This window comes from Polaribacter sargassicola (genome assembly GCF_021991835.1).
GTDB classification, from domain to species: Bacteria; Bacteroidota; Bacteroidia; order Flavobacteriales; family Flavobacteriaceae; genus Polaribacter; species Polaribacter sargassicola.
Window position 1 is genome coordinate 57,672 of the sequence record NZ_JAHDAU010000006.1, and the last position, 57,671, is coordinate 115,342.

Genomic DNA, 57,671 nt, shown 5'->3' on the forward strand with positions numbered 1-57,671 from the left:
GTGGATGACCATGAATTTTTTCATAATCTTCATCAAAATTAGCTCTTAAATATGCGTTTAATTTCTTTCTGTAATCGTCTTTTAACCAAGTAACAAAGTTATGTGTACTTTTAGAAATACATTTAGCATATCTATTAATTCTATCATCAATTTCTTCTCCTAACATTTTGGCTAAAATTAATGCATCAAAAACATCTTCACTATTTTCTATACACATTTTAGCATGATGTTCTATTGATTTTTCTAAAACTCTTTTAGATGATTCTCCTTGCCTTATAGTATCTATATACACTTTTTTCATATCAAAATAAGTGTCTGTAGAGTTGGCAAATTCTTTTTTAACATCTGCAGGCAATTCATATTTAAAAGTGCTTTCTATTTCTTCATCAGAAAGAATTGCATTTAAATAATAATCTGGTGCACTAAACATTTTTTGCCAATCTAAATCTGCTCCCCAAGGACCAAATCTATGAAAGTTATTACCCAAATCAATTACATCAAACTCGTTTCTATCTTTATAAATACGAGAACCACGCCCAATCATTTGGTAGTATAATGTTAAAGATTTTGTTGCTCTATTTAGTATAATTGCCTCTATACTTGGCTCATCAAACCCTGTTGTTAAAATACTTACAGAAGTTATAATTGCATTTGGCGTTTTATTAAACCACTTTAAAATAAGTTCTCTTTCTGCTTTAGAATTTGTATTATCTAAATGTGCTATAGGATAACCAGCTCTTTTAAAAGCATGAAATACTTGAATAGAAGTGTTAATACCGTTATTAAAAATTAATGTCTTTTTACCTTTTACTGTTTCTTCGTATGCAGAAACCAATTTGGTAAGCATGTCATTATTTGTATATAAATCTTCTGATGATTTAACTGTATAATCTCCATTTGCTCCTACTTCTAAAGAAGTTAAACCAACGTTAAAAGAATACATATTTGCTTTTGCCAAATATCCATTAGCAATTAAATCATGAATTGGTTCTCCAACAAATAATTCTTGGTAGTTTTCATACATTGGTAATTTTGTATTAGAACTTAAAGGAGTTGCTGTAACACCAAGAATAAAAGAATCATTAAAAAATTTAAAAATCTTTGTAAAAGAATTATAATGCGCCTCATCTACAATTACTAAACCTATATCAGAAATATCTAACTTATCGTCATTTAATCTGTTTTTTAAGGTTTCTACCATGGCTACAAAACAGTCAAAATCGTGCTGATCATCTAATTTAGCGGTAGAATTAATAATTTTATTTCTTACACCAAATTCTTTAATCATTTTAGAAGTTTGCTTACTTAACTCTATTCTATGAGTTAAAACCAATACTTTTTTATTGAATTTAGCAATATACCTTCTTACTATTTCAGAAAATATTACCGTTTTTCCACCTCCAGTAGGCAATTGATATAATAAATGATAATCTTTAGGTGCATTTTCGAATCTTTTAAAAATCTCTTGTAGAGCATCTTTTTGATATCCGTATAATTCTTTACCTGGTTTTGTTGTTGAAGTCTTTATATCTGCCAAATCGATTAAAAATTTTAGGTAGCAAAAATAAGACTTAATTAAGGTTTAATGCAAGTTTAAACTATATAAATCTTGATAAATTTGTAATTGTTATATCATAATGAGATGCATTGTGTACAGAAACACCGTTTTGTACAACAATTAACTGCGGTGATTGGTGCATTACTTGAAAAGTATAACCTACTTCATCAGAAATATTTCTATAGTTTAACAAATCTAAATAGTAAACTTTTAAATTTTTATGCTCTTCTTTAAAAAGCGCTTCAAATCGTTTTATAACCATACTACTAATTCCGCATCTTGTAGAATGTTTAAAAATTAAAACAGCTTCTGTTTTAGAAATTTCTTTAATTTCTTCTAATTGCTCTAAAGATGTTAAAGGAATCCAATTTAAATATGTCTTTTTTTCTTCATTTTTTGATTCTTCATTATTACCTTTAAAGATATTATTAAATATGCCCATTTGTATGTTTTATAAAGTTGTCGTTACAAATATAGAAAACTTTCACAAGACAAAAAGTCAGCTTAAACAACAATAAAACAGACAATTTGACCGTTTTATTTATACCTATCGAGATGGTATTAAAATTGCTTAATACCTATCAAAAGAAAATAAAAAAATAGAAAATGAATTTTAATAACTATACAACAAAATCACAAGAGACCATACAAATGGCGCAACAAATTGCGCAAGGTTATAGTCATAATCAAATAGAAAATGAACACATTTTTAAAGCTTTATTACAAGTAGATGAAAATGTTTTACCTTTTCTATTAAAGAAACTAAACATCAATACAACTGTTATATCACAAATTTTAGACAAACAATTAGAAAGTTTTGCTAAAGTTTCTGGTGCAGAATTAATGATCTCTAGAGAAGCGAGTAAAACACTTACAGAAGCTTCTGTTATTGCAAAAAACATGAACGATGATTATGTTTCTATTGAGCATTTAATCTTAGCTATATTTAAATCTAAAAGTAATATTGCACAAGTTTTAAAAGACCAAGGCGTAACAGAAAAGCATTTAAAAGCTGCTATAGATGAGTTAAGAAAAGGCGAAAGAGTAACATCGCAAAGCCAAGAAGAAACGTACAATTCTTTAAATAAATTTGCCAATAATTTAAACCAACTTGCACAAGATGGTAAATTAGACCCTGTTATTGGTAGAGATGAAGAAATAAGAAGATTATTACAAATTTTATCTCGTAGAACTAAAAATAATCCAATTTTAGTTGGTGAACCAGGAACAGGTAAAACTGCTATTGCAGAAGGTTTAGCACACAGAATTGTAGATGGTGATGTACCTGAAAATCTTAAAGATAAATTAATTTTTTCTTTAGATATGGGTGCACTTATTGCAGGTGCAAAATACAAAGGTGAGTTTGAAGAGCGTTTAAAAGCAGTGGTTAAAGAAGTAACAAATTCTGAAGGAGACATTGTACTTTTTATTGATGAAATACATACGCTTGTTGGTGCCGGTGGCGGACAAGGCGCAATGGATGCTGCAAATATTTTAAAACCTGCATTAGCTCGTGGAGAATTACGTGCAATTGGTGCAACTACGTTAGATGAATATCAAAAATACTTTGAAAAAGACAAGGCTTTAGAGCGTCGTTTTCAAAAAGTAATTGTAGACGAACCAGATACAGAAAGTGCCATTTCTATACTTCGTGGAATTAAAGAAAAATACGAAACACATCATAAAGTACGTATTAAAGACGAAGCAATTATTGGCGCTGTAGAATTATCACAACGTTATATTACCAACAGGTTTTTACCAGACAAAGCAATTGATTTAATGGACGAAGCTGCTTCTAAATTACGTATGGAAATCAATTCTAAACCAGAAGAATTAGATGTTTTAGATCGTAAGGTAATGCAATTAGAGATTGAAATTGAAGCAATTAAACGAGAAAAAGATGAAGTTAAGTTAAAATCTCTTCGTTCTGATTTGGCAAACTTAAAAGAAGAACGCAACGAAATTAATGCAAAATGGAAATCTGAAAAAGAAGTTGTTGATAATATTCAGAATGCAAAATTAGACATAGAAAACTTTAAAATTGAAGCAGAAAAAGCCGAAAGAGAAGGTAATTACGGTTTAGTTGCAGAGTTACGTTACGGAAAAATTAAAAAAGCGCAAGAAGATTTAGAGGCTTTACAGCAAAACCTTAAAGAAAATCAATCGGAAAATTCTTTAATAAAAGAAGAAGTAACTTATGATGATATTGCAGAAGTTGTTGCAAAATGGACTGGTGTTCCGGTTACAAAAATGATTCAATCTGAACGTGAAAAATTATTAAAACTAGAACATCAATTACATAAAAGAGTTGTAGGACAAGAAGAGGCAATTATTGCAGTTTCTGATGCTGTTCGTAGATCTAGAGCTGGTTTGCAAAACCCTAACAAACCTATTGGTAGTTTCTTATTTTTAGGAACAACAGGTGTTGGTAAAACAGAATTAGCAAAAGCATTGGCAGAGTATTTATTTGATGATGAAAACGCCATGACACGTATTGACATGAGCGAATATCAAGAAAAGCATTCTGTGAGTAGATTGGTTGGTGCGCCTCCGGGATATGTTGGTTATGATGAAGGTGGACAATTAACTGAAGCTGTTAGAAGAAGACCTTATTCTGTAGTATTGTTAGATGAAATAGAAAAAGCGCATCCAGATACTTTTAATATTTTATTACAAGTTTTAGATGAAGGTAGATTAACAGACAACAAAGGACGTGTTGCAGATTTTAAAAACACCATAATTATTATGACTTCTAATATGGGAAGCCATATAATTCAGGAAAAATTTAGCGACCCAAAAGCAGATATAGATGCTGTTACAGAATTAGCTAAAATTGAAGTTTTAGGTTTATTAAAACAAGCTGTAAGACCAGAGTTTTTAAATAGAATTGATGATGTAATTATGTTTACACCTTTAAATCAATCTGATATTTTTGAAATTGTAAAATTACAAATAGAACATTTAAAGAAAATGATTGGCAAACAAGACATTACTTTAGATGCTACAGATGAAGCTATTACTTATTTAGCAAAAAAAGGATATCAGCCAGAATTTGGTGCAAGACCTGTAAAAAGAGTCATACAGAAAGAAGTTTTAAATCAGCTTTCTAAAGAAATTTTATCAGGTAAAATTACTACAGACAGCATTATTCTTTTAGATGCTTTTGATGAAAAATTAGTTTTTAGAAATCAGTCTGATTTGGTAGAAAATGTATCATAATTAAACAATAAATAAAGTTAAATACTTAATAAAAGGTAGCGTTATTATAACGCTACCTTTTTTTACTATACAAACCTACCTATCAATAAATTAACTGACAAAAAATCAATTTTAAAACTGAAAAAATGACATTTTTTTTAATTGGCATTTTATTTGATTTATAGACACCGAAATAAAAAATAATGTTTAACTAAAAAATGTAAAATTATGTTATTAAAAAGTAAAGATTTTCCAGTTTTACCAAACGTGTTTAACGACTTTTTTAGAGATTGGTCTACTTCAAATTTTTCTGACACTAACACAACATTACCAGCTGTAAACATTAAAGAAAGTGAAAATGATTTTATAGTAGATGTTGCTGTACCAGGAATGGAAAAAGAAGATTTTAAAATTGATTTAGACAATGATATTTTAACAATATCATCAGAAAAAACATCAAATAATGAAAGCTCTAATGATAATTATACCAGAAAAGAGTATAGTTACCTATCTTTTAAAAGAAGTTTTACACTACCAAAAGGAGTTGTAGATAGCGATAAAATAAATGCTATTTATAAAAACGGTGAATTAAAAATTACAATTCCGAAGTTAGAGGAAGCAAAACCTAAACCTGTAAAAGTAATTGAGGTAATGTAAACAATTAAAATAGTAAAGCAGAAACCAAGCGATGTTTTAAACATCGCTTTTTCTTTTTTAATTACCTTTGAGCATCAAAACCTTTTTTTATGAAAAAATTATTATTCCTTTTTGTTTTTACTTTTTGTTTATTCTCTGCTTGTTCTTCTGATGAAACCACAACTTATTACCTAATTCGTCATGCAGAAAAAGAAAGAACTAATAATACTAACAGAAATCCTAATTTGACTGAAAAAGGATTAAAAAGAGCTGATAACTGGGCTAAATATTTTAAAGAAATTCATTTAGATGCGGTTTATTCTACAGATTATAATAGAACACAACAAACCGCTAAACCAACTGCTGCTAGTAAAAACTTAGAAATTATAAGCTACAACCCTAGAAATATGTACGATTCTATTTTTAAAGCAGAAACAAAAGGAAAAACTGTTTTAATAGTTGGCCACAGTAATACAACACCTGCTTTTGCTAATAAAATTTTAGACGAAAAAAAATACAAAGACATGGATGATAGCGATAATGCTAGCTTATTTATTGTAACCATTTCTGGTGATAAAAAAACAAGTATTATTAAAAAAGTTGAATAATAACAACTTTCTAAGTAATAAACGAAACCAGTAAATACACTTAGCCCCGATTGAAGCATTTGTTTGAGCTCTTTTTTTATTTAAATATTATTTTTAGATAATAAAAAGAGCTTAAAACTAGTAAAAAAGCAAATTTAAAACCCGTAAAAAAAAGCGAGTGCGAAAAGCGGGAACAGCTTCTAAAAAAAACTACCTTTTAATTTTTACGACGAATTCTAATGCTATAGTTACGAATTCTATTTGGCATAAAATTACCCCAAACTTACCTCCTATTTTTGATGTGTTAATCAACTTAAAACATCAAAAAAATGAAACTATTATTTACTTTATTTACCATTGTTTTTTCTGCAATCTTAAATGCACAACAAACTAAAAGTCCGTATTTAGAAACCACAACTAAAGAAGCTAACATTCCGTTAAAAGCAACACAAACAAGCGTACAAATATCTGGTACAATTGCTAATGTTCAAATTATACAAACGTATAAAAACCTTACTAAAACAGCTATAGAAGCTAGTTATATTTTTCCGATGAGCACTAAAGCAGCTGTGCATGACATGAATATAACAACCGGAAACAGAACAACAAAAGCAATAGTTTTTGAAAAAAAGAAAGCAAATAAAATCTATAATAAAGCAATAAAAGAAGGTAAAAGAGCCGCAAAATTAGACCAAGAAAGACCCAATGTTTTTAAAATGAAAGTAGGTAACATTTTACCTAATGAAGAAGTAATAATATCTCTTTCTTATACAGAAATGTTAATTAATAACGCAGATGAATATCAGTTTATAATTCCTGGTGTTGTTGGTCCTAGATTTACTGGAGAAAAAAAATCTAAAGAAGAAGTTTTTAATGTACCATACACCAAAAAAGGAACAAATAATACTTTTACAAATAGTATTGATGTTTGTATAAATGCAGGTGTTATAATTAAGAATATCTTTTCTAAATCTCATAAAATAGATATTCATTATCCGGATGCTACTTCAGCAGAAATTGTAGTTTTAGATGAAAACTCTGCAAATAGAGATTTTATTTTAAACTACTCTTTAAGAGGTACTAAAATTGAATCCGGTTTATTGTTATACGAAGGAGAAAATGAAAATTTCTTTACCTTAATGGTACAACCACCAAAAGAAATTGTTTCTAAAAAAATACCACCAAGAGAATACTTATTTATTGTTGATGTTTCTGGTTCTATGAATGGTTATCCGTTGGATGTTTCTAAAGAATTAATGCGCAATTTATTGAGTGATTTAAAAGAAACAGACACTTTTAATGTACAATTATTTGCTTCTACAAGCTCAATTTTTAAAGAAAAATCTGTAAATGCAACAAGTACAAATATAGAAACAGCTATTAATTACTTAAACAAAAGTACCTCTAATTATGGTGGCGGAACTGAATTAATTAACGCTTTAAAAACTGCTTACAAACTACCCAGAAAAGATGAAAACTCTGCCAGAACAATGGTATTAATTACTGATGGATATATTAATGTAGAAAAAGAAACTTTTGAATTAATTGAAAACAATTTAGACAAAGCAAACGTATTTACTTTTGGAATTGGCAGCAGTGTAAACCGATATTTAATAGAAGGGATTAGCAAAGTAAGTAACAGCAACTCTTTTGTTGCAACTAGCAAAACAGATGCTTTAAAAGTAGCTAAAGACTTTAAAAAAATGATAGCTCACCCAGTTTTAACGCAAATAAAACTAACTACAAATAACTTTGATATTTACGATGTTACACCTAAAACAATACCAGACGTTTTTGCAAACAGACCTCTTTTAATTTACGGAAAATACAAAGGAAAAGCCAACGGAACAATTAGCTTTTCTGGCTGGCAAGGTGATAAAAAAATTACACAAACACACCAAGTACAAAACGGCAAATTAAGTAAAGACAATAAAGCTTTAAAATATTTATGGGCACGAAAAAAAATTGAACAATTAATCGATTATAAAAGAAATTTTAATGAGGATGTAAAACAAGAAGTTATCAAACTTGGTTTAACCTACAATTTAGCAACAGAGTTTACCTCTTTTGTTGCTATTGATAATGAAATTGTAAACAAAAAAGGCAAATTAACCAACGTTAAACAACCTTTAACAATGCCTAAATATGTTAATAATACTTCTGTTGGTGCAGCTGCAGATATTAAAGGGACATCAAAAATTAAAAAAACATTTAAAATAACAATTTCAAACAATATTAATAACAATCAAAAAAGAGCAATAAAAATGTGGTTAAAAGGTAATTATTCGGCAATTATAAATATGTATTTAAATAAGTATAAAAACATAAAATTACATATAAATAAAAACGGGCAAATAGTAAAAATAGAAAAAGAGGAAAATGGTTTATGGAAAATAATTAGCAATTTAAAAGTAGCTTTTAATCAATTACCAACCAACTTAAACACAAACCAAAATACGGTAATTATTTTAACCAAATAAAAACATATACAATGAAATTAGCATTAAAAACAATCGTTTACTTCTGTTTACTTATTACAACTTGTAATACATTAATTAGTAAAAATAAAGTTTCTTTAAACACTACAAACAATGTAAAAACATTAAATAATTCGATTGTTTTTATTGCTGGTTTTGACAAAGATGATAATCAATATTACAACAATGCAAGATCTTACTTTAAACAAAAGAAATTTAAAATAATTGAAGACACCTATTCTTTAGAAGCAATTATTAATTGGCTAAACAAAAACGAAAATGAAACTTTTTTTTATGAAATACATATTGTAAGTCACAGTAATCCTTGGCGAGGAATGAGTTTAAAAACACTTGAAAATGGAGAAAGAATTACAATTGAAACTCTACAAGAAGTATTAAAAAATAAGAGTTTACCAAAATTACACAAAAAAAGGATAGAGAATGCTAACATTATTTTTCATTCTTGTGGTTTAGGAGAAAATAAAAAACTTTTACAGGTTTTAAAGTCTGCTTTTTCTAATGATAAAACGCCTAATATTATTGCTTCTCCTCATTTTAATGTTTTTGACGGAAGCTACAACAATCATTATTTAGCAAAACCATTTTACGTTTTTTATCCAACTTCAAAATCACCAGGAAAAACAGATTTATCTAAAGAAATTGCAAAAAAATATCCTACAGAAAAACAAATTAATTGGTTAAAAAGCCTAAATAAAAAACAAGAAAGTTATGTTGGAGAGCCTTATAGTTATCAATTTAATATTCCTGTAAAATGGGAGTTTGATTTTACCAATTCATCAGAAAAAACACCAACATTTAGTAACGATGATGAAATTATGGATTGGATAATAGACAAAGAAGAAATTAGTAAAGAATTACTAAAACTGAATATTCCTATAGAAAAATACAGATGGAATTATAAAGTAACAAACAACAAACTTATTATACTTGGCAAAACAACTGTAATTTGTGTTTTAAAACCACTTATTACCACAAAAAAATCTGTTAAACACAGTTTAACAGACATAAATAACACGGATTTATATATTAAAATTTAGGCTATAAAAAGCTATAAAATAGTTACTTCTATTTCTTCTAAATTAATTTCTGATAACTTTTTAAGTTGATTTTCTTCAAAAGCTTTATCAATATCTATTAAAGGTATAGAATCGTTTAAAGGTTTGTAATTATCGTAATTTACAAAACGAATTCCGTTTTTTATCACCTCTTTATTAATAGCTCTAAAACGCTTTCCACCTCCGTTTGTGTGATAAGAATAAGCCAAATAATCCATTAAAAAATCTTTTTTTCTAATCCAGTAAATAAATACATCTTCAAAATCTTCTCCTCCTCCATCTTCAGAAAAAGTAACTTCTACTTTATAATATTCTTCTCCTTTAATTGTAACCGATGGCAACAACTTCTTTTTTACTGCTTTATCATTTAATCCGTAAGGTAAAACCGAAAAATAATGTACAGAGTTTACTGCATTAGACGCTATATTAGCTAGTGAATCTTTTAATTGATAAGGAGTACCATTTATTAGTTTTTTAAAACCTTTATTGCTTAAAATATCAGAAACAAAACCTACTTTTTCATCTTTATACTTTTTAGTAAGTTTAAAACTACCGTCAGCTTTTCTGTTTGCAATATATTCTTTGTCTCTAAAAATAAATTTAAGTTCAGCATTTGCAATTTTATCACTTCCAGAAGCAGCAATTGATTTATCTATTATTTCTTGAGCAGTATAATTTTTCTGAGTAGGCTTGCAAGAAATTATTAAAAGAAAAAAAACTACTGATAAATATTTCATAAGATTTTATTTAGTTTGATAAAAATAGTTTTCAAAATTACATTTCTTTGAGTAAAGTAAAAATGTATCTTTGTTAAAATTTTTTAAATAAAAAATCAGTCGATGGCTGTACAAAAAAAGATAAACATACAGAATAAAAAAGCACGTTTCGAATTTGAAATTCTAGACAAATTTGTTGCTGGAATTCAATTAACCGGAACAGAAATAAAATCTATTCGATTAAGCCAAGCAAGAATTACAGAAAGCTTTTGCGAGTTTAATGAAAAAGGAGAATTGTTTATTGTTAACATGTATATACAAGAATACATGTTTGGTCACCATTTTAACCACAAACCTAAAAGCGAACGCAGATTATTATTAAATAAGCGAGAATTACGCAGCTTAAAAAAAGATGTAGAAGCTAAAGGTAATACAATTGTACCGTTACGATTATTTATTAACGATAAAGGTTTTGCCAAGTTAGAAATTGCTTTAGCAAAAGGAAAACAAACACACGATAAGCGTAATGTGTTAAAAGACCGAGACAATAAGCGAGACTTAGCAAGAATTAAAAAAAGCTTTAACGGATAATGGATTTTTTAAAACTAATACGTTACAAAAATCTTTTAATGATTTTATTAACGATGGTTTTAACCAAATATGTATTAATTAATTCTATTATAGAGTTTGTTTATTTTACCAATTTTCAATTTGTATTTTTAAGTACTTCGGTAATTTTAATTACAGCTGCAGGCTATATCATAAATGATATTTTTGATATAGAAACAGACAAAATAAACAAACCCAAAAGTGTTTTAATACAAAATAGCATCAATATTAAAACAGCTACCTTTTCTTATATCGCTTTTACATTAGTTGGTTTTATACTCGCAGTTTATTTATGCTATATTAATAATTCTTTTAATTTAATTTCTGTTTACATTTTTAGTATTCTAAGTTTATTTTTTTACTCTTACTATTTTAAAAAGAAAGCTTTAATTGGCAATGTGTTAATTTCTACTTTATGCAGTTTACCAATAATTTTAACTTTTTTGTTTCACACTAATTATAAAACTAAAAATGTTGGAGACGGAATTCTACTTTATTACACTGTAGTTACTTATTCTATCTTTTCTTTTTTAACCACTTTAATTAGAGAAATATCTAAAGATATAGAAGACATAAACGGAGATTTAAAAATAAAAGCAAAAACATTACCGATAATAATAGGAAGAAAAAGAGCTTCTAAAGTCGCTTTTTTCTTTAGCTGTATCTTATTAATATTTCTTTTGATAACATTAAACTTTAACAAAAACAATGCTTTATTTTTAATTTACGGAATTGTTCTATTACTATTTCCGTTACTCTTTTTTATGTTTAGATTATATTTAGCTGAAACAAAAAAAGACTTTTCTAAACTAAGCAGCATAATGAAAGCAATTATGTTCTTTGGTATTTTATCAATGATTTTATTTAAATTTATGTAATGTTAAGAGAAAAACTAAAAGATTACAATGTTATTTTAGCATCTGGTTCTCCAAGAAGACAACAATTTTTTAAAGATTTAGATATTGATTTTTCAGTACAATTAAAAGAAGTTGAAGAAATTTATCCACAAGAATTAAAAGGCACAGAAATTACCGATTTTTTAGCTGATTTAAAATCAAAATCCTTTACAAATTTATCAGACAAAGATTTATTAATTACTTCGGATACCATTGTTTGGCTAGAAGAAAAGGCTTTAGGAAAACCTAAAAATCCAGAAGAAGCTTTTAAAATGTTAAAAGATTTATCTGGCAAAAAGCATCAAGTAATTACATCTATCAGTATAAAAAATAAAAATTTTCAAAAAATTATAAACGATACAACTATTGTTTCTTTTAAAGAATTATCTGATGAAGAAATAAACTATTATATAAAAAACTACCAACCTTTTGATAAAGCTGGAGCCTACGGAATACAAGAATGGATTGGTTTTATAGCAATAGATAACATTAAAGGTAGTTATTTTAATGTTGTTGGTTTGCCTGTGCAAAAACTTTATAAAGAACTAATAAAATTATAGAAATCATTATTTTAAACACTTTTTTTTACCTAATTAATAATATATGTTTAAAAGTCTTTTTTCTATTATCCATTTTCTTTTCTCTAAAGTAAAATAAAAGTTTATTTTTACCAAAATTTTACAATACAACAATTTATAATGAAAAAATACACGTACACAGAAAAAAAAGATACACGTTCTGGTTTTGGTGATGGTTTAACAGAATTAGGAAGAACAAATCCAAACGTAGTTGCTTTATGTGCAGATTTAATTGGTTCTTTAAAAATGAACCAATTTATAAAAGAAAATCCAGAAAGATTTTTCCAAATTGGTATTGCAGAAGCAAACATGATGGGTATTGCTGCTGGATTAACTGTTGGTGGTAAAATACCTTTTACAGGAACTTTTGCTAACTTTTCTACAGGTAGAGTGTATGACCAGATTCGTCAATCTATTGCGTATTCTGGTAAAAACGTTAAAATTTGTGCATCTCACGCAGGTTTAACTTTAGGAGAAGACGGAGCTACACACCAAATATTAGAAGATATTGGTTTAATGAAAATGTTACCAGGTATGACTGTAATTAACACTTGTGATTACAACCAAACCAAAGCAGCAACGATTGCTATTGCAGAGCATGACGGGCCTGTTTACTTACGTTTTGGTCGTCCGGTTGTGCCAATTTTTATGCCAGATTATAAAGAAGAAAAATTTGAAATTGGTAAAGGAATTCAATTAACAGAAGGTACAGACGTAACAATTGTTGCTACTGGGCACTTAGTTTGGGAATCTTTACAAGCATCAGAACAATTAGAAGCACAAGGTATCTCTGCAGAAGTAATAAACATACACACAATAAAACCTTTAGATGAAGAGATTATTTTAAAATCTGTTGCTAAAACTGGTTGTATTGTAACTGCAGAAGAACATAATATAATAGGTGGTTTGGGTGAAAGCGTTGCAAGAACTTTATCTCTTAACACTCCTACCCCACAAGAATTTATTGGTACAAATGATACTTTTGGAGAATCTGGAACACCTGCTCAATTAATGGAAAAATATGGCTTAAATGCAGCTTCTGTTGTAGCCGCTGCAAAAAAGGCAATTTCTAGAAAATAATTTCGTTTTATTTAAAAAATAAAATAATTAATTTTAAAAAGAAAAGATGAAAAAAATTATTCTAACAATCTGTTTAGTATTAGGCCTTAGTCAAATATCTAATGCACAAATTAATTTTGGTTTAAAAGGTGGTGTAAACTACAATAATAGTGGCGATGCTACTTTTTCATCTACAGGAAATGATGTATTAGAAGGTGCAGAATCTAAATCTGGTTATCATGCAGGTATTTGGTTTAGAGGCAATTTACCAATTGTAGGCTTGTATTTAAGACCAGAAATTGTTTACACACAAGTAAAAAGCGAATATATTTACAACAACTCATCAACAGATTATAATTTTAAAAAAATTGATGTTCCTGTTTTAATTGGTAAAAAATTCTTTGGATTTGCAAATGCTTTTATAGGTCCTTCTTTTCAATACATTTTAGATGATGAATTTAATTTTTCTAACCTAACTACCGATGAATTTGAGAAATTTTCTATTGGTGCACAAATGGGATTTGGAATTGAAATAGGTAACCTTGGTGTAGACGTTAGATGGGAAAGAGGTTTGTCTGAAAATGAAGCAAAATTTACTAATATTACTATTGATAATAGAACAGATCAAATAATTTTTGGCCTTTCTTTTAAACTATAGTTCGTTTAAATTATATACTTATTGAAAAGCAGAAAAATAATTTTAATTTTTCTGCTTTTTTTATTCTACATTAAATCTTAAGATTTAAACTAAAATTATTGAGACAAAATTCATCAATTTTATACCTTTGTAGAATAGTTAGTTAATATTTTCTATTTAATTTTTTTTATGAGGATTGATAAATATTTGTGGTGTATTAGAGTTTTTAAAACAAGAAGTATAGCTACAACTGCCTGTAAAAAAGGGCAAGTTAAAATTGATAATAAAAGCCTAAAACCATCTAAAGAAATATTTGGTAACGAGTTAATTGTTGTTAGAAAAAATCAAATCAATTATCAAATAAAAGTTTTAGATTTACCAGAAAATAGAGTTGGTGCAAAATTAGTAGATTTATATAGAAAAGACGTTACACCAAAAGAAGCCTTTGAAAAAACTGAATTGCTAAAATTTGCAAAAGATTATTACAGAAAAAAAGGTACAGGAAGGCCAACTAAAAAAGACAGAAGAGATATAGATAATTATCAAGAAGACATAATAGAAGAAGATGACAGCGACAAATAATGTAATATTAGACGAGTTACAAATTAAACAAAAAATTAAAAGGATTGCCTTTCAAATTTATGAAGCTAATAGTTCTGAAGAAGAAATTGTAGTTGCAGGGATTATTGGTAATGGTTTTATTTTTGCTGAAAAAATAGTGGCTGTTTTAAAAGAAATTTCTCCTTTAAAAGTAATTATTTGCGAAGTGATAATGGATAAAACAGATCCTTTAAAACCAATTTCTACTTCTATAGATATTAATGAATACAAAAACAAATCTCTTGTTCTTGTTGATGATGTTTTAAACTCTGGTACTACTTTAATTTACGGTGTTAAACACTTTTTAAGTGTTCCCTTAAAAAACTTTAAAACTGCTGTTTTGGTTAACAGAAATCATAAAAAATATCCTGTTAAGGCAGATTTTAAAGGGATTTCTTTATCAACCTCTATAAAAGAACATATTCAAGTAGAGTTTTCTGGTAAAGAAACAATTGCCTATTTAATTTAATTTATCGGCCAGTTCTTCTGCTACTTCTTTTTTACTTTTACCATCTATCTTTATAGTAAGTTTTGCTTTTTCATAAAAAGCACGTCTTTCAAAAAGGTGTTTTGCAACAAATTCCGGTATTTTACTATTTTCTAAGGAAGCAATTAGAGGTCTTTTGCTTTTCTTTTTAATTAGCCTATCTACTAATTTAGAAACACTACCTTGCAAATAAATAGAAATAACATCTTTACTATTGTTTATTTCATCCATATTATTTGCATAACAAGGAGTCCCTCCTCCTAATGAAAGGATAAAACTTTCATCTTTACTTAAAATTTCTTTTAAATATTTGTTTTCAATCAATCTAAAATAAATTTCTCCTTTTTTGTCAAAAACTTCCGAAACAGACATTCCTTCTTTCTCTATAATGTAATCATCTAAGTCTAAAAAACTCATAGATAACAATTTAGACAATCTCTTACCGATGCTAGATTTTCCTGAAGCCATATAACCTAAAAGTACTATTTTCATTGATTTTTATTTTTTTACAAATATCTACAAAAAATAATAAAAATATACTGATTAATCCAAATATTGATATTATATTTGCACGCGGTTAAAATGACCTGGTAGCTCAGTTGGTAGAGCATCTCCCTTTTAAGGAGAGGGTCCTGGGTTCGAGCCCCAGCCCGGTCACAAAAAGGTTAAGCAAATGCTTAACCTTTTTTAGTTTTCTTACAATGCGCGCACGTGGCGAAACTGGTAGACGCGCAGCCTTGAGGGGGCTGTGAACGTAAGTTCGTGGAAGTTCGAATCTTCTCGTGCGCACAATTTAAATAAAGTTTTAATTAGAACTTTATTTTCTTTACTTGAAAAGAATTAAAAATTAAATTTTTAAACTTTGATTTTATAAACAGATACTTCGTTTAAACTAACATCAGTTTAGAAATTATTTCCTCTCCTAGCTCTTCGTTCATCATTTTTATAATCTTATCTTTACCGTAACTTAACTCTTCACGTAAAACAGAAGACGTTAATTGTATAACCAATGTTTTGTTTTGCAGTTTTACAGAAGTGGTATTATTTGCCACACCTGGTCCCATCATAGAATTCCATGTTTCTTCTATCTTCAACTTTTGCATTCCTTTACTTAAGTTGTTTTCTTTAATAAAACTCTGCATTAAATCTTTTACAGAAAATGATTCGTTTTCTCTTTTTGTCATTATAATTTAAAAATCTGATAAGGTTTATTACTCTGTTTTAATATATTTTCTGTTCTTTCGGAATGTGTATCTGTAATAAAGATTTGTCCGAATTCATCATTATTAACCAATTCTATAATTTGAGAAACTCTATTTTCATCTAATTTATCAAAAATATCATCTAACAATAAAATAGGTGTTACATTAGATTGTTGTTTAATAAACTCAAACTGAGCCAATCTTAAAGCTATTAAATAAGATTTCTGTTGCCCTTGAGAGCCAAATTTTTTAATAGGATAATCTCCAATATCAAAACTTAAATCATCTTTATGAATACCTGTTGTTGTATATTGAATAATTTTATCTTTAGTTAAAGAATCTTTTAATAAATCTTGCATAGAAAAATCGTTTAACTGACTTTTATACAAAAGATTCACACGCTCTTTATCACCAGAAATTATTTGATATTTACTATTAAATATAGGTATAAATTTTTCTAAAAAATCTTTTCTTACTTTATAAATACGAGCTCCATATTCACATAATTGATCATCGTAAACACTTAAGTTTAAAGCATCAAAAGTTCTATTTGCTGCAAAATATTTTAACAACGCATTTCTTTGAGTTAATACTTTATTATATGATAATAAATCTTGTAAGTATTTTTTATCTTGTTGAGAAATTACACCATCAATAAATTTTCTTCTTGTATCACTACCTTCTGTTACTAAATCTCTATCTGCTGGCGATATTATTACTAAAGGTAATTGACCAATATGTTCAGAAAATTTCTCGTAACTCTTTCCGTTTCTTTTTAAAACCTTCTTTTGTCCGTTTTTTAAACTACATACAATTTTTTCATTTCTATCGTTTAAAACATAATCTCCTTCAATCATAAAAAAGCTTGTTCCGTGCATAATATTCTGCTTTGCTACAGAATTAAAGTAACTTTTAGCAAAAGATAAATAGTAAATTGCATCTAAAACATTTGTTTTTCCTACTCCGTTATTACCAACAAAACAATTTATTTTTTTCTGAAAATCAAATGATTGAGATTCTATATTTTTAAAATTAACTAAAGAAATCTTTTGTAAATACATGAATAAAAAAATAGGTTAAAAATGAATTGCAAATTATTGAAAATTTAGCGAATTATAGTCTTTTAAAATCCAATTAAAAAAACTATTTTTGTCGCCACTAATTTTTAAGCAAAAATGGCAACATACAAGAAAAGAGGATATAAACCTAAAGTTCAAAAAGAGGTTAACCAAGTTGAAGAAACAGAATACGAAACTGCAGAAGTATTTAATACTTTAGAAGAAACAGCTTCTAAATCTGAGCAATGGATTGAAAAAAATAGCAAACCTTTATTTTTAGGTTTAATAGGTATTGTGGTTATCTTTTTGGCTTATTTAGGCTATAACAAATTTATAGTAGAACCAAATGAAACAGAAGCTGCAAATGAATTAGCTTTTCCAAGAACATATTTTGATGAAGCTGCAACAGCTGGCTCTGGTATAGACTCTTTATTAACTTTAGGTTTAGAAGGTGCTAATGGAAAATATGGTTTTTTAGATATTGCAGATTCTTACAGTGGTACAGATGCAGGAAACTTAGCAAATTACTATGCGGGTGTTTCTTACTTACAAATGAAAAAATACGACAAAGCTATTGAGTATTTAAGTAAATTTAATTCTGATGATGAAATGTTAGGCCCTGTTTCTTTAGGTGCTATTGGTGATGCTTTTGCAGACATAAATCAACCAGAAGATGCTTTAGAATATTACGAAAAAGCAGCTAATAAAAAAGATAATGAATTTACAACTCCTTTATTTTTATATAAAGCAGGACAAATTGCAATGCAGTTAAAAGATTTTGACAAAGCAGAAACACTTTTTACTAAGATAAAAGAAAATTATGCAAAGTCTGAGCAAGGAAGAGATATAGAAAAATTTATTTCTGCAGCTAAGTATGCAAACTAGTAATAGTTATTTAGGTCTTTAGTAAAACCTAACTACTAAAACTACAACAACTTAAAACTAAAAAATGGCAACAACTAATTTATCTATATACGATAAAGCTACAATCCCAAATGCGAAAAATTTTCGATTTGGGATTGTTGTTTCAGAATGGAATCCTGAAATTACAGAAAACCTACACAAAGGCGCAATAGAAACCTTATTAGATTGCGGTGCTACTAAAGAAAACATTATTTCTTGGAATGTTCCTGGTAGTTTTGAGCTTGTTTATGGTTGTAAAAAAATGATTATAACCGAACAGGTAGATGCAATTATAGCAATTGGTAATGTAATACAAGGAGAAACAAAACATTTCGATTTTGTTTGTGAAGGTGTTACACAAGGTATTGTAGATTTAAATATAAAATACGATGTACCTGTTATTTTTTGCGTACTAACAGATAATACAAAACAACAATCTTTAGATAGATCTGGTGGTAAATTAGGTAATAAAGGTACAGAATGTGCAGTTGCTGCAATAAAAATGGCAGCATTAAAAACCATAGGTAGCCCAAAAGAAAGTATAGGATTTTAATATTATAAAATGATTTTTTAGTTTAAATACTAAAGATCATTTTAAGAATACTTTTAACATCATTTTTTGAAAATTTACTTTTAATTTTTTAAATTTGATTCACTTATTTTAATTGGTATAATAATTGATTTATTCTAAAAAAAATTATTAACCAATATTTCTAAAAACTATGGGATTTTTAAAACGTACAAATAAAAAATTTGATTACCAACCTAGATATTATAAGGGAGATGGAAATCCTTATAAAATTGAACATAAATTAGATCAATTTAGAAAAACTGCAGGAAAAAATAGAGGTCTTAAAAATAAATTTAATGATGCTATAGAAGATTTAAAAAACTCAGATAAAACTGTAAATAAAAATCTTTTAATAATTATAGCTATTTTAATACTTATCTTCTTGTACATTATAGACTTCGATTTATCTATTTTTAAAAGAAATTAATGTCTGATATTATTCAACTATTACCCGATCATGTTGCTAATCAAATTGCAGCAGGAGAAGTAGTGCAACGCCCTGCTTCTGTTGTAAAAGAGCTTTTAGAAAATGCAATAGATGCTGGTGCAACAAATATAAAATTACTTTTAAAAGATGCCGGCAAAACTTTAATTCAGGTAATAGATGATGGTAAAGGGATGAGTGCTACAGATGCAAGAATGTGTTTTGAACGCCATGCTACATCTAAAATACAAAAAGCCGAAGATTTATTTAATCTTTGCACCAAAGGTTTTAGAGGAGAAGCTTTGGCATCTATTGCTGCAATTGCTCATGTAGAGCTAAAAACAAAAGAAGATAATGAAGAACTGGGTTCTTCTATAAAAATAGAAGGTAGTAAAATAGTGTCTCAAGATTTTGTTTCTACAAGCAAAGGAACAAGTTTGGCAGTAAAAAATTTATTTTACAACATACCTGCAAGAAGAAATTTCTTAAAATCTGATACTGTAGAAACAAGACATATTGTTGATGAGTTTCAAAGAGTTGCTTTAGCACATCCAAATATTTCTTTTTTATTACATCATAATAATAATGAAGTTTATCATTTAAAAAGCAGTAATTTAAGAAAAAGAATTGTTGCTGTTTTTGGTTCTAAAATGAATGAAAAACTAGTACCTATTGATGAACAAACAGATATTTTAAATATTGAAGGGTTTGTTGCTAAACCCGAGTTTTCTAAAAGAAAAAGAGGAGAACAATTCTTTTTTGTAAATGATCGTTTTATAAAAAGTTCTTATCTAAATCATGCCGTTGTTAATGCTTTTGATGGCTTATTAGAACAAGGTGCCCATCCGTCTTATTTTTTATATTTAAAAGTACCTGCAAACACTATAGATATCAACATTCATCCTACTAAAACAGAAATTAAGTTTGATAATGAAAAGGCTTTATATGCAATGTTAAGAGCAACAGTAAAGCATAGTTTGGGGCAATATAATGTAGCACCCGTATTAGATTTTAATAGAGATGCAACTTTAGATACTCCTTATGATTTTAATGCGAAACAAAAGTCTACTTCTGTTCCAAAAATTTCTATAGATCCAAATTTTAATCCTTTTAAAGAAGAAGAACCGAAAAAAAATAATTTCCCTTTTAAAAGAGAAAAACAAACTGATAGTTGGGAGTCTTTATACACATCTACAACTGTTTCTCATAAAGAAAATAACCAAGAATTATTTAATAATCAAGAAGAAGTAAAAACACAAAAAACTTTTCAAATACAACGCAAATATTTGTTAAGTTCTATAAAATCTGGTGTAGTTTTAATAAACCAATCTTTAGCTCATCAACGTGTTTTATATGAAAGCTTTTTAGAAAGCATTACTGTTAAAGAAGCTAATAGCCAACAATTATTATTTCCTGTAAAAATTTCTTTTTCATCAGCAGAAATAGAAATGATTTATACCATTAAAACAGAATTAGAAAATGCTGGTTTTTCTTTTGATGAATTTACAAAAGACAGTGTTACAATAAAAGGAATTCCGGTATCTGTTACAGAAAGTAAAATAACAATTATATTAGAAGAATTATTAAGTGATATAGATTTAGAAGTACCAGATGCTAGTTTTAGTTATTTTGATATTATGGCAAAATCGTTTGCTAAAACATTGTCTATTAAAACGGGAACATTACTTTCTGAAAAAGAACAAGAAGGTTTAGTTAATGATTTGTTTTCTTGTAAAGAGCCTACTATTTCTCCTTTTGGCAAGTCTACATTTAAAACATTAACTTTAAACGAAATTGATAATCTATTTAATAACTAAATAATGAATAGACTTACAGACGCTATAAAACACTTGATAATAATTAATGTAATAATATTTATTGCACCTCAATTATTACAATTAGATTTTACAAATATACTAGCTTTACATTTTCCTAAAAACGAACATTTTGGTTTTTGGCAATATCTTACACACATGTTTATGCATGGTAGTTTTGCACATATTGCTTTTAACATGTATGGGTTATGGGCATTTGGTACGCCTTTAGAACAAATGTGGGGAAGAAATAAGTTTTTATTCTTCTATTTTTCTGCAGGCTTAGGTGCTGGTATTATATATACTTTGGTTAATTATTATCAATTTAGCATTCCATATGAACAATTATTAAATTCAGGAATTACAGAAAATGAATTAATTAAAATATTTAATTACAATGGTGATACAGTAGGTAATTTCATTAATAATGCTAATAATGTTCTATCTTCTAATACAAATATTACTAATTATAAAGAGATGGCAGATGATTTACTAGAGGCATATAAATTTTTTAATACAGAAGCAGTAGGTGCATCTGGCGCTATTTATGGAGTTTTAGTTGCTTTTGGTTTATATTTTAAGGATGCTAAATTAGCTTTAATCTTTTTTCCTGTACCAATAGCTGCAAAATACTTTATTCCTGTAATGATTTTGGGAGATTTATTTTTTGGTATGACAAAATACTCTGTAGGAAATGTTGCACATTTTGCCCATATTGGTGGTGCTTTAATAGGTTTTTTAATAGCTTTGTATTGGAAAAAAAATCAATTTAAAATAAATTAATGAGTTTTATTGATAACATAAAATCACGCTATAAAGGCGGTAATATTGTAGAAAAATTAATCTACATAAATATTGCTGTATTTGTTTTAATGTTATTAATTAACACTTTTAGTGGTTTATATAATAGTGATTCTAGTTGGTTTATAAAATGGTTTTCTTTAGACGATAATTACAGCGCTTTATTAACTAAACCATGGACAATTATAACTTATGGTTTTTTACACGCTGGTTTTATACATATTCTATTTAATTTAATTGCTCTCTATTATATTGGAAACCTTTTTATAGAATATTTTACACAAAAACAATTACTGTCTTTCTATTTATTAGGTACTTTATTTGGTGGTTTATTTTACCTTTTAAGTCAAAATTATTTTCCTCTTTTTCAAGGAAGATCTTCTTATTTGGTAGGTGCGTCTGCAGGTATTTCTGCTATATTTGTTGGTATTGCAACTTATTTACCTAATTACCAATTAAAAATACGTTTTATAGGTTTTGTTAAACTGTGGCATTTAACAGCTATTTGGATTGCCTTAGATGTTTTGGGTTTATCTGGTGATAATGCAGGAGGTCACTTTGCACATTTAGGAGGTGCTTTATTAGGTTTCTTATATGTAAATCAATCTTCTAATAAAAAATTAAAAATTTGGGATAAAATATCTGCTATTTTTTCATCAAAGAAAAAACCATTAAAAACGGTTTATAAATCACCTAAAAAGACTACAAAATCAAATAAAAATTCATCTTTAACACAACAACAGATAGATGCAATTTTAGATAAAATAAGTAAATCTGGTTACGATACTTTATCTAAAGCAGAAAAAGAATTTTTATTTAAACAAGGAAAAAAATAGCATGAAAAATTTATCGTTTTTTGACAAAATCATCTACGTAATAAATTCATTATTTGCTACTTTATTATTATTCTCTTATTTTTTACGTTACATCTCTCCAGAAGCTGTACCTGTTTTTGTTGTTTTAAGTGTTTTTATTCCTATTTTAATAATAATAAATATAATTTTTGTTGCCTATTGGGTAATCAGACTAAAAAAACAATTTTTACTCTCCTCTTCTATTTTAGCAATAGGATTATTATTTTCTACCCCTTTTTTTAAATTTTCTGGTAAAAATATTTCTACAAAAGGCGAGTTAAAAATAATGAGTTATAACGTTAAGTCTTTTGACCTTTTTAAACAATTTGATGAAAATGCCGTAAAAAATGGTTTCGACTTTATAAAAGAAGTAGATCCTGATATTTTGGTTCTACAAGAATTTTACGAAAAGAAAAGAACAAAAGAACCAGATATTTCTTTTCCGCATAAGTATTTAAAGATGATCTCTAAAAATAAAACTTATGGAATGGCCATTTATTCTAAATATAAAATAATAAATTCTGGCTCTTTAGATTTTGAAAACACCTTTAATAATATAATTTTTACAGATATATTAAAAGGTAAAGACACTATTAGAATTTACAATATTCATTTAGAGTCTTTAGGGATAACACAAGATATAGAACATTTTGACGAAAAAAAATCTAACAAACTACTAAGAGCAGCTACAAACTCTTTTAAAAAACAAGCAAACCAAACCAAAAAATTTGTAGAGCATGATAAAACGTGGAAAGGAAAAAAAATAGTTTGTGGAGATTTTAATAACACCTCTTTTTCTTGGGTTTACAATCAAATATCTAAAGATAAAAAAGATGCTTTTGTAGAAGCTGGACAAGGTTTTGGTAAAAGTTATAATTATCCTTTTCCTATGAGAATAGATTTTATTTTAGCCGATAAAACAGCTTCAGTAAATCAGTTTGAAACTTTTAAAGACAAGTATTCTGATCATTTTCCTATAACAGCAACATTAAATTGGGAAGAATAAAACATTTAATTTTTATAAATTAAAAATATATTTACTCTCTTGGTCTTTATCTTCATTGATAAACTTATCAACCAAAATAAAATTATTTTTTTCTAATATTTTTACAGATGCTTTGTTTTTATCAACTACATAAGCAACAATTTTTTTTAAATTGATTTGTTTACAATAAAGTAATAATCCTTTGCAGATTTCTGATCCAAAACCAAGATTCCAGTATTTTTCTAAAAACCGATATCCAATTTCGTTTTCTAAACTTTCTTTTATTAAAGCTACTGTACCAATAAATTTAGGGTCCTTTTTAGTTACAACTGCATAAATCCAAAAATTATTATTTGGTAGATTATACTTATCAATTAAACTTTTAAGTTCTTTTTTATGCTCTTTAAAAGTTTTTACATTTCCATCTACAAATTTCATGACATTCATATTTCTTTGCATTTTATGAAACCCACTTAAGTCTTCTAAAACAAGTTTTCTAACAATTAAGTTTTCAGTTTCAAAAATCATGAATAATATCGTACTTTTGTCAGCCATAAATATACAAGAATGAATGCTGAGAAAAAAGTAGCTTTTTATACTTTAGGATGTAAGTTAAACTTCTCTGAAACATCTACAATTGCTCGTAATTTTACTAACGAAGGTTTTAAACGTGTTGATTTTGAAGAAAATGCAGATGTATATGTAATTAACACCTGTTCTGTAACAGACAATGCAGATAAACGTTTTAAGTCTATTGTAAAAAATGCTCTAAAGAAAAATGAAGATGCATTTTTAATTGCTGTTGGCTGTTATGCGCAGTTAAAACCAGAAGAATTGGCTGCTGTAGATGGTGTAGATTTGGTTTTAGGTGCAACGGAAAAATTTAATGTTACTAGTTATATTAACGATTTAACTAAAAATAACGTTGGTGAGGTGCATTCTTGTGAAATTTCTGATGCCGATTTTTACGTTGGTTCTTATTCTGTAGGAGATAGAACTCGTGCATTTTTAAAAGTACAAGATGGCTGCGATTATAAATGTACTTATTGTACAATACCTTTAGCTCGTGGAATTTCTAGAAGCGATACTTTAGAAAACGTTATACAAAACGCTAAAGAAATATCATCTAAAGGCATTAAAGAAATTGTTTTAACAGGCGTTAATATTGGTGATTATGGTAAAGGTGAATTTGGTAATAAAAAACACGAACATACTTTTTTAGAATTGGTAAAAGAATTAGATAAAGTAAACGGTATTCATCGTTTACGAATATCATCTATAGAACCAAATCTTTTAAAAGATGAAACGATTGATTTTGTTGCTAAATCAGATTCTTTTGTGCCTCATTTTCATATTCCTTTACAATCTGGTAGTGATGATTTGTTAAAGAAAATGAAACGTAGATATTTAACAAATACATACACAAATAGAGTTTCTAAAATTAAAGAAGTAATGCCAAACGCTTGTATTGGTGTTGATGTTATTGTTGGTTTTCCCGGAGAAACAGATGAAAAGTTTTTAGAAACATACAACTATTTAAATGAAATGGATATTTCTTATCTACACGTTTTTACATACTCTGAAAGACCAAATACAGAAGCAGTAAATTTTGATGGTGTTGTGCCCAAAAAAACTCGTGCAAAACGTAGTAAAATGCTACGTGGTTTATCTGCTAAAAAAAGACGTTCTTTTTATGAAAAACAATTAGGCAACACACTTACTGTTCTATTTGAAAATGAAAATAAAGAAGGATATATAAACGGATTTACAGAGAATTACGTAAAAGTAAAAACTCCTTGGAATCCAGAATTAGTAAATACATTACATACAATTAAACTTACCGAAATTGATGAAGATGGTCTAGTCAGATTCGATTTTATCTAATTATAACATTAATCATTAGGTTTTTACCCCCAATAAATCTATTAAAATGAACAAAACTCATGTCTATTTAGTACCAGGCTTAGCTGCTGGTCCTGAAATTTTTGAAAACTTAAATCTTTCTAAAGAAAAATATCAATTACATTATTTAGAATGGAAAATTCCCTTAGCTAAACAAGAAACCATTGCTAATTACGCCATGAGAATGTGCGAAGACATAAAAGAAGATAATCCTGTATTAATTGGTGTTTCTTTTGGCGGAATTATGGTACAAGAAATGAGTAAGTTTGTAAACACAAAACAAGTTATAATTATTTCTAGTATAAAAAAAATGGATGAGTTACCTAAAAAATTTAAACTCGCAAAAATTACAAAAACCTATAAACTTTTTCCTACAAAAGTTGTATCCAACTTTGAGAGTTTTGCTCATTTCTTTTTAGGTAAATCTTTAAAGAAAAGAGCAGACATTTATAAGAAATATTTATCCGTAAGAAACGAATTATATTTAAATTGGTCTATTGATAATGTTTTAAAATGGCAACAAGAAAAACCTATAAAAAACATTACGCATATACATGGTACAAAAGATCATATTTTTCCTAATAAAAACATTGATAATTATATAAAAATTGATGGAGGTACCCATATAATGATTTTAACAAAAGCAAAAAAAATTTCTCAAATTATTGATAAAACTTTAACTAGTTAATCTTAATGTTTTCTCTATTTTTAACTTTTAAAAAAAATTCCATGAATAAATCATTCCGTTTTCTTTCACTTTTAGCCATTGCAGCAATTACAATTTTGTTTTACAACGCTATTAACAAAGATATTACAGACCCTCAAACAAGTACAGATAAAACATACAGAATTAAAGCTTTAAAATTACCAGCAAACTTAAACCTTGCAGGAGAAAGAGTTCCTATAGAAAATCCTAACATTAAAGAAAGAATGGATAGAGAACTTTTAGTAAATACTTATTGGCAATCTAACGGTTTACTATTAATTAAAAGAGCTAATAAATACTTTCCTATTTTAGAACCTTTGCTTAAAAAATATGGTTTACCAGATGATTTTAAATTTTTAGCATTAGCAGAAAGTGCTTTTATAGATGAAACATCTTCTGCTGGCGCTGCAGGAATGTGGCATTTTATGAAAGCTACTGGTAAAGAATATGGTTTAGAAATAAATAGTAATGTAGACGAACGTTACAATATAGAAAAATCTACAAAAGTTGCTGCAGAATACTTAAAAAAAGCAAAACAACGTTTTGGCTCTTGGACACTAGCTGCTGCATCTTATAACGCAGGAATTTATGGAGTTAGTAAAAGATTGAAAACCCAACAAGTAGATAGTTATTACGATGCTTTATTACCTAATGAAACAGAAAGATATGTTTTTAGAATTCTTGCATTAAAAGAAGTAATTTCTAATCCTAAAAAATATGGTTTTATATTTGATAATGATGATTTGTATACATTACCTAAAACCAAAACAATTAAAGTAGACACAGCTATAGCTAATATTGCATCTTTTGCTAAAAAATTTGGTATTACTTATAAAGAATTAAAACTTCATAATTCTTGGTTAAGAGAAAACAAACTTAACAACAAAAGCAGAAAGCTTTACGAAATTAAAATTCCTATTAAATAATTAAAGTACTTATTTATTACAACATATAAAAAAAGCTTCAACTAACGTTGAAGCTTTTCCTCTCTTAATTCAAATTCAATTCAATGAAATTTTTTGATTTCAATTTTACAAATGTTAGCGATTTTGAAAAATTAATCAAAAATTGAACTGTTTCTTGTTTTGGTTCCATCTTAAAATTAGATGATTTTTTAGAGTAAAGTTGCATCATATTTCCTATTTAATAACTTGGTTATAAAGTAGTAACGACACTTTTTTTACATTATTGTTAATTAACCAAAATAATTTTGTGTTTTTCTATTAATTTACGCATATTAATTAAAGCATAACGCATTCTACCTAGTGCTGTATTAATACTTACACCTGTATTTTCGCTAATTTCTTTAAAGCTCATATCTTTATAAATACGCATTACCAACACCTCTTTTTGTTCATCTGGTAACTCACTTACCAGTTCTCTAACATCATTATATATTTGGTCTTGTATTATTTGTTTTTCCGCATTTAAGTTACCGTCTCCCAAAACAGAAAAAATATCAAACTCATCTGTATTTTTAAAAGATGGCATTCTATTATTTTTTCTAAAATGATCTATTACAAGATTATGAGATATTCTCATAACCCAAGGTAAAAACTTACCTTCTTCATTATAATTACCTTTTTTTAAAGTTCTAATAACTTTTATAAAAGTATCCTGAAAAATATCTTCTGTAATATCTCTATCTTGTACCTTACTGTAGATAAAACTAAATAATCTTTGTTGGTGCCTTTTTATTAAAACCTCTAAAGCGGCTTCTTCTCCTCTAATAAAATTACTTACTAAAGTACTATCTGTAATTGATTGTTTTTGCATCATAACTACCTTTTAAGAACAAATTGCCCTTAGAATTAAATATTAAGTTAATAATTTAAAAGTAGTTTTTTAATATAGGCGTCTGATTTTTTGATGCTTATGAATACCAAATATCAATATTATTTTTTAAAACCACAAACTTTTTAATATATTTAATTAACATTTGTTTTAAATTCGATTAAAATATTGGTATTTTTATAGCTTATATTTTTTATGAATGAAGAACAACTTATCTACCATAAATCCAAAAGAAAACATCATTATAAAAGGTGCTAAATTGCACAACTTAAAAAATATTGATGTTGTTATACCAAGAAATAAATTGGTTGTTATAACCGGGCTTTCTGGTTCTGGAAAATCTTCTTTAGCTTTTGATACTCTTTATGCAGAAGGCCAAAGACGCTATGTAGAAAGTTTAAGTTCTTATGCGCGTCAGTTTTTAGGAAAATTACACAAACCTAAAGTAGACTATATAAAAGGTATTGCACCTGCAATTGCTATTGAGCAAAAAGTAAATTCTACAAATCCGCGATCTACAGTTGGTACAAGTACAGAGATTTACGATTATATAAAATTATTATACGCAAGAATAGGTAAAACCTACTCTCCTATTTCTGGTAAAGAAGTTAAAAAAGATACGGTTTCTGATCTCGTAAATTTTGTAAAAGAGTTTGATGAAAGGTCTAAACTATTATTATTAGCTCCTATTACTATTGATGAAAATAGAGATTTAAAAACCGTACTACAAGTTTTAGAACAACAAGGTTATGCACGTTTAAAATGGAATGATAAAGTATACAGAATTGCAGATTTTCCGCAAGCGGATTATAAAAATGAAACTTTATATTTAGTTGTAGATAGAATCATCACAAAAAATGATGAAGATTTTTACAATCGTTTGGCAGATGCTATACAAACTGCTTTTTTTGAAGGAAAAGGAGTTTGTTTTATAGAAAACCTAGCTGATAATAATGTTACAGAGTTTAGCAATAAGTTTGAATTAGACGGAATGTCTTTTTTAGAACCAAACACACATCTATTCAGTTTTAACAATCCTTACGGTGCTTGCCCAACTTGTGAGGGTTATGGTAATGTAATTGGTATAGATGAAGATTTAGTAATACCAAACACTGGTTTATCTATTTATGAAGATTGCATTTTTCCGTTTAAAACCGATTCTTACAAACATTACAAAGAAGATTTAATTTCTGTTGCTTATAAATTTGATATTCCAATTCACAAACCTTGGTTTGAATTAACAGAAAAACAAAAAGATTTAGTTTGGAATGGAAACAAATCTTTTAACGGAATTCATCATTTCTTTACCGCTTTAGAAGAAAAAAGTTATAAAATACAAAACAGAGTAATGCTTTCTCGCTATCGCGGAAAAACAAAATGCACATCGTGTAACGGAAAAAGATTACGACACGAAACCAATTTTGTAAAAATAGATAACAAAACAATTTCTGATTTAGTTACACTTCCGTTAGATGAATTGGCTGTATTTTTTAAAAACATCACACTAAATAAATACGAAGAAAAAATAGGAAAACGATTGCTAACAGAAATCAACAATCGTTTGCAATTTTTAACCAATGTTGGTTTGTCTTATTTAACGTTAAACAGAACATCTAATACTCTTTCTGGTGGAGAAAGTCAGCGTATAAATTTAGCAACATCTCTAGGGAGTTCTTTGGTAGGTTCTATGTATATTTTAGATGAACCAAGTATAGGTTTGCACCCAAAAGATACAGAACGTTTAATTGGTGTTTTAAAAGATTTACGAGATTTAGGAAACACAGTTGTTGTGGTAGAACACGATGAAGATATTATGAAAGAAGCCGATTACATTATAGATATTGGCCCAGAAGCCGGTACTTATGGTGGTAACGTTGTTGCTGAAGGTAATTTTGATGAAATCTTAAAATCAGAATCTTTAACTGCAAAATATTTAAATGAAGATTTAAAAATAGAAATACCAACAAAACGTAGAACTTCTAAAAATAAAATTCAGATTATTGGCGCAAGAGAAAATAATTTAAAAAATGTAGATGTTACATTTCCTTTAAATTGTTTATCGGTAATTACAGGAGTTTCTGGTTCTGGAAAAAGTACGTTGGTTAAAAATATTTTGTATCCAACAATGCAAAAAAAATTGATTGGTTATGGAGAAAAAATTGGTCAACATACAGAGGTAAAAGGAGATTTTGATACTTTAAAACATGTAGAATTTATCGATCAAAACCCTATTGGGCGTTCCTCTCGTTCTAACCCAGTAACCTATATAAAGGCTTATGATGATATTAGAACCTTATTTGCAAATCAAAAATTAGCAAACATTAGAAACTACAAACCAAAACACTTTTCTTTTAATGTAGAAGGTGGTAGATGCGAGGTTTGTAAAGGTGAAGGAGAAGTTACTATAGAAATGCAATTTATGGCAGATGTGCATTTAGAATGCGATGCATGTAACGGAAAACGTTTTAAAAAAGAAGTTTTAGAAGTAAAATTTGATGGAAAATCTATTGACGACATTTTAAATTTAACCATAGATGATGCGGTTACTTTTTTCTCTGAAAACTTGGTTCCTAAAATTGCTAAGAAACTAAAACCTTTGCAAGATGTTGGTTTGGGTTATGTACAACTTGGGCAATCTTCTTCTACTTTATCTGGTGGAGAAGCACAAAGAATTAAACTAGCTTCCTTCTTAGTTAAAGGAAACACAAAAGACAAAGCTCTGTTTATTTTTGATGAACCAACAACTGGTTTGCATTTTCATGATATTAAAAAGCTCTTGGCTTCATTTAATGCTTTAATTGAACGCGGACATTCAATAATTGTAATTGAACACAATATAGAATTGATAAAATGTGCCGATTATATTATAGATTTAGGTTTAGAAGGCGGTAAAAATGGTGGAAACCTTATTTTTGAAGGAACTCCAGAAGAATTAGCAAGAAATAAAAAATCTTATACGGCTAAATATTTAGCAGAAAAACTAGTTTTTTAAAAGCCTTTAAAACTTTTACTCAAATAAAAAGCCATTTAAGCAGAACTTAAATGACTTTTCAAATTTACTAAAATTAAACAAAACAAATACAGTTCGCTTTTACTCTAACAAACTATAAATAAATTCTGGGTAACCACGCTCTCCATCGGCATTTGTTAATGCTAAAAACTTTAATTTATATAGGTTACCATCTGTATCATTAACTACGTAAAACACATTATCTTTTAAAGAAGGTAAGCTACTTGGCCCTCCTCCGTTTCTCCAACTACTACCAATACTACGTTGATCTGTAGTAAAATTAGTAGTAACTACATCTGCAAGTGTAAAAGTTTCATAAGTAAAAGCATCTACTTCTGTATCTATCATATAAACTTGTGCACTTGCCATAACGTTATTAGTTATAAAATCAGAATATCCATAAGAACCATAACCAGTTATTTCATTTGTAAAAATTGTAAAATTTAAATCCCAATTTGTTTTTTCTGGCTGTACTAATACTTCTGATTCTGTATTAAAACTAAAATATGTAAAATTATAATCTGTATTTTTTGATATTGTTAACTCTTTATGAGTTGTATCGTCTAAATCTGCATATTGTAATACATAATCAGATCCATCTTTTAATATTCTTATTTTTTTCCAACCTCTAGCATCACCTGCTATTGCTACACTTCCTGTTGCAGGAGTTTCTGTACCAATTTCATATCCTAAATTTAATAGATATACATTATTGTCTAAATCTTCATCAGATATTTCTGCAATAGCAGTTTCTGTAATAGTTCCATCAGGAGCATCAACATAAATAGTATTCGTAGCATCAAAAGTACCTACTGCTACTTTTGGTTGTAATTCTAAAACTTCTTCTGTTGTAGCGTTTATAGCATCTATATCTGTAGCAGATAATTGGCCAACTGCCATGTAAAGAGATCCGTTAATGGTTACTCTAAAATCGCTTCCAGAATAAAAACCTAAATCCCAAGAATCTCTTTTTACTGCTGTAGATGTACTTGTACTTAAATCTACATATACTTGGTTTGGTTCATTTGGCCCACCAACTTCTGGTGCAATTGCTGCGCCATCTATTACAACTACAATAGGTTCTGTGGGTGTATCATCATTGCTACAACTCATGAAAGAAAATACGGCTGCAAATAAAGTTAAGGTTAAAAATTTGTTTATCATGATATAGTTAAAAATTAAGGTTATATAATATTTTTAAATAATAAGAACGACCATAGCCTAATAATAAAGCACTATTGTCTGTTGTGTGAACTCCTTCTGAGTTTGCATTACTAACATTTACATTAGTTACATCTAACAAGTTTCTTCCACCTAAAGTCGCTTGAATTTTGTTATTAAAGAATGATTTTTTTAATGAAGCATCTAACCAACTGTATGAATTAGTTGTAGATTTTGTAAAAATGGAATTACCATCTGCATCTATATCTGTAGCTACATAATTTTGTTGTTTGCCATTATGTTTTAATAAAACAGTAAAAGCTGTTTGCCATTTTTTTAAATTATAAGTAGCACTTGTATTTATTTGAAAAGAGTACAAAAAGTTATTTTCTGCATTAATTTCATTATTTGTTATTCTAGAAATACCTTGTAGAGTAGCTCCTAAATTAAAGCTCCAATTATCTTGTTTAATATTGTTTTCTGTAGTTATTCCCCATAATTTATACGCATCAATATTTATATATTGGTATTGTAATGGAGTTGTATTAACAATTGCTAAATCTATTTTATCTGCAACATCAACATAACTAAATTTTAATGTATTTAATAAGGTAGCTTCATTTAAAGAGCTATATTTTTTTAGGTTGATAAATAAAGTTAAACCATTTTCTGGATTTAGATCTTGATTACCTCTTACATCGTGATTAGAGTCTACAAAATAATAATACAATTCTTCAAAATTTGGAGTTCTATATGATGTTCCTATATTTCCTCTTAATTCAAAACCATTTCCCATTAAATAACGAGCACTTAAAGAAGCTAGTAATTTAGAATTAAATAAAGAATTGTATTCGTATCTTAAACCTGGCCTTAACAAAAACACTTCTGATAAATCAATTTCTGAAGAGCCATAAAACGCATAATTATTTTGTTTTTGAGTTTTATCTTGTTGTGTAACATCACCAGAGGCTTGGGTATCAAAACCACTTATTAGTCTTGTTTCATAGCCTAATTGAAAGTTAAAAAAATCACTTTTTACCAAATTATTTATACTTCCTTTAGAAAAGAAAACTTTACTAGACTGATAAATTTCATCGGTTTCATTACTTCTTTCTTTAGTTAATATGTAGTAGTTAAATTCATTTAAATTTCTTATTTGCTTCTGATAAGAAAGAGTAGCATTGTAATTAGCACCCGATCTTAACTTACCTCTAAGATTTAAATTGTTTACAAACCTATTTGTTTTGTATATTTTATCTGTTGCAGAAGGATTACTGGTTTGTGCTTGGGTATCTATATTTGCCCTAACCGATGCATCATAATAATTTAAGTTTTCATTAAAATATTCTAACTTGTAAAATAATTTAAAATTGTCTTTTTGGTATTGCAATAATCCATTTGTACTAATTTGCCTTTTTGGCAACCAATCAAAACCTCTTAAACCATCGTTTTGATAATAATTTCCACCTTGTTTATCATTATAAAAACCAGCAAAATCATTTCTATTAACCCCTAATCTTACAAACCAATTATTATTTATGTTATTAGAGATATTAAAAGCTTGTATATGTCTACCTTTATCAAATAAAGCATATTCTTCGCTTACAGTTTCTTCTTGCAAAAAAGTACTAATGCTCCATTTATAATCGCTACTTTTTTTGGTAATAATATTAATAACACCAGAAACTGCATTTGCGCCATACTCTACTCCCATAGAACCTTCTACAATTTCTATACGCTCTATATCATCTAAATTAATTTGTGTTAAATCAATATTATTACCCAATCCATTATCACTAACTAACGGAATGTTATCAACCAAAATATTAAAATATTGAGCATCTAATCCAAAAAAAGAAATAGTAGATTTTCCTGTTTGAGAACTTGGTATAATTGTTAAGTTTAAATTAAAGTTTAATAAATCTGCTAAATTATTTGCAGCTTGATTTTCTATTTGTTCTCTTTTTATAACCGTTACATTGTGTACTGTTTTTTTTATAGATTGAGGATTGTATTGGCCCGTTATTACAACTTCATCTAACACTGTAACTTTAGTAGAATCTTTTTTTTGATTTTGACTATAAGTTAAGACACTTGTAAAAAGAAAGAAAAAGAAAAACCTTTTATTTAGAAACATTCTTAATAATTTTCGACAAATATATATCTTATTTTGATTCAATCTAAATTAATTTTATATTTTTGTCAGAAATTATAAAAAATCACTAAAATGAATAAATTATTACTTTTCTGCTTGCTAATTGTAGCATCAATTACAATGCATGCACAAAGCAAAAAAACTAAAGATCAGAAGGCAATAAAAGAAATGTGTGGATGTTTTGAAGTAACATTTAACTTTACAGAAACTTTTAATTATAGTAAAGATTCTACCTATAAACCTTCTAAAACTAAAGTAGATAGAGGCTTAGAATGGGCAGGTTTAGTTACAGATGAAAATAATAAGATATCAATTCAACATCTTTTACAAGTAGGTAATCCTGCAGAACCAATGATCATAAAACATTGGAGACAAGATTGGTTATTTGAAAACACTGATTTTTACATGTTTAATGCTGATAATAATTGGACATTTGAACAAAAAAATAAAAAAGACGTTAAAGGACAATGGACACAAAAAGTGTATCAAGTAGACGACAGTCCTAGATATGAAGGTTCTAGTACTTGGGTTCATGTAGATGGAAAAAAATACTGGGAAAACACAACACCTGCTCCTTTACCAAGAAGAGAATACACACAAAGAAGCGATTATAATATTACTTTAAGAACTAATAGACACGAAATTACAAATTATGGTTGGGTACACGACCAAGATAATAGCAAAGTTATTAGAAAAGAAGGAGATTCTGATTTTGTTTTAGCCAAAGAAAAAGGATACAATACATATGTAAGAGTAGATGATAGCAAATGTAAAGCTGCTGCAGATTGGTGGAAAGCTAACGGAAACAAATGGTTATCTGTTAGAAATAAATGGAATGAAATTTATGGTAGAAATAAAAACTTATCTCTAGAAAGCAAAGTAGACAACAAAGCTTTATACAAACATTTATTTTCTGATGAAATAACTAAAGAAGAAGATATTAACACAATTATTGAATCATTTGTAAAAAAATAAACCATGAAATATTTAAACAAATTAGCAATTATATTTGCTTTTATTAGTACTAGTACTATTGCACAAAAAAAGAACATTTTTCTTGAAAGAGATTTTTGGATATCTAACCCAACAATTGCAATTGTAGATCAAAAAATAGCAGAAGGAAACGATGTAACAGCATCTAATAGCAACGCTTTTGATGCAATTGTATACGCTATAAATGCAAAAGCAAATAATGATGTAATTAAATATTTAATTACAAAAAACAATGATGTAAATAGAGCAACACATGATGGAAGATCTTATTTACACTGGGCAGCTTACACTAACAATTTAGAAATTATGAAATTCTTAGTTGATAAAGGTATAAAAACGGATGTTGTAGGTACACATGGTTTTACTTTTATGACTTTTGCAGCAAATTCTGGGGTAACTAATATAGATTTATACAAATATAGTTTTGAAATAGGTGCAGATATTACTAAAGAAAAAAACCATGATGGAGCAAATGCACTTTTATTAGTTGCACCTCATTTAAAAGATTTTACATTAATAGATTATTTAACAACTAAAGGTGTTTCTATAAACGATAAAGACGATCACGGTAACGGATTTTTTGAGTACGCCGCTAAAGGTGGTAACAAAGAATTTTTATCATTACTTGTATCTAAAGGAATCGATAAAGGAAACAATGCAATGTTATTAGCAACCCAAGGTGGTAGAAGAAAACAAAACACTTTAGATACTTATCAATTTTTAGAAAAAATTGGAGTAAATCCTAATGTAGTAGATCAAGAAGGTAAAAATCCTTTACACTTTATTGCTAGAAGTAATAAAGACATTGCAATTTATAAATACTTTATAGAAAAAGGTGTAGATGTAAATTTACAAGACAAAGAAGGTAATTCTCCTTTTACAATTGCAGCAAGTAGTGCTCCTTTAGAAGTTGTTACTTTTTTATCTAAAGAAGTTAAAGATATTAACCTAAAGAACAAAAAAGGTATTACAGCTTTAACAAATGCAGTTGAAGGAAACTCTGTAGATGTAATTAGCTTTTTAATTGAAAAAGGTGCAGATATTAATACTCTAGATAGTGATGGTAATACACTTTCTTTTTACTTAATTAAAAACTTTAGTTCAAGAAGACAAGGTCGTGGTCAAGAAAATAAGCCAAATGATTTTGAAGCTAAATTACAAATTTTAGAAAAAAACGGATTAGTTATAAACAAACGCCAAAACTCTGGTAACACATTAATGCATATTGCTGCAGAAGAAAACAATTTAGCTTTATTAAAAAGATTAGCTACTTATAAAATTGATGTAAACACTAAAAATAAAGAAGATTTAACGGCTTTACAAATTGCTGCAATGAAAGCAAAAGACAATAAAATCATTAAATACTTATTAAGCATAGGAGCAGATAAAAATGTTAAAACAGATTTTGATGAAACTGTTTATGATTTAGCTTCTGAAAACGAATTATTGAAAAAAGAAAACATTAACTTTTTAAAATAAAAGATTATGAAATTAAAAAAAATATTACTCTTAATACCTGCTTTTTTATTAGTAATAACTGCATTGTTTAGTTTTAAAAAATACACAGAAACTTCTCCTTATAAATGTATGATTCAAATGAGAAATTATACAGGAGAAGGTGCTTATGTTGTTATTTCTTTATTAAACCCTAAAGGTGAATATGAAGAAACTTTATATGTACAAGGTGATGATGATGAATGGTATTTTGATATTACAGAATGGTGGAATTTTCAAGGTAAAAAAAGAGCAGATATTGATGCAATTACAGGAGCAACAATTAGCGGAGGTGAAAGATCTATTAGTGTAATAAGAATTGATAACGATAAATTAGACAAAGGTTATAAAATACGTTTTGAAACTGCTGTAGAAGATCAAGATTATCATAAAGATGATGTTGAGTTTGAACTTACATCAGAAAATGTTAAATCTAAAATAGAAGGAAAAGGATTTATTCGTTATGTAAGAATGATGCCACAATAAAAATTTTATAATGACGATTTCTATTTGGAGGTATAGCCATTTAACACTGGCTATATCTTCTACTTTATTTATTGTATTAGCTTCTATAACTGGTATTATTTTAGCTTTTGAGCCAATTTCTAACAAACTAAATCCTTATGATATTGTAAATATTGATAATGTTTCTGTTGCAGAAACTATTGATGTTTTACAAAAAAATTATGATGAAGTTATTACACTAGATGTTGATGAAAATGGTTTTGTAGCGACAAATGTGTTTTTAGAAAATGGTGAAAATGCCACTTTTTATATCAACCCAAAAACAGGAGAAAAAATTGGTGATATTTTAGAAAAAAAACCAATTTTTGAGTTTGCAACAAGTTTACATAGATCGTTATTTTTAAAATCTACCGGAAGATTTATTATTGGTTTTGTTTCTTTTTTACTCTTTTTAATTGCTATAACTGGTATTATTTTAATCGCTAAAAGACAAGGCGGATTTTCTAAATTTTTTACTAAAGTTATAAAAGAAAACTTTAACCAATACTATCATATAGTTGTTGGTAAATATGCTCTAATACCAATTTTAATAATTACAATAACAGGTGTTTATTTATCTCTAGAAAAATTTTCTTTATTGCCTAAAGATAAAAGTAAACACATAGAAATTTTATCAGAAGCAAAAAACACTGATTTTAATATTTTTAAAACAACAAAATTATCTGAAGTAGAAAAAATAGAATTTCCTTTTTCTACAGATGAAGAAGATTATTATTACATAAAACTTGCTGATAAAGAAATTGCCGTTCATCAAATTACAGGACAAATTATTAGCGAAAAAAAAGATAGCTTTTTTACTTTAGGATCTTATTACAGCTTATTACTCCACACTGGTAAAGGTTCTTTTTTATGGTCTTTAATTTTACTTTTAGCATGTTTTGCCATTTTATTTTTTATTTTTTCTGGTTTTGCTATGACTCTAAAAAGAACTCAAAAAAAATCGAAAATTAAAAACAAATTCACAAAAGATGAAGCAGAATTTATAATTCTTTTTGGCTCGGAAACTGGTAGTACTTTAAGTTTTGCTAACTCTTTTTACAAAGCTCTAATTGCTGCTAAAAAAACTGCTTTTATCACAGATTTAAATAACTTTACTAGCTACAAAAAAGCTAAAAATATTATTGTTTTTACGGCTACTTATGGTGAGGGAGATGCACCAATAAATGCAACTAAATTCATCAAAAAAATAAATACAACCAATCAACATCAATCAATTAATTTTTCTGTAATTGCTTTTGGTTCTAAAGAGTACAAACATTATTGCAAATTTGGTATGCAGGTTCATGCAAGTTTATTATTGCAAGAAAAATTTAAAGCTGTTTTACCTATACATAAAGTAAATAATCAATCTTTTATAGAATTTGAACAATGGGTTTTAGCATGGAGTTCTTTACATAATTTAGATTTAAATATTAGTAAAGAAGACATTAAAATACCAAAAGAAAAAGAACAAATTTTTACTGTTTTAAATAAAACAAAAAACAATATAGATGATACTTTTTTAATTGAATTAAAACCTTCTAGAAAAACAAAATTTAAATCTGGAGACTTACTTTCTATAACTCCTAAAGATGAAACTAGAAATCGTTTATACTCTGTTGCTAAAATTAATAAAACAATTTTATTAAGCGTAAAAAGGCACGAATTTGGTTTTTGTTCTAATTTTTTAAACAATATTGATATTAACGATAAATTAGTTGCAAGTATACAACCAAATAAAAACTTTCATTTTCCTAAAAAAACACAAGAAGTTATTTTAATTGCCAACGGAACCGGACTTGCGCCTTTTTTAGGAATGATGAACACAAAAAAATCGAAAACTAAAATTCACTTATTTTGGGGAGGTAGAACAAAAGAGTCTTTAGATATTTATAAAAAACAAATAGATTTATCTTTAAAAAACAAAACTCTTACGTCTTTTTATACTGCTTTTTCTCAAGCACAAAAAAATAAAGTTTACATACAAGATGTAATTTTAAGCAAACCAGAATTAATTGCCAATACATTAAAAAACGGAAATCATATTATGATTTGCGGTTCTTTAAACATGTATAAAGGTGTTTTAAAAGCTTTAAATAAAATTACAAAAGAACAACTTAATTCTACTGTAGATAAATTTATAGAAAACAACCAAATTAAAAGTGATTGCTACTAAATAAAATAATTATGAGTGAAAATTCTAGAATCATATCAAGAGTAAAAAACGGAGAACTTTCTATTTGTAATGATTGTAAAATTTACAATCTTATTTATAATAACATCTTTTTTCAGTTTAATAAAGAGCAATTACATCAATTTAAAGAATACCTTACTAAGATAGATATAGAATATTGGCTAACATTTAATTCTTCTACTACACAAAAAAGAAAAATACCTATAGCTACTTTTCATAAAAATTTAATTCTAATTTTTAACTATCATGAAATTGAAGAATTAAAAATTCTTTTAGGTATTATAAAAGTAAAACTAAAACCTATAATTAATACTGCCGATATTGATTATACTTTAATTTTAAATTAAAAAAAAGGTTTAAATTTTATAATACTTAACCTAAAACTACTTTATAAAATATTATTGGCTAATTACTTTTTTAAACGCAAAATAAAAGCTTAAAAAGTAATTTTTTAACGAATTCTAATCTGCCTTATACGGATTCTAATAACCAAAATATTTAACGCTCCTTCTACTCTACTTTTACAGTGTATTAACATTAAAAAAGTAGAAATTATGAGAACATTTTTAAAAAAATCAGTATTCGTTACAAGTTTAATTGTATTAAGTAGCCCATTTATTAGTTGTGATAATAATAACGTAAAAAAAGAAAATAAAGACGTTGTTATTGCAGACAATAATGCAATAGAAAAAGAAGAAAACAGTAAAGTTGCATCTAGAAATCCGATTGTATTTATTGCCGGTTTTGACAAAGGAAACGAAACTTTTTATTCTAATGCCAGAACTTATTTTCAAGAAAAAGGCTTTAACGTTATAGATGGCCAATACTCTTTAGAAGAAATTATTACTTGGATGAATCAAAATGCAAACAACATTCCGTACGGAGAAGTGCATATTGTTAACCAAAGTAATCCTTATAAAGGGATGAATTTAGAAACAACCATTAGAGGTAATAAAATAACCAGTAAATCTTTAAAAGAAAGCATAACAAAAGGAGATTTGCCAACTCTTAAAAACATTGTAAATAACAATACAAAAATTGTTTTTCATGCATCTGGATTGGTAGAAAACCAAGAGCTTTTAAACACTTTAAAAGAAGCTTTTACAGCAGATATTTTACCAAACGTAATTGCCTCTCCTTATCATACAATTTTTGGCGGCAAATTTTCTGATCATTATTTAGCTCAACCATATTATGTTTTTTATCCAACTTCAAAATCACCAGGAAAAACAGATTTATCTAAAGAAATTGCTAAAAAATATCCAGAAGAAAAAGAAATTAATTGGTTTGAAGCATTAAATAATGATGAAGAAAGGTACATTGGAGAAGTTTATACAGAACAATTTTCTATACCTGTAAAATGGGAATTTGATTACCATCATACAGATGAAGAAATGCCAATTTTTACATCTGATAAAGAAATAATGGAATGGATTGAATTACACGAAGAGTTAATGGCAGAAATTAATCAATATAACATTCCTTTAAACAAATTTAGATGGAGAGCTAGTACTAAAAATAGTACACTAGTTATTAAAGGAAGAACAACTGGTTTGTGTGTTTTAAAACCATTAATTAGACCTTATGGAGAGTTACAGCACATAAAGCCTGATACAAATAATAAGCGTTTATATGCTCTTAAATAAATTGAAAAAGGGAAGGTTGTTAACCAACGTCATTACACAAAATTTAGTAGTGTAATGACGTTTTAATTAGTAAGTTTGTAAAGATGTCTATTTGTTTAAAAATCTTAATTAAAAATTATCTTTTGTTTTTTAGAGTAAAAAAACAGATTACACTTTTATTTATATTATTTCTATCAACTTTTTTTGGGTATTCTCAAGAAAATAATTTTCAAAAAATTATAGCTTATAATGATTTTAAAAGTTATAAAATTAAAGAAATAAAGCAAGATCAATTTAATAATGTTTGGCTTGCTACCAACCAAGGTTTATTAAAATACAACGGTAAAACGATAATAAACTTTAATTTTAAAACAGATAAACTTTCGTCTAAAATAAATACTCTTTTTTGTAAAAACGATTCTATTTTTATAGGTTTAGACAATCAATTATGTATAAAAAATGCTGATAGTTTATTAGCTTTTGATGCTAAAGAAATTCAGACAATTTATAATTATAAAAACAAAATTATTGTAGGTACAAATGAAGGTGTTTTTTATCTTAACAAGCATTTTTTACAACCTTTAGAAATTACTTATAAAATAGATTTTGCTACAATAAACAGTATTGTTTTTTTTAACAATCAATTTATTATTGGTGCAAATAACGGACTTTGGCAAATTGATGATATATTTAATCCAAAGAAAATAAAACATATTGATAACGGAAATTATGCTTCTTTTATAACTACAGAAAACGCTCTTTATACTGTAAAAAACAATAATGAAATTTTAGAATTTAAAACAACAAATAAACTGATATCTACATATTCAAAAGAGCAAATAACCAATATTTATAACATTGATAACAAACTATATATTTCTTCTAAAAATGATGGTATTGATGTTTTTGATTTAGCAAATTCTTCTTTTGTAAAAAGGATAACCAAGTACAATAGTTCTTTAAATTCTAACACTATAAATGTTGTTTTTAAAGATGCAGAAAAGAATATTTTTATAGCTACAGAAAACGATTTATACGTTAAAAAGAATAATAAATTAATAGAAAATACAAGTTTAAATATTACTGATATTTCTGTTAATTATGTTTCTTTAAAACAACTTAATCAAGACATTTATACAGAAAATTTACATTTAAAACCAAACCAAAATAATCTTTCTTTCTTGTGGGAAGCAGTATCTATAAACAAACCAGAAAACATAGAATATCGTTATAAATTAAATACCGATTTTTCTCCTTGGCAAAATATAAATCAGATAAATTTTGCCAATTTAAAATCGGGTAAATATCAATTTACTGTTCAATCTAGGTTTAAAAACCAGAAGAAGATTAGTACTAAAAATTTTAGTTTTTTTATTGATACTCCTTTTTATCAAAAAATATGGTTTTATATTTTATGTGGTGTCGTTTTTTGTCTGCTTTTAGCAGGAATCGTAGATTTATATATTAGAAAATTAAAGAAAAAAAATAAACAGAAAATTGATCAATTAAAACTAAAAAATCACTTATTAAGTTTAGAACAAAAAGCGTTACAATTACAAATGAATCCGCATTTTATTTTTAATGTTTTAAACGGAATAAAAGCACTTGGCAACTCTGGTAATTCTAATGAACTTAACAAAACGGTTTCTCAATTTTCTTCTCTTTTAAGAGGTGTTTTAAACAACTCTCGTTTAGAAGAAATAAGTTTAAAAGACGAAATAGATACACTAAAAAATTATTTAGAATTAGAACAAAAAATGAATTCAAAACCTTTTAAATATAGTTTAAAAACTTCTTTAAAAAATATAGATTCAGAAGAAATTTTAATTCCGCCAATGCTATTACAACCTTTTGTAGAAAACTGTATAAAACATGCTTTTACAACAACCACAAAAAATGCAGAAATCAAGCTTTTTTTCGAAGTAAAAAATAAATTCTTACACTTTACTATAGAAGATAACGGTGTTGGTTTTCATCAAACAAAAAAAGAAAAAACAGAACATAAATCTGTTGCTTTAAAAGTAACTAAAGAACGTATACAAAACTTATCTAAGTACAACTTATTCTCTATTAAAGAAATTAATATTGATGGTAAAATAAGCGGCACAGTAGTTAGTTTTAAAATTCCCTTAAAAACAGATTATTAATAATTATGAAAAGAAGAAAGTTTATAAAAAAAGCCATGTACACTTCTATTGGTGCAACTGTTTTAGGCGGACTTTATACTTGGCAAATAGAACCTTTTTGGTTAGAGTTTGTAAAAGTAAAAATGCCAATTAAAAACCTTCCTAAAAATTTAATTGGTAAAACATTAATGCAAATTAGCGATGTGCATGTTGGTAATAAGTTTGACTATAATTACATTATAAAATCATTTAAAGAAGCCCAATTATACAATCCAGATTTTGTGGTTTATACAGGTGATTATGTTTCTTATGAAACGCCAGAACAACTAGAGCAACTAAAAACAGTATTTAAACATGCTGTAATTGGCAAATTAGGTACTGCAGGTGTTTTAGGCAACCATGATTATGGTTTAGATTGGTTAGAAGAAGAAGTATCTAACCAAATATCTTCTATTTTAGAAAAAGAAAATATTAAAATTCTTAGAAACGAAGAGGTTACTTTTAGTGGTTTAAATATTATGGGAATTGATGATTATTGGGGAGCAAATTTTAATCCAATAAAAATTATGGATAAATACGATGCTAATAAAGCAAACATAGTTTTATGCCACAACCCTGATGTTTGCGATTTAAATGTTTGGAACAATTATAAAGGATGGATTTTGTCTGGACATACACATGGCGGGCAAGTAAAACCTCCTTTTTTAAATCCACCAATTTTACCTGTAGAAAACAAAAGATATTCTGCTGGAGAGTTTGATTTATATGATGGTAGAACTCTTTATATTAACAGAGCTTTGGGTAATTTATATCAAGTTAGGTTTAATGTAAGACCAGAAATTACCATTTTTGAATTAGAAGAAAAATTATAAAAAAACAAATTGTATGACAGCCGTTGTAGTAGAAGATAATGTTTTAGCTTTAGAAATGTTGGTAAATGATATTACTAAATATCATAAAGAAATTAAAATTATAGCAACTGCTAAAAGTGTAATAGAAGCCGCAAAAAAATTACAAAACAAACAACCAGATATTTTATTTTTAGATATTATGTTAGGCGATGGTACAGGTTTTGATTTACTAGAAATCTTCCCTAATTTAACTTCTAAAATTATATTTGTAACCGCAAGCGATGCTTATGCTATAAGAGCTTTTAAATTTGCTGCTATAGACTATATTTTAAAACCATATTCTAATGAAGATTTAGAAAAATCTATACACAAAGCAAAGCAACAAATAGAACCTCAAAAAGAGCAATTAAATATTTTAAAACAAGCCGTTACACAACCAAAAGATAGCTTAAAAAGGATTTCTTTATACACACAAGATAAAATTATTGTTGTTAATATAGAAGATATTATCCGTTGTAAATCTGATAATAATTACACTACTTTTTATCTAAAAAATAACACAAAAATATTGGTCTCTAAAACTCTTAAATATTATGCAGATATGCTTAAAGAATTTAATTTTTTAAGAGTACACCAAAGTCACTTAATAAACAAATCTCAAATTAAAGAGTTTATAAAATCAGATGGTGGTTATCTAATCTTAAATGACAATAGTAACATACCGGTTTCTGTAAGAAAAAAAGCAGAAGTAATCGATTTTCTAAAAACAATTTAAACCTTTTTTATTAAATTAATTCCACAAAAAAATCCTTCTCTAAACGAGAAGGATTCTACTTTTGGGTGGAAGACGGGATTCGAACCCGCGACACTCGGTACCACAAACCGATACTCTAACCAGCTGAGCTACAACCACCATATAATTGCGGGTGCAAATATACACACTATATTTTATTTTGCAAGAAAAAAATCAAATTAATTTAGATAAATTTTCTACAGCCACGTAACGTTCTGTGGTAAAGCCTTCTGCAAAATCAACATTTATTAACCTACCTAAGTCTTTTGCTCTATAATTAACACTTTCGTTAAAATTTTTACTTGTAATTGGCGTTTCTGGCTCATTACTTTTAGGATTATAAAATTGAGAAGAATAAGCTAAAACAGCATTCATTTTAAAATCCATAAAACCGGTAACATCAACTACAAAATCTGGCTCAATATTTTTCCATTGTATGTAATGATATACTTGTTTAGGTCTCCATTTTTCTTGTAACTTACCTTCTACTTCTGTTTCTATTTTTATTAAACCACTTAAAAAACAAGCATCAGAAACTACTTTACTTCCTTTTGGATGATCAATATGTCTATCATCTATAGAGTTACATAAAACAATATCTGGTTTGTATTTTCTAATCATTTTTATAACTTCTAATTGATGTTTTCTATCATTTACAAAAAAACCATCTGCAAAACGTAAATTTTCTCTTACAGAAACACCTAAGATATCTGCTGCTTTTGCTGCTTCTTTATCACGTAAATCTGCAGCCCCTCTAGTACCTAATTCACCTCTAGTTAAGTCTACAATTCCAACTTTTTTACCTAAAGAAATTTCTTTTGCAATTGTAGCTCCACATCCTAATTCTACATCATCTGGATGTGCACCAAAAGCTAAAATATCAAGTTTCATATTTAATCTATTTTTATCTTTAAATTCGAAAAACAAATTTATCATTTAATTAGCTATCACAGCTTGTTTATAAAAACTATAAAGCTTTTTTAACTCTTTGCTTTCTTTATAGCTTGTAAAATATCTTCAATTAAGTCTTCAGGTTCTTCTATACCAACAGAAAAACGAATTAAACCATCTTTAATACCTCTTGCCAAACGTTCTTCTTCACTTAAAAGTGCGTGTGTTGTTTGTACAGGGCTTACTGTTGTGCTTTCTAAACCAGCCAAACTCATAGAAGGTTTTATCAACTGTAAATTGTTTTGAAACTTCATTGCATCAATTCCTTCAGACAATTCAAAAGACATCATCGCTCCAAAACCTTTCATTTGTTTTTTAGCCAATTTATACTGAGGATGACTTTTTAATCCAGGATAATAAACGGTATCAATATCTGGATTATCTTCTAAAAATTCTGCCATTTTTTGAGCATTTTTTGTTTGCTCCTTTACACGTAGATTCAATGTTTTTAAACTTCGTTCTAACAGCCAAACCGTTTGATCACTTAAATTACCACCAAAGTTAATAGCCGTTTTCCAGATATGTTCTATATGTTCTTTTGATGCAGCAATGGCTCCTGCAGAAATATCTGAATGACCGCCCATGTATTTTGTTGCAGAATGTAAAATAATATCAATACCAAAATCTACAGGATTTTGATTTATCGGAGACGCAAAAGTATTATCAATCATTGTAAGAATTTTGTGTTCTTTAGCTAATGATGAAATTGCTTTTATATCTGTAATACCTAATAACGGATTAGACGGAGTTTCTATATATAAAACTTTTGTATTTTCTTTAATTAAAGGTGTAAAGTCTTCAACTTTATCAGATTCTGTAAAAGAATATTCTATTCCGTATTTATCAAACTCAGAAACTATAAAATTATAGGTACCTCCATAAATAACTTGTTGTATAACTACATGATCTCCTTTTTGTAAAAAAGCCATTAATGCCGCTGAAATAGCTGCCATACCAGAGCCAAAAATTAACGCATCTTCTGTATTTTCTAAAGCAGCAATTTTTTTATGCAACATTTCTTGATTTGGAGTATTAAAATAACGCGGATAACGTTTTACATCTACACCATCAAAAGCATAAGAAGTAGCAGGATAAATAGGGGAAACAGCTCCTTTGAATTGCTCGTCTTTTACTTCTCCTACGTGAACACAAGTTGTGTTTATTCCTATTTTTTTAGATTCTTTCATTATTATAGTTTTGCTTTTGCTAAATTAATAAAACCTTGTACAATCCAATAAAAAAATCAATATCTTCGTTAAATGATATCTGTTTTACTCATTGGAAAAGGAAATGTTGCAACACATTTGTATAATGCTTTTTTAAAAGCTGATACTATTGATGTTACACAAATAAGTTCTAGAAACCTAACAATTGTACCAAATGCAGACATTACAATTATTGCTGTTTCTGATGATGCAATTGCAGAAGTATCCTCTAAAATTAACAATAATTTTGTTGTACATACATCTGGTGCTTGTGCTATTACCGAGTTAAACAATAAAAACAGAAAAGGTGTATTTTACATGTTGCAAACGTTTTCTAAAGGAAAAAAAGTCGATTTTAAAAAAGTACCTTTTTGTTTAGAAGCTACTAATAAAAAAGACTTACAATTATTAGAAAAGTTAGCAAAATCTATTGGTCAAAATGTATATCATATAAATTCTGAACAAAGAAAAGCACTACATGTTTCTGCTGTTTTTGTAAATAATTTTTCCAACCACATGTATAAAATTGGTAATGATATTTGTAAAGACCATAATGTTCCTTTTAAAATTTTAGAACCTTTAATTAAAGAAACGGTATTAAAAATTGAAACATTATCACCTGAAGAAGCACAAACAGGTCCGGCAATAAGAAACGATAAAAAAACAATAGAAAACCATTTAGAATTGTTGAATAAAAAACAACAAAAAATTTATAAAACATTAACAAAATCAATCCAAAATGGAAATTAGTTACAAACAATTATTACCTAAAATAAATACTTTAATTTTTGATGTTGATGGTGTTCTCACTAACGGAATGCTTACTATTATGCCAGACGGAGAATTGGTAAGACATATGAATGTTAAAGATGGTTTTGCTTTAAAAACAGCTTTAAATAACGGTTTAAATATCTTTATTATTTCTGGAGGAAAAAACGAAGGTGTTAGAACTCGTTTAGCAAATTTAGGGATAAAAGATATTTATTTAGGCGCACATGATAAAACAAAACAATACAACGAGTTATTAGAAAAATACAACTTAGACCCACAATGCATTATGTATATGGGAGACGATTTGCCAGATTATCCTGTAATGCAACAAGTAGGTTTAGCTTGTTGCCCTAATGATGCCGTTAGAGAAATACAAAGTGTGGCTAAATATATTTCTGATAAAAAAGGAGGCGAAGGTTGTGTTAGAGATATTATAGAACAAATATTACGCGTACAAGGAAAATGGGGAAATGATTTTGAGGCTTAAAAAAACGCTTCTTAATTTTAATAATTAACTTTTAAAAACATAAAAAATGAAAAAAATATTCTTAACAACATTACTTTTATTAATTGCAGTTTCTGTAAACTCACAAACTATTTTTGGTAAATGGAATTCTAGAAATGAGGAAACAGGTAAAGTAGATTCTGTTATAGAAGTATATAAAAAAGAAGGACTTGCTTATGCTAAAATTATAGATATTAAAAGTGCTGATAGAAAAACAGCTGTTTGTGATTTATGTGAAGGAAAAGACAAAGGCAAACCTATTTTAGGTTTAACCATTTTAAGTGGTTTAGAAAAAGATGGAGATGAATGGTCTGGAGGAAAAATTCTTGATCCTAGAAATGGTAAAGTTTATAAATGTTACATAAAATTAGAAGGCGCTAACAAATTAAAAATTAGAGGATACCTAGGTTTTTCTTTAATTGGTAAAACGGCTTACTGGGAAAGAGTTCAATAAATAAACACTTTATATCTATGGATAATATCCATTATGTAATCAATAAAAATAGCCTTTCTACTAATGCAAAATTAGTTGAAAGGTTTTTAAAAGGAACAATAGATTTACCTAATTTAAATGCCAAAAAAGGACTTTTATTTTCTGATGTAATTTTAGAAAAATTTATAGATAAAGAGCAAAAACACAATACACAAACTTTAACTGTTAAAGAAAAGCGTAGCATTAGAACATTATCTAGTGGAGAACAAAAAAAAGCTTTATTAAATTATTTAATTGCTCAAAAACCAGATTTTTTAATTTTAGAAAGTCCGTTTGAAAGTTTAGATATTGATTCTGTTTCTAACTTAAAAAAATCTTTAATTAAATTATCTTCTTCCATAACAATCATACAAATATTTAGTAGAAGAGAAGAAATTTTACCAACTGCAACCCATATCTTAGAGGTTAAAGATGATAAAATTATTGATAATATCCCTTTAAAAGAATATACTTTTAAAGAACATAAATTTACTTTTAAAGGTAGTATTCCTAAACCAATTACTTTTTACAAAAACATCTCTAATCAATTAATATCATTACAAAATGTAACAGTTAGTTATGATGACAGGTGTATTTTAAACAATATAAATTGGACCATACATAAAAATGAATTTTGGCAATTAATAGGACCCAATGGCTCTGGTAAAACAACCATTTTATCTATGATTTATGGTAACAATGTAAAAGCTTACGGACAAGAAGTTTACTTATTTGGTAATAAAAAAGGTTCAGGAGAAAGCGTATGGGAAATCAAAGAAAAAATAGGATATTTTAGTCCTTCTATTTTAGAGTTATTTAAAAGAAAAATAACGGTAGAACAAATGCTAATATCTGGTTTTTTTGATAGTATTGGTTTATATCAAACACCAACTACTTTGCAAAAAAAAGTAGTAAAAGAATGGATGTTTTTATTAGGTTTAGAAAACAATTCTTTTCAAGATTTGTCTACTGCAAAACAACGTTTGGTTTTAATTGCAAGAGCAATGATTAAACACCCACCTTTATTAATTTTAGACGAACCTTTAACAAATTTAGATGATGAAGGCACTGCAATTGTAGCTGTATTAATAAATAAAATTGCTCAAGAAAGTAACACTACAATTCTTTTTGTTTCTCATAGAAATATAAAAGAATTACAACCCGATTTTACTTTTGAATTAACACCAACAAAAGAAGGATCTTTGGGTAAAATTAAAAAATAAAATTAATTTTTTTCTTCTAACATAGGTACAAAAGCAAAATCACCTAACTCATGTTTTTCAAATTCTTTGGCAGATTTTCTAATAAACAATGTCATTATCTGTGTTTTATCTCCAACTGGTATTAACAACCTACCTCCTATTTTTAATTGTGCCAATAATGGTTTTGGCACAAAAGGAGCGCCAGCAGTAACAATAATTTTATCAAAAGGTGCTTGTTCTGGCAAACCTTTATAACCATCACCAAAAATAAATCGTTTTGGTTTATAGCCTAACTTGGGTAAAAAAAGAGAAGTTCTTTTAAATAACTCTCTTTGTCTTTCTATAGAGTAAACTTCTGCTTTTAGCTCTAATAAAACGGCTGTTTGATAACCAGAGCCTGTACCAATTTCTAGTACTTTGTCGGTATTTTTTACTTCTAAAGTTTGAGACTGAAAAGCAACTGTATAAGGTTGAGATATGGTTTGTTCTGCCGCTATAGGAAAAGCTTTGTCTTGATATGCATGAGACTCAAAACTACTATCAATAAATAGATGTCTCGGAATTTTACGTATTGCATTCAATACATTTTCATCTATAATTCCTTTTGCTTTTAACACATTAGCAAGCTGATTTCTAAGACCTTGGTGTTTAGAAGTATCTCTCAATTTTTACTGTTTTATAAGTTCTAAAAATAGTAATAAATCTATATAAATAAGCATAAAATTGTATCTTTGTTTTTGGCTGATTTTTAAATCAGATAAAATAAATCAATGTCTTTAAAATGAACTTTTTATAATATTACAGAGTAAATATTAAGTTTAAAATTATTATTCTTGGTTCATAAACAAAGACGTAAAATATAATATATGCTTAAAGTTGGAGTGTTAGGTGCTGGTCATTTAGGAAAAATTCATTTACGTTTATTACAACAATCGGATAAATACCAATTAGTTGGTTTTTTTGATCCTTCTAAAGAAAATGCAAAAAAAGTTGTAGAAGAATTTGGTTATACTTCTTTTGATTCTATTGAATCTTTAATAGATGCTGTAGAAGTTGTAGATATTGTAACACCTACACTATCTCACTTTAATTGTGCTAAATTAGCTATTGAAAAAGGGCGTCATATCTTTGTAGAAAAACCAATTACAAAAACTGTTATAGAAGCAGAAGCTATAAAAACTTTAGCTAGCCAACACCATGTTATAGGGCAAGTTGGTCATGTAGAGCGTTTTAATCCTGCTTTTACTGCTATAAAAGATAAGATAGAAAACCCAATGTTTATAGAATGCCATAGATTGGCAGAATTTAATCCAAGAGGTACAGATGTACCTGTTGTATTAGATTTAATGATACATGATATAGATATTATTCTTTCTGTAGTAGACTCTACAGTTAAAAATGTACACGCAAGTGGTGTTGCTGTTATTTCTGATACACCAGATATTGCAAATGCAAGAATTGAATTTGAAAACGGTTGCGTAGCTAATTTAACGGCTAGTAGAATTTCTATGAAAAATATGCGTAAATCTCGTTTCTTTCAAAAAGACGCTTATATTTCTGTTAACTTTTTAAGTAAAGAGGCAGAAGTTGTAAGAATGAAAGAAGTACCAAAAAAACCAGATGAATTTGCAATGATTTTACAGAATGCAGAAGGAGTTAAAAAACAAATTTATTTTGAAAATCCTGATGTACAAAATAATAATGCAATCTTAGATGAGCTAGAAACTTTTGCTGATGCAATTAATAACAACACAAAACCTATAGTAACTTTAAGACAAGGTACAGAAGCTTTAAAAGTTGCTCAAATGATTATTGATTGTTTCAATTAAAAAAATCTGTTTTGTAACTCTTAATATCTTTTGCAAATAATTTTTATTAGGAATTAACATATAAATTCCTAATAAAAAATGAATCTTTAAAAACACTAAATCATGAAAAATGTTGCTGTTATTGGTGCAGGTACAATGGGTAATGGAATTGCTCATACATTTGCTCAATTTAATTTTAAAGTTAACTTAATTGATATTTCTGAAGATTCTTTACAAAAAGGAATGACAACTATTTCTAAAAATTTAGATAGAATGGTTGTTAAAGAAAAGATTACAGAGTCTGACAAAGAGACAACCTTAAGAAACATAACCACATTTACTTCTATTAAAGAAGCTGTTAAAAATGTAGATTTAGTAATTGAAGCTGCTACTGAAAATACTACTTTAAAAACAAAAATATTTAAAGAATTAGATGAATATTGTAGTATAGAAACAATTCTAGCTACTAATACATCTTCTATTTCTATTACAGAGATTGCTGCATCTACTAAAAGACCAGAAAAAGTAATTGGTATGCATTTTATGAATCCTGTACCTATTATGAAGTTAGTAGAAATTATTAAAGGTTATAACACTTCTGATAAAGTTGTAAACACCATTATTTCTCTCTCTAAAACTTTACAAAAAACACCTATAAAAGTAAATGATTATCCTGGTTTTGTAGCTAACAGAATTTTAATGCCAATGATAAACGAATCTATAGAAACACTATACAATAATGTTGCTGGTGTAAAAGAAATAGATACGGTTATGAAATTAGGAATGGCGCATCCGATGGGACCTTTACAACTGGCAGATTTTATAGGTTTAGATGTTTGTTTATCTATTTTAAATGTATTGTATAATGGATATAAAAATCCTAAATACGCACCTTGTCCTTTATTAGTTAATATGGTAATGGCCGGTAAATTAGGCCTAAAATCTGGTGAAGGATTCTACGATTACACTAACCACAAAAAAGCCGAAAAGGTTGCTAAAATGTTTTCTTAATTTTATATGAAAAAAATAGTTTTACTTTTCTTAATATTTACCACTACAGTTATATTAAGTCAAGAAAAAAAGCCGAGTATTTTTAATCCGTATAAAATTGGTTTTCTCTACAATAAGGCACAAGACAACAACTTTCTTTTTGATGATACAAACTATTTATACACTACAAATAGTTACAAAACTCAATTCTTTTACAAATTAGGAAGTTGGCAAAAAATGGATTTTGAAATAAGTATTCAACCACAAATACAAACATTAAAGCATCAATTATTTAACAAGTATTTTGTTTTAGAAAGTGAAGAAAATTACCAAGAAAAAAGAGTTGAATTTACACAACTAAAAGACATGTATTTATATGCTTTTGAGTTGGGATTTATCTTAAAAAAGAAAGTAATTAATAAACTAGATTTTCAAGCAACTTTAGGTTTAGGAGTAGCATCTATTAGTAAAAGAACAGAACGTTTGGCAAAAGGATTTACTTTTATAGAAAATGGTTCTCTTGGGCTTTCTTATCAAACAACAAATAAAACGTTTTTATATGTTGGTAGTAATATTGGTCATGTTTCTAATTTTGACACTCAAAAACCCAACAACGGTTTTAATATTGTAGGTTTAGAAATTGGTTTTTCTTACCTTTTAAAATAAAAAAAGAGAAACCAAATGATTTCTCTTTTTTATTTTTATACTACAACAAAAATATTATTTACCCAACCAAGAGTTTAACATCCAAATTGTCTTTTCTTGTTCTGCAATAAAATCACTCATCATAGAGTTTGTACCTTCATCATCTGCTTCATCAGAAATTTCTAAAATTGTTCTCTCTATTTTTAATAATTCTGATAAAGAACTAACAACTAACTCTACTCCTTCTACATCATTAGAGATATCTTTACCTACAGCAACAGATGCTCTTTCTAAATAATCTGTAAATGTATGTAATGGTTTACCTTGTAATGTTAAAATACGTTCTGCTATTTCATCAATTTTAATTTGAGAGTCTGTATAAAACTCTTCAAACTTAACATGTAATTCAAAGAAGTTTTTTCCTTTAATATTCCAGTGTAAACCTCTTAAATTTTGATAATATATTTGAAAATTAGCCAACAGTCCATTTAATTCTGTTACTAAATTAGCTGTTTCTTTTTTGTCTAATCCTAATATTGTTTTGTTCATTTTTTCTATCTTTTTGATACATCAAATTTAATGGAAAAATAATAGCTTTTTCAATAATTATAATTGATACTTTTAATATCTTTATCAGAAAATTTTATAAAAATGACAATTACACAATTAAAATATGTTTTATCGGTTGCTGAGTACAAAAACTTTACTGTAGCAGCAGAACATAGCTTTGTTACACAACCTACTTTAAGTATGCAAATACAAAAATTAGAAGACCAGCTTGAAGTAAAAATCTTTAATAGATCTAAAAAACCAATTGAGTTAACACCTGTAGGAAAAAAAATTGTAGAACAAGCAAAAGTAATTGTAGATGAAAGTAATAGAATTTTAGATATAGTACATCAACAAAAAGGATATATTGGTGGCGAATTTAAATTAGGTATAATACCAACTATTATGCCTACATTATTACCAATGTTTTTACAAAACTTTACCAAAAAGTACCCAAAAGTAAAATTAATTATAGAAGAATTAACCACAGAAGAAATTATTAGAAAATTAACTGATGGACATATAGATGCTGCTCTAGCTGCTACACCTTTAGAAAACGAAGCTATTAAAGAAAAACCTTTGTATTATGAACCTTTTGTTGGTTTGGTTCCTCAAAACCACAGACTTTTTAAACAAACACAAATTTCTTCTGATGAATTAGAAATGGAAGATATTTTGTTATTAGAAGACGGACATTGTTTTAAAGATAATATTATAAATTTATGTAGAGCTCATAAAATTGATAATAAAAAAGGGTTTCAATTAGAAAGTGGAAGTTTTGATACTTTAATTAAACTTTCTAAAGAAGGCTTAGGTATGACATTATTACCTTATTTACATACTTTAGATTTAAATGAAGTTGATAAAACCCATTTAAGAGAATTTAAAAACCCACCACCAGCAAGAGAAGTAAGTTTAATTTACCACAAATCTCAATTAAAAATACAATTAATAGAAGCTTTAAAGAAAACTATTGATGGTGTTGTAAGAGGTGCTATTTCTTTTTCTGATGTTAAAATTATAAGTCCGCTACATAAAAAATAGACATTTATACATAAACAAAAAAAGGAAGCTAAATTAGCTTCCTTTTTTTGTTTATTAAACTTTAAAATTCTTAAGAATACATTTTGTTTCTTAATTCTTTAATTTTAGGATCTGATAAATAATCATCAAATGTAGAGTATCTGTCTATTACACCTTTTGGTGTTAACTCTATAATTCTATTAGCAACTGTGTTTGCAAACTCATGATCATGAGTTGTAAATAAAACAGTACCTTTAAAGTTAATTAAAGAGTTGTTTAAGGCTTGTATAGATTCTAAATCTAAGTGGTTTGTTGGTTCGTCTAATATTAAGATATTAGCTCTTTTCATCATCATTCTAGATAACATGCAACGTACTTTTTCTCCTCCAGACAAAACGTTACTTTTCTTTAAAGCTTCTTCACCAGAAAAAATCATTTTACCTAAAAAACCTCTTAAAAAAACTTCTTCACGCTCTTCTTCTGTTTGCGCATATTGTCTTAACCAATCTACTAAATTTAAATCTCCGTTCTGAAAAAATGAAGAGTTATCTAACGGCAAGTAAGATTGTGTTGTTGTAACACCCCAAGAAAATTTACCATCATCTGCCTTTTCATTATCATTAATAATTTGATAAAAAGCGGTTACAGCTCTTGAGTTTCTAGAAATAACAGCAACTTTATCTCCTTTGTTTAAATTGATATGAACGTCGTTAAAAAGTTTTTCTCCTTCAAAATCTTTTGACAAACCTTCTACATTTAAAATTTGATCTCCAGCTTCTCTATCTCTATCAAAAATAATTGCAGGATAACGTCTGCTTGATGGTTTAATATCTTCAACATTTAACTTATCAATCATTTTTTTACGAGATGTAGCTTGTTTAGATTTTGCTACATTGGCAGAAAAACGACGGATAAATTCTTCTAATTCTTTCTTTTTATCTTCTGCTTTTTTATTCTGTTGCGCTCTTTGCTTTGCTGCTAATTGACTAGACTCATACCAAAAAGTATAATTACCAGAGTAATGGTTAATTTTACCAAAATCAATATCAGAAATATGTGTACATACTGCATCTAAAAAGTGTCTATCATGCGATACAACAATTACACAGTTTTCAAAATTTGCGATAAAATTTTCTAACCAAGCAATCGTTTCAAAATCTAAATCATTGGTTGGCTCATCCATTATTAATACATCTGGGTTACCAAAAAGTGCTTGAGCAATTAACACACGTACTTTTTGCTTACCATCTAAATCTTTCATTAAGGTATAATGTAACTCTTCAGAAATACCTAAATTAGATAACATTGCTGCAGCATCAGAATCTGCATTCCAACCATTCATTTCTTCAAATACTATTTGCAGTTCACCAATTTTCTCTGCATTTTCATCTGTATAATCAGCATATAAATCGTCTATTTGTTTTTTAATTTTAAATAGCTCTTTATTACCTCTTACCACCGTTTCTAAAACCGGATATTCATCAAAAGCATAATGGTCTTGTGTTAATACAGACATTCTTTTCCCTTTTTCTAAATGTACTTGTCCAGAAGTTGGTTCTTGTACTCCAGAAAGGATTTTTAAAAAAGTGGATTTTCCTGCTCCATTTGCACCAATAATTCCATAACAGTTTCCTGTTTGAAATTTTGTGTTTACATCATCAAACAAAACTCTTTTACCAAATTGAACAGATAAGTTAGAAACTGATAACATACTTTTATAATATTTAAATTTCTGCAAAAGTACAAATTCCATTTGTCTTTTTGCACTTGATTGCAAACCGTTTTTAAATAATTAAAAATCTAATTTTTATGACTATTTTTAGAACTATTTTAACAATCAATTAACAACTATAACATACATGAATCTATAACTTTGTACTACTAGTATTGAGCCATAATTATATGATTAAATATCTTTTTCGTTTTCTTTTTTTAATAATAATTGCAATCTTTTTTAGTTGTAACTATAACTCTAAAAATTCTGCTACCTATTTTGGTGGTAAAATTATAAATCCAAAATCTAATTATGTTGTTTTATATTCTTTAGAAGAAGTTATTGATACTTTTTTCTTGAATAAGAAAAACAAATTTATTGGTGAGATTAAAAATCCTAAAGAAGGCCTTTACTACTTTAAACACGGCATCGAAAATCAATATATTTATATAGAACCTAAAGACAGTTTAATGCTACGCTTAAACTCTTGGGATTTTGATGAATCTTTAGTTTTTTCTGGTAGAGGTGCAGAAAGAAATAATGTTTTAATCGATTATTTTATACAAGGAGAAAAGGATAATAAAATGTTTTATTTCTACAATAAACTAAACCCTACAGAGTTTCAAAAGAAAACGGATTCTCTTTTAGATTTAAAACTAAAAACATATAACAACTACGTAAATAATCATACAGAAGAAACTAACGGTTACAAATCTTTTTTAAAAGTAGCCTTAACTTATCCTATTTATGCAAGAATAGAAAAATACCCTGTTGCACATATAAAATATTCTAAAGAAAAAGA

The 57,671-nt window shown here is 27.4% G+C and carries 56 protein-coding genes and 3 tRNA genes (2 of these 59 cut by a window edge); 43 read left to right on the top strand and 16 right to left on the bottom strand.

What is annotated here, in order from left to right:
• Both KI686_RS10840 and ytxJ read right to left on the bottom strand, forming a co-directional pair.
• Positions 1-1,537: the 5' portion of a DEAD/DEAH box helicase gene (locus KI686_RS10840; protein WP_237589310.1), read on the bottom strand. The gene continues 14 nt to the left of window position 1, outside the view; the window shows 1,537 of its 1,551 coding nt (coding positions 1-1,537); it begins with the start codon at positions 1,535-1,537; its stop codon lies off the left edge, out of view.
• Positions 1,538-1,598: 61 nt separating this feature from the next.
• The gene (gene ytxJ / locus KI686_RS10845) at positions 1,599-2,000 is read right to left on the bottom strand and encodes a bacillithiol system redox-active protein YtxJ (RefSeq protein ID WP_237589311.1); all 402 of its coding nucleotides are present in this window, start codon (positions 1,998-2,000) and stop codon (positions 1,599-1,601) included.
• A gap of 164 nt (positions 2,001-2,164) precedes the next feature.
• On the opposite strand from ytxJ, the gene clpB reads away from it, so the two are divergent.
• The 5 genes from clpB (at position 2,165) to KI686_RS10870 (ending at position 9,514) form a co-directional block, all read left to right on the top strand.
• Positions 2,165-4,777 (top strand): ATP-dependent chaperone ClpB, encoded by a 2,613-nt coding sequence (clpB, locus tag KI686_RS10850; RefSeq protein ID WP_237589312.1) that lies wholly within the window; start codon positions 2,165-2,167, stop codon positions 4,775-4,777.
• 207 nt (positions 4,778-4,984) lie between these two features.
• Positions 4,985-5,413, top strand: a complete 429-nt coding sequence (locus KI686_RS10855) for an Hsp20/alpha crystallin family protein (RefSeq protein ID WP_237589313.1) — start codon at positions 4,985-4,987, stop codon at positions 5,411-5,413.
• An 89-nt stretch (positions 5,414-5,502) separates the two neighbouring features.
• Positions 5,503-6,000 (top strand): SixA phosphatase family protein, encoded by a 498-nt coding sequence (locus KI686_RS10860; RefSeq protein ID WP_237589314.1) that lies wholly within the window; start codon positions 5,503-5,505, stop codon positions 5,998-6,000.
• A gap of 308 nt (positions 6,001-6,308) precedes the next feature.
• Positions 6,309-8,459, top strand: coding sequence for a VIT and vWA domain-containing protein (locus KI686_RS10865; RefSeq protein ID WP_237589315.1), 2,151 nt, complete (start codon positions 6,309-6,311; stop codon positions 8,457-8,459).
• Between the two features lie 11 nt (positions 8,460-8,470).
• Complete coding sequence (locus tag KI686_RS10870; protein ID WP_237589316.1) at positions 8,471-9,514, top strand: hypothetical protein; 1,044 nt, start codon at positions 8,471-8,473, stop codon at positions 9,512-9,514.
• A gap of 11 nt (positions 9,515-9,525) precedes the next feature.
• Here the strand turns inward: KI686_RS10870 and KI686_RS10875 are convergent, their stop codons facing one another.
• The gene (locus tag KI686_RS10875) at positions 9,526-10,269 is read right to left on the bottom strand and encodes a DUF6503 family protein (RefSeq protein WP_237589317.1); all 744 of its coding nucleotides are present in this window, start codon (positions 10,267-10,269) and stop codon (positions 9,526-9,528) included.
• A gap of 102 nt (positions 10,270-10,371) precedes the next feature.
• On the opposite strand from KI686_RS10875, the gene smpB reads away from it, so the two are divergent.
• The 7 genes from smpB to KI686_RS10910 all read left to right on the top strand — a co-directional run bounded on the left by smpB (position 10,372) and on the right by KI686_RS10910 (position 15,096).
• On the top strand, positions 10,372-10,839 hold the full coding sequence (smpB, locus tag KI686_RS10880) for an SsrA-binding protein SmpB (protein ID WP_237589318.1): 468 nt from the start codon (positions 10,372-10,374) through the stop codon (positions 10,837-10,839).
• A gap of 38 nt (positions 10,840-10,877) precedes the next feature.
• A complete protein-coding gene (locus KI686_RS10885) occupies positions 10,878-11,735 on the top strand; it encodes a geranylgeranylglycerol-phosphate geranylgeranyltransferase (protein ID WP_237589319.1) in 858 nt (285 codons plus the stop codon).
• Positions 11,735-12,313, top strand: coding sequence for a Maf family nucleotide pyrophosphatase (locus tag KI686_RS10890; RefSeq protein ID WP_237589320.1), 579 nt, complete (start codon positions 11,735-11,737; stop codon positions 12,311-12,313). Before KI686_RS10885 ends, KI686_RS10890 begins: the two co-directional genes overlap by 1 nt.
• A 138-nt stretch (positions 12,314-12,451) precedes the next feature.
• A complete protein-coding gene (locus KI686_RS10895) occupies positions 12,452-13,411 on the top strand; it encodes a transketolase family protein (protein WP_237589321.1) in 960 nt (319 codons plus the stop codon).
• A gap of 46 nt (positions 13,412-13,457) precedes the next feature.
• Positions 13,458-14,048, top strand: coding sequence for an outer membrane beta-barrel protein (locus KI686_RS10900; RefSeq protein ID WP_237589322.1), 591 nt, complete (start codon positions 13,458-13,460; stop codon positions 14,046-14,048).
• Between the two features lie 168 nt (positions 14,049-14,216).
• A complete protein-coding gene (locus tag KI686_RS10905; protein WP_237589323.1) occupies positions 14,217-14,609 on the top strand; it encodes an RNA-binding S4 domain-containing protein in 393 nt (130 codons plus the stop codon).
• A complete protein-coding gene (locus KI686_RS10910) occupies positions 14,593-15,096 on the top strand; it encodes a phosphoribosyltransferase family protein (protein WP_237589324.1) in 504 nt (167 codons plus the stop codon). Before KI686_RS10905 ends, KI686_RS10910 begins: the two co-directional genes overlap by 17 nt.
• Here KI686_RS10910 and KI686_RS10915 read toward each other — a convergent pair.
• Entirely contained in the window at positions 15,088-15,606 is a 519-nt protein-coding gene (locus tag KI686_RS10915) for a shikimate kinase (protein ID WP_237589325.1), read from the bottom strand. The genes KI686_RS10910 and KI686_RS10915 overlap by 9 nt on opposite strands.
• Positions 15,607-15,698: 92 nt before the next feature.
• On the opposite strand from KI686_RS10915, the gene KI686_RS10920 reads away from it, so the two are divergent.
• Both KI686_RS10920 and KI686_RS10925 read left to right on the top strand, forming a co-directional pair.
• Positions 15,699-15,771, top strand: a tRNA-Lys gene (locus KI686_RS10920).
• 48 nt (positions 15,772-15,819) lie between these two features.
• Positions 15,820-15,903: transfer RNA gene (locus KI686_RS10925), tRNA-Leu, on the top strand.
• A 98-nt stretch (positions 15,904-16,001) separates the two neighbouring features.
• On the opposite strand, the gene KI686_RS10930 is transcribed toward KI686_RS10925, so the two are convergent.
• Both KI686_RS10930 and recF read right to left on the bottom strand, forming a co-directional pair.
• On the bottom strand, positions 16,002-16,298 hold the full coding sequence (locus KI686_RS10930; RefSeq protein WP_237589326.1) for a DciA family protein: 297 nt from the start codon (positions 16,296-16,298) through the stop codon (positions 16,002-16,004).
• Positions 16,298-17,377 carry a DNA replication/repair protein RecF gene (recF, locus tag KI686_RS10935; protein ID WP_237589327.1) on the bottom strand — a complete coding sequence of 360 codons (1,080 nt, stop codon included), beginning with the start codon at positions 17,375-17,377 and terminating at the stop codon, positions 16,298-16,300. The genes KI686_RS10930 and recF overlap by 1 nt, the downstream gene beginning before the upstream one ends.
• Positions 17,378-17,491: 114 nt before the next feature.
• On the opposite strand from recF, the gene KI686_RS10940 reads away from it, so the two are divergent.
• The 7 genes from KI686_RS10940 (at position 17,492) to KI686_RS10970 (ending at position 23,747) form a co-directional block, all read left to right on the top strand.
• On the top strand, positions 17,492-18,259 hold the full coding sequence (locus KI686_RS10940) for a tetratricopeptide repeat protein (protein ID WP_237589328.1): 768 nt from the start codon (positions 17,492-17,494) through the stop codon (positions 18,257-18,259).
• A 64-nt stretch (positions 18,260-18,323) separates the two neighbouring features.
• Positions 18,324-18,830 (top strand): 6,7-dimethyl-8-ribityllumazine synthase, encoded by a 507-nt coding sequence (gene ribH / locus KI686_RS10945; RefSeq protein ID WP_237589329.1) that lies wholly within the window; start codon positions 18,324-18,326, stop codon positions 18,828-18,830.
• Positions 18,831-18,999: 169 nt separating this feature from the next.
• On the top strand, positions 19,000-19,275 hold the full coding sequence (locus tag KI686_RS10950; RefSeq protein ID WP_237589330.1) for a riboflavin synthase subunit beta: 276 nt from the start codon (positions 19,000-19,002) through the stop codon (positions 19,273-19,275).
• Positions 19,275-21,089, top strand: coding sequence for a DNA mismatch repair endonuclease MutL (mutL, locus tag KI686_RS10955; RefSeq protein ID WP_237589331.1), 1,815 nt, complete (start codon positions 19,275-19,277; stop codon positions 21,087-21,089). The genes KI686_RS10950 and mutL overlap by 1 nt, the downstream gene beginning before the upstream one ends.
• 3 nt (positions 21,090-21,092) lie before the next feature.
• Positions 21,093-21,869: a rhomboid family intramembrane serine protease gene (locus tag KI686_RS10960; RefSeq protein ID WP_237589332.1), complete on the top strand. Its 777-nt coding sequence runs from the start codon at positions 21,093-21,095 to the stop codon at positions 21,867-21,869.
• Positions 21,869-22,723, top strand: a complete 855-nt coding sequence (locus KI686_RS10965; protein ID WP_237589333.1) for a rhomboid family protein — start codon at positions 21,869-21,871, stop codon at positions 22,721-22,723. The genes KI686_RS10960 and KI686_RS10965 overlap by 1 nt, the downstream gene beginning before the upstream one ends.
• A gap of 1 nt (position 22,724) precedes the next feature.
• Positions 22,725-23,747: an endonuclease/exonuclease/phosphatase family protein gene (locus KI686_RS10970; RefSeq protein ID WP_237589334.1), complete on the top strand. Its 1,023-nt coding sequence runs from the start codon at positions 22,725-22,727 to the stop codon at positions 23,745-23,747.
• Between the two features lie 12 nt (positions 23,748-23,759).
• Here the strand turns inward: KI686_RS10970 and KI686_RS10975 are convergent, their stop codons facing one another.
• The gene (locus tag KI686_RS10975) at positions 23,760-24,254 is read right to left on the bottom strand and encodes a GNAT family N-acetyltransferase (RefSeq protein WP_237589335.1); all 495 of its coding nucleotides are present in this window, start codon (positions 24,252-24,254) and stop codon (positions 23,760-23,762) included.
• A gap of 39 nt (positions 24,255-24,293) precedes the next feature.
• Between KI686_RS10975 and mtaB the strand changes: the two genes are divergently transcribed.
• Genes mtaB through KI686_RS10990 form a run of 3 tightly spaced genes read left to right on the top strand, consistent with a single transcriptional unit; the run spans position 24,294 to position 27,260 of the window.
• Positions 24,294-25,610, top strand: coding sequence for a tRNA (N(6)-L-threonylcarbamoyladenosine(37)-C(2))-methylthiotransferase MtaB (gene mtaB, locus KI686_RS10980; RefSeq protein ID WP_237589336.1), 1,317 nt, complete (start codon positions 24,294-24,296; stop codon positions 25,608-25,610).
• A 46-nt stretch (positions 25,611-25,656) separates the two neighbouring features.
• On the top strand, positions 25,657-26,316 hold the full coding sequence (locus KI686_RS10985; RefSeq protein ID WP_237589337.1) for a YqiA/YcfP family alpha/beta fold hydrolase: 660 nt from the start codon (positions 25,657-25,659) through the stop codon (positions 26,314-26,316).
• A 41-nt stretch (positions 26,317-26,357) separates the two neighbouring features.
• Positions 26,358-27,260: a lytic transglycosylase domain-containing protein gene (locus KI686_RS10990; RefSeq protein ID WP_237589338.1), complete on the top strand. Its 903-nt coding sequence runs from the start codon at positions 26,358-26,360 to the stop codon at positions 27,258-27,260.
• A 265-nt stretch (positions 27,261-27,525) separates the two neighbouring features.
• Here KI686_RS10990 and KI686_RS10995 read toward each other — a convergent pair whose 3' ends face one another.
• On the bottom strand, positions 27,526-28,110 hold the full coding sequence (locus KI686_RS10995; RefSeq protein ID WP_237589339.1) for an RNA polymerase sigma factor: 585 nt from the start codon (positions 28,108-28,110) through the stop codon (positions 27,526-27,528).
• A gap of 217 nt (positions 28,111-28,327) precedes the next feature.
• Between KI686_RS10995 and uvrA the strand changes: the two genes are divergently transcribed.
• Positions 28,328-31,120 (top strand): excinuclease ABC subunit UvrA, encoded by a 2,793-nt coding sequence (uvrA, locus tag KI686_RS11000; protein WP_237589340.1) that lies wholly within the window; start codon positions 28,328-28,330, stop codon positions 31,118-31,120.
• A 99-nt stretch (positions 31,121-31,219) separates the two neighbouring features.
• Here uvrA and KI686_RS11005 read toward each other — a convergent pair whose 3' ends face one another.
• The gene (locus tag KI686_RS11005; RefSeq protein WP_237589341.1) at positions 31,220-32,302 is read right to left on the bottom strand and encodes an HmuY family protein; all 1,083 of its coding nucleotides are present in this window, start codon (positions 32,300-32,302) and stop codon (positions 31,220-31,222) included.
• 7 nt (positions 32,303-32,309) lie between these two features.
• Positions 32,310-34,436, bottom strand: coding sequence for a TonB-dependent receptor plug domain-containing protein (locus tag KI686_RS11010; protein ID WP_237589342.1), 2,127 nt, complete (start codon positions 34,434-34,436; stop codon positions 32,310-32,312).
• Between the two features lie 90 nt (positions 34,437-34,526).
• Here KI686_RS11010 and KI686_RS11015 point away from each other — a divergent pair, with 90 nt between their 5' ends.
• The 9 genes from KI686_RS11015 (at position 34,527) to KI686_RS11055 (ending at position 45,016) form a co-directional block, all read left to right on the top strand.
• Positions 34,527-35,429, top strand: a complete 903-nt coding sequence (locus KI686_RS11015; protein ID WP_237589343.1) for a DUF6607 family protein — start codon at positions 34,527-34,529, stop codon at positions 35,427-35,429.
• 3 nt (positions 35,430-35,432) lie between these two features.
• Entirely contained in the window at positions 35,433-36,926 is a 1,494-nt protein-coding gene (locus KI686_RS11020) for an ankyrin repeat domain-containing protein (protein WP_237589344.1), read from the top strand.
• Positions 36,927-36,932: 6 nt separating this feature from the next.
• Positions 36,933-37,427, top strand: a complete 495-nt coding sequence (locus tag KI686_RS11025) for a DUF2271 domain-containing protein (RefSeq protein WP_237589345.1) — start codon at positions 36,933-36,935, stop codon at positions 37,425-37,427.
• 10 nt (positions 37,428-37,437) lie between these two features.
• Complete coding sequence (locus KI686_RS11030) at positions 37,438-39,621, top strand: PepSY domain-containing protein (RefSeq protein WP_237589346.1); 2,184 nt, start codon at positions 37,438-37,440, stop codon at positions 39,619-39,621.
• A gap of 11 nt (positions 39,622-39,632) precedes the next feature.
• Complete coding sequence (locus KI686_RS11035) at positions 39,633-39,986, top strand: DUF6686 family protein (protein WP_237589347.1); 354 nt, start codon at positions 39,633-39,635, stop codon at positions 39,984-39,986.
• 207 nt (positions 39,987-40,193) lie between these two features.
• A complete protein-coding gene (locus tag KI686_RS11040) occupies positions 40,194-41,285 on the top strand; it encodes a hypothetical protein (RefSeq protein WP_237589348.1) in 1,092 nt (363 codons plus the stop codon).
• 122 nt (positions 41,286-41,407) lie between these two features.
• On the top strand, positions 41,408-43,411 hold the full coding sequence (locus tag KI686_RS11045) for a sensor histidine kinase (RefSeq protein ID WP_237589349.1): 2,004 nt from the start codon (positions 41,408-41,410) through the stop codon (positions 43,409-43,411).
• Positions 43,412-43,416: 5 nt separating this feature from the next.
• Complete coding sequence (locus tag KI686_RS11050; protein WP_237589350.1) at positions 43,417-44,262, top strand: metallophosphoesterase; 846 nt, start codon at positions 43,417-43,419, stop codon at positions 44,260-44,262.
• A 13-nt stretch (positions 44,263-44,275) separates the two neighbouring features.
• Entirely contained in the window at positions 44,276-45,016 is a 741-nt protein-coding gene (locus tag KI686_RS11055; protein ID WP_237589351.1) for a LytR/AlgR family response regulator transcription factor, read from the top strand.
• Positions 45,017-45,079: 63 nt separating this feature from the next.
• Here KI686_RS11055 and KI686_RS11060 read toward each other — a convergent pair.
• From KI686_RS11060 to KI686_RS11070, 3 genes are all read right to left on the bottom strand, one after another.
• A tRNA-His gene (locus KI686_RS11060) sits at positions 45,080-45,155 on the bottom strand.
• Positions 45,156-45,208: 53 nt separating this feature from the next.
• Positions 45,209-45,925 (bottom strand): bacillithiol biosynthesis deacetylase BshB1, encoded by a 717-nt coding sequence (bshB1, locus tag KI686_RS11065; RefSeq protein WP_237589352.1) that lies wholly within the window; start codon positions 45,923-45,925, stop codon positions 45,209-45,211.
• 89 nt (positions 45,926-46,014) lie between these two features.
• Positions 46,015-47,172 (bottom strand): trans-sulfuration enzyme family protein, encoded by a 1,158-nt coding sequence (locus KI686_RS11070; RefSeq protein WP_237589353.1) that lies wholly within the window; start codon positions 47,170-47,172, stop codon positions 46,015-46,017.
• A gap of 72 nt (positions 47,173-47,244) precedes the next feature.
• Between KI686_RS11070 and KI686_RS11075 the strand changes: the two genes are divergently transcribed.
• Genes KI686_RS11075 through KI686_RS11090 form a run of 4 tightly spaced genes read left to right on the top strand, consistent with a single transcriptional unit; the run spans position 47,245 to position 50,161 of the window.
• A complete protein-coding gene (locus tag KI686_RS11075) occupies positions 47,245-47,940 on the top strand; it encodes a Rossmann-like and DUF2520 domain-containing protein (RefSeq protein ID WP_237589354.1) in 696 nt (231 codons plus the stop codon).
• Positions 47,930-48,448 (top strand): KdsC family phosphatase, encoded by a 519-nt coding sequence (locus KI686_RS11080; protein ID WP_237589355.1) that lies wholly within the window; start codon positions 47,930-47,932, stop codon positions 48,446-48,448. Before KI686_RS11075 ends, KI686_RS11080 begins: the two co-directional genes overlap by 11 nt.
• A gap of 46 nt (positions 48,449-48,494) precedes the next feature.
• The gene (locus KI686_RS11085) at positions 48,495-48,920 is read left to right on the top strand and encodes a DUF2147 domain-containing protein (RefSeq protein WP_237589356.1); all 426 of its coding nucleotides are present in this window, start codon (positions 48,495-48,497) and stop codon (positions 48,918-48,920) included.
• 17 nt (positions 48,921-48,937) lie between these two features.
• Positions 48,938-50,161: an ATP-binding cassette domain-containing protein gene (locus KI686_RS11090; protein WP_237589357.1), complete on the top strand. Its 1,224-nt coding sequence runs from the start codon at positions 48,938-48,940 to the stop codon at positions 50,159-50,161.
• A gap of 2 nt (positions 50,162-50,163) precedes the next feature.
• Here the strand turns inward: KI686_RS11090 and KI686_RS11095 are convergent, their stop codons facing one another.
• Positions 50,164-50,805 carry a protein-L-isoaspartate(D-aspartate) O-methyltransferase gene (locus tag KI686_RS11095; RefSeq protein ID WP_237589358.1) on the bottom strand — a complete coding sequence of 214 codons (642 nt, stop codon included), beginning with the start codon at positions 50,803-50,805 and terminating at the stop codon, positions 50,164-50,166.
• Between the two features lie 201 nt (positions 50,806-51,006).
• Here KI686_RS11095 and KI686_RS11100 point away from each other — a divergent pair, with 201 nt between their 5' ends.
• From KI686_RS11100 to KI686_RS11110, 3 genes are all read left to right on the top strand, one after another.
• A complete protein-coding gene (locus tag KI686_RS11100) occupies positions 51,007-51,969 on the top strand; it encodes a Gfo/Idh/MocA family protein (RefSeq protein WP_237589359.1) in 963 nt (320 codons plus the stop codon).
• Positions 51,970-52,071: 102 nt separating this feature from the next.
• Positions 52,072-52,959, top strand: coding sequence for a 3-hydroxybutyryl-CoA dehydrogenase (locus tag KI686_RS11105; RefSeq protein ID WP_237589360.1), 888 nt, complete (start codon positions 52,072-52,074; stop codon positions 52,957-52,959).
• Between the two features lie 6 nt (positions 52,960-52,965).
• Complete coding sequence (locus KI686_RS11110; RefSeq protein WP_237589361.1) at positions 52,966-53,604, top strand: acyloxyacyl hydrolase; 639 nt, start codon at positions 52,966-52,968, stop codon at positions 53,602-53,604.
• A 54-nt stretch (positions 53,605-53,658) separates the two neighbouring features.
• Here the strand turns inward: KI686_RS11110 and KI686_RS11115 are convergent, their stop codons facing one another.
• Positions 53,659-54,132 (bottom strand): Dps family protein, encoded by a 474-nt coding sequence (locus KI686_RS11115; protein ID WP_237589362.1) that lies wholly within the window; start codon positions 54,130-54,132, stop codon positions 53,659-53,661.
• A gap of 102 nt (positions 54,133-54,234) precedes the next feature.
• Here KI686_RS11115 and KI686_RS11120 point away from each other — a divergent pair, with 102 nt between their 5' ends.
• The gene (locus tag KI686_RS11120; protein ID WP_237589363.1) at positions 54,235-55,176 is read left to right on the top strand and encodes a hydrogen peroxide-inducible genes activator; all 942 of its coding nucleotides are present in this window, start codon (positions 54,235-54,237) and stop codon (positions 55,174-55,176) included.
• Between the two features lie 70 nt (positions 55,177-55,246).
• On the opposite strand, the gene KI686_RS11125 is transcribed toward KI686_RS11120, so the two are convergent.
• Positions 55,247-56,866, bottom strand: coding sequence for an ABC-F family ATP-binding cassette domain-containing protein (locus tag KI686_RS11125; protein WP_237589523.1), 1,620 nt, complete (start codon positions 56,864-56,866; stop codon positions 55,247-55,249).
• 191 nt (positions 56,867-57,057) lie between these two features.
• Between KI686_RS11125 and KI686_RS11130 the strand changes: the two genes are divergently transcribed.
• Positions 57,058-57,671 carry the 5' end (the start) of a hypothetical protein gene (locus KI686_RS11130; protein ID WP_237589364.1) on the top strand. It continues 778 nt past the right edge of the window, so only the first 614 of its 1,392 coding nucleotides appear in the window; it begins with the start codon at positions 57,058-57,060; the stop codon falls past the right edge of the window.

Bases quoted from the DNA above. Each gene is read 5' to 3' on its own strand.
- KI686_RS11025 (WP_237589345.1), top strand. From the start codon at position 36,933: ATGAAATTAAAAAAAATATTACTCTTAATACCTGCTTTTTTATTAGTA.
- uvrA (WP_237589340.1), top strand. From the start codon at position 28,328: ATGAAGAACAACTTATCTACCATAAATCCAAAAGAAAACATCATTATA.
- KI686_RS10995 (WP_237589339.1), bottom strand. From the start codon at position 28,110: ATGCAAAAACAATCAATTACAGATAGTACTTTAGTAAGTAATTTTATT.
- mutL (WP_237589331.1), top strand. From the start codon at position 19,275: ATGTCTGATATTATTCAACTATTACCCGATCATGTTGCTAATCAAATT.
- KI686_RS11005 (WP_237589341.1), bottom strand. From the start codon at position 32,302: ATGATAAACAAATTTTTAACCTTAACTTTATTTGCAGCCGTATTTTCT.
- KI686_RS11075 (WP_237589354.1), top strand. From the start codon at position 47,245: ATGATATCTGTTTTACTCATTGGAAAAGGAAATGTTGCAACACATTTG.
- KI686_RS10985 (WP_237589337.1), top strand. From the start codon at position 25,657: ATGAACAAAACTCATGTCTATTTAGTACCAGGCTTAGCTGCTGGTCCT.
- KI686_RS11120 (WP_237589363.1), top strand. From the start codon at position 54,235: ATGACAATTACACAATTAAAATATGTTTTATCGGTTGCTGAGTACAAA.
- bshB1 (WP_237589352.1), bottom strand. From the start codon at position 45,925: ATGAAACTTGATATTTTAGCTTTTGGTGCACATCCAGATGATGTAGAA.
- KI686_RS10990 (WP_237589338.1), top strand. From the start codon at position 26,358: ATGAATAAATCATTCCGTTTTCTTTCACTTTTAGCCATTGCAGCAATT.
- KI686_RS11010 (WP_237589342.1), bottom strand. From the start codon at position 34,436: ATGTTTCTAAATAAAAGGTTTTTCTTTTTCTTTCTTTTTACAAGTGTC.
- KI686_RS11090 (WP_237589357.1), top strand. From the start codon at position 48,938: ATGGATAATATCCATTATGTAATCAATAAAAATAGCCTTTCTACTAAT.
- KI686_RS11020 (WP_237589344.1), top strand. From the start codon at position 35,433: ATGAAATATTTAAACAAATTAGCAATTATATTTGCTTTTATTAGTACT.
- ribH (WP_237589329.1), top strand. From the start codon at position 18,324: ATGGCAACAACTAATTTATCTATATACGATAAAGCTACAATCCCAAAT.
- KI686_RS10915 (WP_237589325.1), bottom strand. From the start codon at position 15,606: ATGAAAATAGTACTTTTAGGTTATATGGCTTCAGGAAAATCTAGCATC.
- KI686_RS11080 (WP_237589355.1), top strand. From the start codon at position 47,930: ATGGAAATTAGTTACAAACAATTATTACCTAAAATAAATACTTTAATT.
- KI686_RS10905 (WP_237589323.1), top strand. From the start codon at position 14,217: ATGAGGATTGATAAATATTTGTGGTGTATTAGAGTTTTTAAAACAAGA.
- KI686_RS10930 (WP_237589326.1), bottom strand. From the start codon at position 16,298: ATGACAAAAAGAGAAAACGAATCATTTTCTGTAAAAGATTTAATGCAG.
- KI686_RS10910 (WP_237589324.1), top strand. From the start codon at position 14,593: ATGACAGCGACAAATAATGTAATATTAGACGAGTTACAAATTAAACAA.
- KI686_RS11035 (WP_237589347.1), top strand. From the start codon at position 39,633: ATGAGTGAAAATTCTAGAATCATATCAAGAGTAAAAAACGGAGAACTT.
- KI686_RS11115 (WP_237589362.1), bottom strand. From the start codon at position 54,132: ATGAACAAAACAATATTAGGATTAGACAAAAAAGAAACAGCTAATTTA.
- KI686_RS11105 (WP_237589360.1), top strand. From the start codon at position 52,072: ATGAAAAATGTTGCTGTTATTGGTGCAGGTACAATGGGTAATGGAATT.
- KI686_RS10950 (WP_237589330.1), top strand. From the start codon at position 19,000: ATGGGATTTTTAAAACGTACAAATAAAAAATTTGATTACCAACCTAGA.
- KI686_RS10970 (WP_237589334.1), top strand. From the start codon at position 22,725: ATGAAAAATTTATCGTTTTTTGACAAAATCATCTACGTAATAAATTCA.
- KI686_RS11050 (WP_237589350.1), top strand. From the start codon at position 43,417: ATGAAAAGAAGAAAGTTTATAAAAAAAGCCATGTACACTTCTATTGGT.
- mtaB (WP_237589336.1), top strand. From the start codon at position 24,294: ATGAATGCTGAGAAAAAAGTAGCTTTTTATACTTTAGGATGTAAGTTA.
- recF (WP_237589327.1), bottom strand. From the start codon at position 17,377: ATGTATTTACAAAAGATTTCTTTAGTTAATTTTAAAAATATAGAATCT.
- KI686_RS10895 (WP_237589321.1), top strand. From the start codon at position 12,452: ATGAAAAAATACACGTACACAGAAAAAAAAGATACACGTTCTGGTTTT.
- KI686_RS10870 (WP_237589316.1), top strand. From the start codon at position 8,471: ATGAAATTAGCATTAAAAACAATCGTTTACTTCTGTTTACTTATTACA.
- KI686_RS10900 (WP_237589322.1), top strand. From the start codon at position 13,458: ATGAAAAAAATTATTCTAACAATCTGTTTAGTATTAGGCCTTAGTCAA.
- KI686_RS10855 (WP_237589313.1), top strand. From the start codon at position 4,985: ATGTTATTAAAAAGTAAAGATTTTCCAGTTTTACCAAACGTGTTTAAC.
- KI686_RS10865 (WP_237589315.1), top strand. From the start codon at position 6,309: ATGAAACTATTATTTACTTTATTTACCATTGTTTTTTCTGCAATCTTA.
- KI686_RS11100 (WP_237589359.1), top strand. From the start codon at position 51,007: ATGCTTAAAGTTGGAGTGTTAGGTGCTGGTCATTTAGGAAAAATTCAT.
- ytxJ (WP_237589311.1), bottom strand. From the start codon at position 2,000: ATGGGCATATTTAATAATATCTTTAAAGGTAATAATGAAGAATCAAAA.
- KI686_RS10860 (WP_237589314.1), top strand. From the start codon at position 5,503: ATGAAAAAATTATTATTCCTTTTTGTTTTTACTTTTTGTTTATTCTCT.
- KI686_RS10885 (WP_237589319.1), top strand. From the start codon at position 10,878: ATGATTTTATTAACGATGGTTTTAACCAAATATGTATTAATTAATTCT.
- KI686_RS11110 (WP_237589361.1), top strand. From the start codon at position 52,966: ATGAAAAAAATAGTTTTACTTTTCTTAATATTTACCACTACAGTTATA.
- KI686_RS10975 (WP_237589335.1), bottom strand. From the start codon at position 24,254: ATGATTTTTGAAACTGAAAACTTAATTGTTAGAAAACTTGTTTTAGAA.
- KI686_RS10960 (WP_237589332.1), top strand. From the start codon at position 21,093: ATGAATAGACTTACAGACGCTATAAAACACTTGATAATAATTAATGTA.
- KI686_RS10965 (WP_237589333.1), top strand. From the start codon at position 21,869: ATGAGTTTTATTGATAACATAAAATCACGCTATAAAGGCGGTAATATT.
- KI686_RS10940 (WP_237589328.1), top strand. From the start codon at position 17,492: ATGGCAACATACAAGAAAAGAGGATATAAACCTAAAGTTCAAAAAGAG.
- KI686_RS11015 (WP_237589343.1), top strand. From the start codon at position 34,527: ATGAATAAATTATTACTTTTCTGCTTGCTAATTGTAGCATCAATTACA.
- clpB (WP_237589312.1), top strand. From the start codon at position 2,165: ATGAATTTTAATAACTATACAACAAAATCACAAGAGACCATACAAATG.
- KI686_RS11055 (WP_237589351.1), top strand. From the start codon at position 44,276: ATGACAGCCGTTGTAGTAGAAGATAATGTTTTAGCTTTAGAAATGTTG.
- KI686_RS11070 (WP_237589353.1), bottom strand. From the start codon at position 47,172: ATGAAAGAATCTAAAAAAATAGGAATAAACACAACTTGTGTTCACGTA.
- KI686_RS11030 (WP_237589346.1), top strand. From the start codon at position 37,438: ATGACGATTTCTATTTGGAGGTATAGCCATTTAACACTGGCTATATCT.
- KI686_RS11040 (WP_237589348.1), top strand. From the start codon at position 40,194: ATGAGAACATTTTTAAAAAAATCAGTATTCGTTACAAGTTTAATTGTA.
- KI686_RS10890 (WP_237589320.1), top strand. From the start codon at position 11,735: ATGTTAAGAGAAAAACTAAAAGATTACAATGTTATTTTAGCATCTGGT.
- smpB (WP_237589318.1), top strand. From the start codon at position 10,372: ATGGCTGTACAAAAAAAGATAAACATACAGAATAAAAAAGCACGTTTC.
- KI686_RS11085 (WP_237589356.1), top strand. From the start codon at position 48,495: ATGAAAAAAATATTCTTAACAACATTACTTTTATTAATTGCAGTTTCT.
- KI686_RS10875 (WP_237589317.1), bottom strand. From the start codon at position 10,269: ATGAAATATTTATCAGTAGTTTTTTTTCTTTTAATAATTTCTTGCAAG.
- KI686_RS11125 (WP_237589523.1), bottom strand. From the start codon at position 56,866: ATGTTATCAGTTTCTAACTTATCTGTTCAATTTGGTAAAAGAGTTTTG.